Source organism: Oculatella sp. LEGE 06141, assembly GCF_015207605.1.
GTDB lineage: Bacteria > Cyanobacteriota > Cyanobacteriia > Elainellales > Elainellaceae > Oculatella.
Window position 1 is genome coordinate 1 of sequence record NZ_JADEWO010000008.1, and the last position, 57,671, is coordinate 57,671.

Consider the following 57,671-nt stretch of genomic DNA (forward strand, 5'->3'; position numbering starts at 1 on the left):
TGTATCAAAAAGGTCGAAAAGTTGCTGAAGGTTTCAAAGCCAATATGAAGATTGTCTTCGACGAGCTTCTACCGCAATGGAATTACACAGCCAAACCAGAATTACAGGTTATTTAATTCACGATCCTAAGTGCCTGTTCCAAAACTGAAGATCGTTGATTTTCCGGCAATTGGGGAGCGATCGCTGCTAATGCTCTAGCACGGCCACTCGTAAACTGGATGGATAAAGCAGTATCAAGTGCCTGTTCCAAAACTGAAGATCGTTGATTTTCCGGCAATTGGGGAGCGATCGCTGCTAATGCTCTAGCACGTTCCTCCTCATCCTGAATAGATAAAGCAGTACTAAGCGCTTTTTCCAGTAGCTTAGGATGTGATTCCGGTAGTTTGGTAGCAACTGCCACTAAAGCTCTAGTGAGATAATGCTCATTTTCAATAAACTGGGTAGCTGTTAGTGCATGTTCTAGTAGTATCGGCTCAGTTGGCGGCAAATGAGATGCGATTGCTACCAATGCATAAGAACGGTCCCCCCCATCCTGAATGGAAGCGGTAGCTTCGAGAGCCTTGGACAAAACTTTTACAGGCGGTGGGGATAATTGAGAGGCTAACTCAACCAGTGCAATAACTTGTTCGGAAGCGTTAGCAATACGGTCAATCTCAACTAACCGCTCTGCTACTAACGAATCATTTGAGCTTTTCAAAACCGAATTGGGGCCCATATCGGGTTTCCTTTATGAGGATAGGTAAAAGTTTAGAGCCAAAAATAGTAATTACAGAACTTAGCTATGAGCTAGTTTATACTCGTTGATCCCTAAGATTTTCAGTAGTGATATCCTAACTGATGGGGATTGCTACCTACCAAAGCACTTCCAACAGACTTTTTCAAAATCATCTTTGCAAACTGTCACTTCAACGCTTGAAAAGTTGATCAGCGGTACGTCTGACAAGTTTATTAGCTCCACTACATCAACTCGACATTCATCAGCTCCATTAGACCTACTTGCTCCATTAGGACTACTTAAGGAGTATGTTCTGTAAAGAAAAGGTCAATATGTAGTAATTTTTCGGAGGGCTAGGGAACATTGAGTAAAAGTTGAATATTATCTAGTGTCTCTATTCCCCCCTAGCCATGTACAGATTTTTGTCTGGTCTGTTGTTTGGGTCTATACGTGTGTGGCTGCAAGCTACAGTTTCTGGTAGCCCAAGGGAGCCGTAGGTTAAACAGCATCTTTCACTCTTCGTGTTTAAGAAGCCCTAGAGGTAGAAAGTATCTCTAGGGCTTAGTTCGTAGGGGGCGATCGCTCACCAAAGCCCATCATCTCCCGTGTTAAGAATGTTAAAAGACAAGCTTCCAGGACATATCACCTGAGTTACTGCTATGACTCTACCGACCTTGTTTGAACTCTGCTATCCCCGTCCTGATGTGAAGGATGGGCGAATATCCGAATCGGATTTTGCGGCAGATTTGGCTCAAGTATTGCGGGGAGAGGCTCCGGCAGAATATCTCGACCCGGTAAAGTTTTTTGCTAACACTCATCCAACCCGTGGACTCCGGGAGTTGTTGCAGAATGTCTGCTTGAGATTGCAGGGCAGTAGCGATCAGGTCGCTTCGATTTTCCGTCTAGATACGAACTATGGAGGCGGTAAGACCCATTCCCTTATTGCGCTAACCCATGTGGCGAAGGGAATTCAGGGGGTCTCTAATGTCGAAGAATTTCTGGATGCGGCGCTTGTACCTGCTGGTTCTGTACGAGTCGCGGCTTTTGACGGGGAGAATGCTGACCCTGTGGTGGGGCGATCGCTCGGAGACGGAATCCGGGCGAAGACTCCTTGGGGAGAGTTAGCCTATGGGTTGGCTGGCAAGGATGGATATGAACTGATCCGGACCAGTGACGAGCAAGGGATCGCACCAGGTGCGGAGACGATTCGGGAGCTATTTGGGAATGAGCCAACACTGATTTTGTTGGATGAGTTGTCGGTTTATCTGCGGAAGCTGAAGGCGAAGGAGCGGGAACGGGCTGGAGGGCAGTTGACAGCGTTGCTGACAGCACTGTTTAAGGCGGTGGAGTCATCCCCTAGGGCGGCGCTGGTATTTACCCTGGCAATCGGGAAGAGTGGGTTAGCGACGGATGCCTATAGTGATGAGAACCAGTTCATTGCGGCGCGGATGGATGAGCTAATGAGCGTTTCGGCTCGGAAGGCAACGTTGCTTGATCCAACGGAGGAGGATGAGACGGTTAAGGTTTTGCGCCGTCGGCTTTTTGGCTTTATCGACGACCAACGGGCAGAGGAGGTGATTCAGGACTATCAGCGGTTGTGGGAGCGCCATCGAGAGGCGATTGGTCCCACCTCGGCAGCAGATATGCGCCTGGAAGCGTTTCGTAATGGGTTCCCGCTCCATCCAGAGTTGATTGAAACCCTGCGGGATAAAACTTCTACCCTAAGCAATTTCCAACGAGTGAGAGGGCTGCTGAGGCTTCTGGCTCGGACGGTGGCGCAGCTCTGGCAGGAGCAACCTAAAGATACCTATGCAATTCATCTGCATCACCTGGATCCGGGCAATGAGGTGATTCGGCGTGAGATTGTGACCAAGCTGGGGTTGCAACAGTATCTTCCGGCGATTCGGGCGGATGTGGCTGGTGTGGCAGGGGATCAGCCTTCGTTAACGCAGGAGTTAGATTTGGCCCATTATCGCGGGCTACCTCCCTATGCAGCATATGTAGCTCGGATTATCCTGTTCCACTCCCTGGCTTTTAATGATGCACTAAAGGGGCTGACGGCGGAGCAGTTGCGCTATTCCCTACTGGCTCCGGGATTAGATTTGAGCTTTGCCAATGATGCTGTTCGCCAATTTGTCCAGAATTCGGCTTATCTAGACGATCGCCCTGGTGTTCCGCTGCGGTTTATGACAGAAGCGAACCTGACGCAGTTGATCCGTCGCTACATGACGATGGTTGACCCAGGGGAAGTACGTACCCAGTTGAACGATCGCATCCGCCAGATTTTCAAAGGCACGGTGCTTCAATCTGTTGCGTTTCCGGGTGGCTCCTACGATGTTCCTGACGATACGGGGGAAGGCAAACCTTACCTGGTGATTTTGGGCTATGAGGCGGAGTCGGTAAATGCCTCACAGCTTCGGGTGCCGCCTCTGGTGGAGCGTTTGTACAAAGAGAAGGGAAGCAGTGGCGACCTGAGGATTAACCGGAACAATCTGGTGTTCTTGTGCGTGGACGCGGAGCGCAAGGAGGAAATGCGCCAGAAGATGATCCGCCGACTGGCGTTGCGGGATCTGCGTCGTCCTGAGGTGCAGGCGCAACTGGCGGAGCATCAGCAGTTGAAGCTGGCGGAGGAGGAGAAAACGTCTGAGACGGCAGTGGCGATTAGCATTCAGCAAGCCTATCGCCATGTGTTCTACCCATCCAAGAATAAGCTGGAAGGATCGGATGTGGAGTTGAGCCATGCCAGCATAGACACTCCTAGTTCTTCGGAATCACCAGGTCTGGGGCAAAAGTCGATTGTTCGGCAACTTCGGGAGGCAGATCGAAAGCTACGATTGCCTGAAGACCAACCGGATTCGCCCTCCTATATTCGCGATCGCACTCCCCTACGGCGAGGGCAAATCAGTACTGCCAGTTTACGGTTGGAATTTTACCGTGACCCTGGCTTGCCGATGTTGGTGGGCGATGATGTGTTTATCAAGGGCATTAAGCAGGGCATTGTGGCTGGGGATTTTGTTTACCGCAGTGGAGATTTGCTGTGGGGTAAGGGTGATCCTGAGGCCAGCATCAAGATTGATGAGAATTCCTACATCTACACGGTTGGGTACGCCCGCGAGCATGAGATCTGGCCGCCTCGGGTAGAGCCAACTCCTACTCCATCGGGTTCTAGTTCATCAACGTCTTCCCCAACGGCTCAAACTCCCACCGGAAGCTATAGCACTTCGGGAACGACAAGCGGGGCTGTGGCTCCCCCAAGCACTGATTTCCCCTCAGGCGGCAGTACGTTGCCACCCAAGACCTTTGTGGCGGAGGGTCCACTGCGGGAAGCGTTGGGTTCAATTTGGGAGCAGGCCCGTGCCTCTACGTTTAAGGCGATCGCCTCTCTGGAAATTCAAATCTTTGATGCCAGTGATGCCTTTATGCTGTTGGGGCTGATTCGAGCGATCCAGAAGGCTGTGGTGCAGGTTAATTTGGCAGGTGCCTATGAGACAACTAGTGGAAGTACCTTGAACTTTGAGTTTGAGGGGCAGGTGGATGATGCGTTGCCTGTGAAAGATTTTCTGTCGGCGCAGATTCGGGCGGCAACAGAAAAGACGATGGATGCGACCTATACGGTTAATTTTTCGGAAGGACTTGACGTAAGGGGGGATGAACCTGAGAAGCTGTCGGAGCGGTTAAGCCGTTTAGGGGCTGGGGCCGCTCATATTACAGCCAAAGCTCAAGGAGCAGATTGACGTGCATGCACAGGCGATCGCAGCAACATCCAATAATCATCACAGTGGTCACCCTCGCTATGAGTTGCGGGCAGAGAGCCTTGGTTCTAGCAATTTGCAGTTAGAGGTTTGGCAATTGCCTTCTATGGCAACGCCGCAGATTGTACAGCCAGTGCGGGTGGCGGGTTTGAAGGGGCGAAATTTGGCGCTGATTGAGAATCGGATTTTGCGTCGTTTAGCGAAGGCGGATGTGTCGATGGGGGGGCTGAAGCCGGGAAAGCCGAAAACCTATGCCCTAGACGAGGAGGTGGCTCTGGTTTTCGGGCTGATTTTTCGGGTGCTAGCTCCTATGCGTAGTCGAGATAATATGCTGGCCTGCATTGAGGGAATTGAGGCGATGAGCCGAGAGGAGGCAGCCTATTGGTTGGGGATGGCGATGCATCGGAAGAATCCCCGCCGTGTGCTGATGTCTTTAAGAATTTTGTTGACAGATCCGCATAGGTAGAAGGAATTATGACGAAGCGCCTGATTGAAGAATGGTTGCCGATCGCGGAGTTGAGTGAGGAGAGTATACGAGAACGCCGTTCTATGACGGCTTTGCCTCCAATCTACTATCTCCATGTTTGGTGGGCGCGGCGACCATTAGTGGCTTCACGGGCAGCGGTTTTAGCGTCTTTGTTGCCTGCGGATTGCGATCGCAAACAGTTCATGCACGTTCTGGGGATTCATGGCGATCCAGTAGCAACCAAACGTAGACTAGATCTAGCCAAAAAAACAGGCGAAAACTTAGGCTTAAATCCCTATGGGTATGATCGTGCTTTTAAGTACAGTCCTACTGAACACGATCGAAACTGGATAAGCGAAGAGTTGCAAAAACTGGGTTTGGAAACTCCTAGAGTTCTAGATCCAACAGCAGGTGGCGGAAGTATTCCTTTAGAAACCAATCGATTAGGATTTTCGACTTTAGCTAATGATTTAAATCCAGTAGCGGTATTGGTTCAAAAGGCAACTTACGAATGGCCTGCTCAATATGGGAAAGCAATATTAGATGAATTCAACCGCATCAGCAAACGATTTCTTGAGTTAGCTGAACCAAAGTTTCGGCAAATGGGAATTTATCCAGAGGAGCCTAAAGGTGTACAAATTTTAGGCTACCTCTGGGCCAGAACGATTCGGTGTCCTTATTGTGAGGGGCTGATTCCGCTTTCACCTAACTGGAAACTCGCTCCCGATGGAACCGGGGTGCGCCTTCTCTCACAGTTGGGGGTTGGTGTGGGCGACTCCAGCCGAGTTTGTCAGTTTGAAATTGTTCACTCTGAAAATGCGCAATCTTCTGGCACCGTGAAGGGAGGCGATGCCACTTGCCCCTATCCCGATTGCCAACGAGTCATTGAAGGAGAGGAAGTCAAGCGCCAAGCTCAGGCGGGTGAAATGGGAGAGCAACTGTTCTGTGTGGTCTTTAAAAAACGCATCGTCACCTATACCAAAACGGGCAAAACCCGCGAAAAATGGGAGCGAGGCTACCGCGCCCCTCGACCGGAGGAGGATGTTAATGACCTGATTCAGCAAACATTAGCCGAAAAATCACCTGAATGGGACGCTATGGGTTTGATACCTACAGAGGCTATAGATAGCCTATCTAATTACGATCGTGGCCATCGCTTATACGGAATATATAACTGGAAAGATTTCTTTTCGCCGCGTCAGTTGATTAGCCATATTTTAAGTATTGAAGTATTTCATGAAATACTTGCAGAAGAGAATCCAAACGTTATAGAAAATCCATCAGCCCGAAAAGCTGCTCTAGTTTATATAAGTTTTGCACTAGACAAACTTCGTGACTATAACTCACGTGCTACAAGATGGCATGGCGGACGAGAAGTCATGGTTAATACATTCGATAAACACAATTTTGAGTTCAAGTGGTCTTACGCAGAAATGGCTCCTCTCATAGTTGGCCTTGGTTACGACTGGGTATTTGAGCAAATTTCAAAGTGTATAGAGGAATTAATAGAACTTACTTTGCCTAAAGCCTCAAACGACCATAGTGGCTTACCCTTGTTCCAAGAACAATCACTGCACAGTCCCATAGCTTCACAAGCTATCACCATCACTTGTCAATCAGGCGATACCCTACACCATCTGGATGATGCCAGCATTGATGCCGTCGTTCTAGACCCACCTTACTACGACAACGTCATGTATGCAGAATTATCAGATTTCTTCTATGTTTGGCTCAAGCGCACGGCTGGGTATCTCTATCCTGAACTATTTACGCGACAACTTACTGATAAAGATAATGAGGCAGTAGCTAATCCAGCTAAGTACAAAGGTCAGAAGAAAGCAAGGGAACTAGCAGGACAAGACTATCAAGAACGTATGGCAGCTATCTTTACAGAATGCCGTCGTGTGCTGAAACCTGATGGCATCATGACTTTGATGTTTACACACAAAGCGTCTGGAGCTTGGGATGCATTAACCACGGGTTTAATTGAAGCAGGGTTTGTCATTACTGCCAGTTGGCCGATTAATACCGAGGCAGAAGGTTCATTACACATTAAAGATAAGTCCGCAGCCAACAGCACCATCTTTCTGGTATGTCGTCCTCGCACTAAAACCCCTGATGATGAGGTGCAGTATTGGGAAGATTTAGAGCCATTATTGGCAAAAGAAGTTCGTAAACGTATTGCTGAATTCCAAACCGCAGGGATTCGCGGCGTAGACCTGTATCTTTCCTGCTTTGGCCCTGCATTAGAAGTCTTCTCTCGCCATTGGCCTGTTAAACGAGGACAGCCCCGCATTGAGGTGACTTCTGGTAAAACAAAACGAAGTAAAGTCGTCTCTGCGGCAGTTGATCCCTACAGCGTCACCCCAGAAGATGCCCTGGAAGCTGCTCGACGTGAGGTGAAACGCTGGAAACTAGAGCAACTAACCAATGCTCAACGCATCCATGAGCTTGACCCCCTCACCGAATGGTTCGTATTAGCCTGGGATGCCTTCAAAGCACCGCAGTTCCCCTACGATGAGGCATTGCGACTGGCGCGAGTCGTTGGGCTAGACATCGATCGCGAAATCATCAAAGTCCTGGCTGAAAAGAAAAGCAGCGACGTTATTCTGTGGGATAGCTCCATCCGTGCCGCCAAAGGCACCCTCGGACCCACTGATGGTAGCCGCAGTTTCATTGATGCCATTCACCACGCCGCTCATCTGGGTCGCACCCGCAGTCTCGACACCGCCCGCGAACTCCTCGACACCACTAAACTCAGCCAGGAACCCCGCTTCCTCGCCGCCCTGGAAGCCGTTCTAGAGGTGCTGCCTCCCTCCAAGGCCTACACAGGCTTCGACCCCTCCAAATCCATCATCCCCTCCGCCAGCGACTTTGAAGCCCTAGAAAACCTCCGTCGCCTCGCCTTCACCGAGCAAATTGATGAACCAGAGCAATTACGGTTGTGGGTAGAAGGGGTAGCATGAGCAAGCTCAGCGATTATACCTGGAAGTTCAAATACAGCCCCGACGAGGGGAACACCATCCTCAACGAGTTCTACATTCCAGCACTTCAGCGTGCTAAACGATATTGGCGCACTACCGGATACTTCAGTGCATCGGCTCTATCCCTTGCCATGCGCGGGATCGAAGGCTTAGTTCGCAATCAAGGCACGATGCGGCTCATTGTCGGCTGTACGCTTGAACCGCCCGAAATTGATGCTATTCAACGAGGTGAAGAGCTCAAAGCGCGAGTACAGCAAAATCTTGCCAATGTCCCCTTAGAACCTGCCGACGAACCCGCACGGCAAGCTCTAGAACTGCTGGCTTGGTTAATCCAACACGGCATCTTGGAAGTCAAAGTTGCTGTGCCCTGCGATGTCCAAAAAAAGCCGATTCCTAACCCTGCCATCTTCCATGAAAAAGCCGGAATTATTGAAGATGAAGACGGCAATCGCATTGCATTCAATGGCAGCATCAACGAAACCGTCAATGGATGGTTACGGAACTGGGATAGCTTCCACGTTTTCACAAGCTGGATCACTCCCCAACACGTCGATGCCGAAGAAGATAGCTTCGTGCGATTGTGGAGTGGGCGATCCCCCCACGCCCTCGTCATGGATGTCCCCGATGCCCTCAGACAACGCCTCCTCTCCTACCTTCCTGAAAACGGCAGCCTCCCTATCCGTTTAGCTGGATCTGAAGAACTACCCCCAGCCGAAGAACCACCTCCGCCAGAACGCGAGCCAGAGCTTGATCCACGGGCGATGGTCTGGAGCTACATCACCAAAGCACCTCAACTCACCCCTTCAGGAGAACGGATCGGAGAAGCCACCAGTGCCGTCACCCCCTGGCCCCACCAGATCCGCGCCTTCAAACGTATGTGGAACCGTTGGCCTCCCAAACTTCTCATTGCAGACGAAGTGGGGCTGGGCAAAACCATTCAAGCAGGCTTGCTTCTGCGCCAAGCATGGCTCAGTGGTCGCGCCAAACGCATCCTCGTCATGGCTCCAGCCGCTGTCCTCAAACAGTGGCAAGTCGAACTTCGAGAAAAATTCAACCTCAACTGGCCCATCTACGACGGCAAAGCTCTAAGCTGGTATCCCTCCCCCGGTTTTCAAGAAGACACCCTAAAACCCGTTAGTCGCACCAATTGGCACAAAGAACCCTGTGTCCTGGTGTCCAGCCACCTCATGCGCCGTCAGGAACGCGCCCAAGAACTGTTAGTTGATGCGGAACCCTGGGATTTAGTGATTTTGGACGAAGCCCACCACGCTCGTCGTAGCGGAGGGATTCAGACCGGAGTAGTGCGCGATCGCTACAATCGCCTGCTCACACTCATGCAACGCCTCAAAGACCGCACCCAGGGTTTAGTCCTCCTCACCGCTACCCCCATGCAAGTCGATCCCATCGAAGTATGGGACTTACTCAAACTATTTGGCCTCCCCTCCGAATGGGCAGCCCAGGACTTCCTCAAATTCTTTGACTTGGTTGCTAAACCTGCCCCCAGCCATGAAGAAATGGCTTACATGGCGCGTCTCTTCCGAGCGATCGAGCGCGAGTTTGGCTCCGTCACAGAAACATTTGCCAAACAATTTACCCCCAACCACAGCAGCATCAAAGCTAAGAAAATCTTAAAAGCTCTCCGCTCCGAAGCCACCATTCCCCTCCGCCAACTAGAAGCCTCTGAGCGAGAAGCCGCCATCAAACTCATGAAGGCGCATACCCCCATTCAAACCCTTATCTCCCGCCACACCCGCGAACTCCTCCGCAAATATTACGAAGCAGGCAAGATTTCTACCCCCATCGCTAGAAGGGATGTCCAAGATGTCTTTATCGACCTTTCCCCAGCCGAGCGATCGGTCTACGATGCCGTGGAAGAATACATTTCCACGACCTACAACAATGCCGCAGCGGGCGATCGCAACGCCGTAGGGTTTGTCATGACCATCTATCGACGACGACTAGCCAGCAGCTTCTTCTCCTTGTCCCGTACCCTCCAGGATCGCCTCATCCGCCTCAAAGACCGAAATCAACCCACCCTTCCTCCTCCAGACATCCTCACCGAAGACCTCCCCGATGAAGCCTCAGGCGACGAAATCCTTGACCAGGACGAAGCCGCCGAACTCGAACGCAAAGCCCTCAACCTGGAAGAATCCGCCGATTTGCGAGACTTACTGGATGCCGTCCTGACCCTTCCCGTAGATACCAAAGCCCAAGGGCTGAAAGACCTCCTGTGGAAGCTCAAAAAAGACGGCTATCGCCAGGTCATCATCTTCACCCAATTCACCGACACGATGGATTTTCTCCGCGACCAACTGGTCAAAGACGGTCTATCCGTAATGTGCTTCTCCGGCAGAGGTGGCGAAATCCAAACAAAAGACGGAGACTGGCGCACCATCAGCCGAGAACAAACCAAACAACGTTTCCGCAAAGGCGAAGCCGAAATCATGCTCTGCACGGATGCAGCAGCCGAAGGTCTCAACTTCCAATTCTGCGGTGCGCTCATCAACTACGATATGCCCTGGAATCCCATGCGGGTAGAACAACGCATTGGACGTATCGATCGCTTAGGCCAGGTCTATCCCAAAATCTGCATCTACAACCTGCACTACAGCAATACTGTGGAGGCGGATGTGTATATTGCATTGCGCCATCGCATAAAACTCTTTCAAAACATCGTCGGTCGTCTCCAGCCCATCCTTGCAAAACTTCCCAGTTCTATCTCCAGCCTTGTGTTCAGTCGAGGGCAGGATAGGGAGCGCGATCGCCAAAACCTGCTAAGCCAAATCGAAGAAGAAGCCAGCCAACCCCAGGACGGCTTCGACATCAACATCCTCGCAGTACAAGACCTGGAAGATTTAACCTCAACTCCCCCGGCCTACGACCTATCCGATCTAAGAGTTATCCTAGAACGCCCTAATCTACTACCCGCAGGCATCCAAAGCAAGCAAACTGGCACCAAAGACTTTGCCTACCTCCAACCCGGCATGAACCAACCCATCCGCGTCACCACAGACCCGGACTTCTACGACGAACATTCAGATAGTGTCGAGTTATGGTCTCCTGGAAATCCATTATTTCCTCAGGAAAAACTTTCTACTGAATTTGATGTAGACGCTGAAATGTTCAAGTTCATTCTGCAAAAAGAAAGAGATTCTTGAAAGCAAATTCCTTGCTTAGGGATTTACCGCTTTGACAGAATGTGGGAAGTCTTCCGTTGGCAAAAAACCTAGTGAACAGTCTGGTTGCTCACACCATCCTAGCTCGCAGTCATACTCACTGTCATAGATAACTATACTAGTTTCATCCGTTAACCATTCTTTGCATAGTTGAATAACGTTTTGCTGCATATTCCCTAGGAGACTTTTGTTACTGCATCTTCCCCAGACAATCCATGCATATACGTCTGGAGAAACTAAAAGCTCCTGAAGCTCAGGTTTGGACTGCAAGTCAGCTTCAAGATCAGCTTTTATATCTTTGCTGATGCAGCTATACACTACTCCCTGCCAATCTAAAGCAAAAACGGCATAAGCCCCTTGGCAGCTAGGTATTCTTTCTCGACAACGTAGGGGAACAGTTTGAAGATGAGCAGAAATTTCCACTGAATATCTTCCTTCAGCGTAGCTATCTAGCTCATTACCTACTTCATCTGGCTTCAGTTCTCCAGCCTCAGCATGAGGAATATCCCTAATTTCTCCTCGGGCAATGCCTTCCACCACCTCCGACCTGGAAACGCCATACTGCCTAGCTAAGTTATCCAACTGCTGTATAGCTGTAGGAGTAAGCGTCATATTGACTTGCCTCTTCACCTCATTACGTAAAACAGGTTCTCCCCTTTCACGCTTCTTGCCTTTTGTCACGATTCTATGACATTCCTGTGTTAACTACTATGGATATATTCTAAATGCCTTTGGGTTATGGGGATAGAGGCCTCTGATTAGGAAGAGCCTTCCATTTCGCATATGGTAACTAATCAACTTCTCTAATTTGATTTAGGCATCTAGAAAAGACTAATTAAGTAGTTCATATTTATAAACTAAAAACAACAATCTGATTGTTCCATATATTGATCAGTTGGGTTCATCAGCCTATATTGCGATCAACACAGAAGAAAACCTAGAAACTTTATTCCCGAAGAGGAAGCATTCAAAACTTTGACTTCCTGCTGGTTTCCTTCTTAAGTTTGGAGAGATACTTCAATGCTTACAAAAAATGAATTAGAGAGATTGGGCGATTGCCTCGATCTCTCTACACAAGCTCGGCATGAAATTTTTCAAATCCGCACTTCTGAACCATCTCGTCGTGTAGGTGGTGGAAGTAAGAACGTTTCAGGACGTTTTCCTAGTTTGAAGATGGGAATAACAATTCAATTTGAATCACACAAAGTTGAACTTCCATGTATCTATCAACTAGAGCATGACGAAAATGTTTTTGAATTTTACGATCAACCACCGGCAATTAAACTGGATTGCTTATCCAAAGACAACCGACAATTCAGTTTCTTCTATACTCCTGATTTCTTTGTTATTGCAAAGGATGAAATCGGTTGGATTGAGTGTAAAACTGTGGAGCAATTGAAAAAACTAGAAGAAAAGAATCCAAATCGCTATTATTTAGGATCTGACAATAAGTGGCATTGTCCTCCAGCAGAAGCGTATGCAGAACGGCTTGGATTTAGCTTTCGTGTTTGGTCTGATGATGAAATTAATTGGACTTTACAACGAAATATAAGCTTTTTAGAGGATTTCTACGCCTGTTACTTAGACAATGAGGCAGCAGAATTTTTGGTCGAAAAATCAGCAGAAAACACAATTCTTTCCCTTGTATCGGCACAGCCAGGAATGAGTTTGTCTCAACTTCTTCTTCATGCTCAGGGAACTGAACCAGATGACATTTATTTCTTGATCGCTGCTGAAAAAATCTATGTTGATTTGATGGCTACTCCCCTAGTTGAGCCCGAGAGATGCTTTGTCTTTCGAGATCGTCAAACCGCTTCAGCTTATAAGGCGATGCTGTTTTCGCAGGCTAACACAGATTCAATATCTTCTCCTATTGTTGATCTTTCTCCCGGCAAATCCGTTTGTTGGGATGGAAAAGCTATGAAGATTATCTTCGTTGGTGAGACGGAGATTTTACTCCAGGGAGAAGATAATTTTCATGGACGAGTTGAATTGCCAGTTTTTGAGCAACTAGTTCAAGCAGGCAAAATTGTAGGAGTTAAGGTTCAACCTCAAGATAATCTGAGTTCTGCAGCAATGGAGTTGCTTCTCAAGGCAAGCGAGACAGACCTCAAGGAAGCTAACAGACGATATAGGTGTATTGAACCTCGCTTACGGGGAGAACCTTTTGAGAAAGGCAGTGTGCCTCAACGAACTCTTCGCTACTGGTATGCAAAATACTGCCAAGCTCAGCAGAGATACGGTTATGGGTTTGTGGGATTGTTGTCATTCGACAGTCTTAAAGGAAATAGCAATCCAAAATTGCCGAAACATCTTGCAGAACAGATAGAGAAGTTTATTGAAGAGAAATATGAAACTAATAAGCAAATGGGCAAAGTTCATGCATATGCACTTTTTGTTAATGGTTGTATTTCTGATGATATTCCTGAAGAGCAGGTTCCAAGTTATAAAACATTTGTTCGAAAAATTAAACAACACTCGGGGTATGAGCAAACACGTAAGCGTGAAGGTAGCCGTGCAGCCTACTCACAAGAACCATTTTATCTGGAGTTAAAACTAACAACACCGCGACATGGTGATCGCTCATTTGAGATTGGTCATATTGACCATACTCAACTAGATGTTGAACTTCGCTGTTCGAACACTGGAAAGAACCTTGGTAGACCTTGGGCTACTTTTCTAGTTGATGCTTACGACAGGCGAATTCTAGCCGTTTACATTACTTTCGATGCTCCGTCTTACCGCTCGTGCATGATGGTTTTAAGAATTTGTGTCAAGCGGTTCGGACGATTACCCAAAATAATCGTCACAGACAATGGCTCAGAATTTCACAGTGTTTATTTCGAGACATTACTAGCTTTGTTTGGATGCATTCATAAATATCGTCCTCCTGCTAAAGCTCGTTTTAATGCAGTAGGTGAACGATTGTTTGGAACCTCTGCCACGCAGCTAATTCATAATCTCGCTGGCAACACTCAAATAACTAAGAAGGTTCGATTGGTGACAAACTCTGTAAACCCTAAGAATCTTGCACTCTGGACTCTGGGTTTGCTGTATACCTACCTGTGTGAATGGGCGTATGAGATTTATGAAACGACGGAACATCCTACTATTGGATACTCACCAAGAGAGGCATTCTTTTCCAGTCTGGCTCAACATGGTAGCAGGAGCCACCGCCTAATTCCCTACGATGAGCATTTCCGAAAGCTTACATTGCCAACAACCTCTCAAGGAAAAGCGAAGGTTCAACCTAACTACGGAGTTAAAATCAACCGTTTCTATTATTGGTCTAACGCTTTCCGTGATCCGGAACTTGAAAAAACCTGGGTAGATGTACGCTATGACCCGTTTGATGCTGGAATTGCATACGCATATGTAAAAGGGCAATGGATTGAATGTCACAGCGAGCATTACTCGATTTTAAAGGGTCGTTCAGAGAAAGAAATTCAATTAGCAAGTGCTGAATTGCGTGAACGGTATCGGAATCATGATAGAGATTTCAAGCTGCGAGCCAAAAATCTAGGCGCTTTTCTAGCTAGCGTTGAAGCTGAAGAAGTTTTGTTAATACAGCGTCTGCGAGATGCTCAATTAAAAGATGTTTTTGAGGTTATAGAGGGAGGACGCATTAATCGAGATCCTTATATTCACACTAAACATGAAGAGAATTCTTGTGATAGCGGAAATTGTTCCGCTGAAATGAATTCAAAGCTCAATTTAGCTGAAATTGAAAATCAAGAAGAGCTAGGTTTCTACGAGGAGTATTAATTATGCAAACTAGTTCCGGATTTCCTCGTGAGCTTCTTGATCAGTCAAAGGAGCAACGACTTTTCTATTTTGAAAGCTTCACAATAGCACATCCTAAGCTTCGTGAAACAACTGCGAGAGCAGTGCAATTCATCGGCAATCAGCAGGCAAAGGCATCTTGTATAACAATTGTTGGACCTACAGGAGTTGGTAAAACTACTCTTCTACAAAAAGTTGAGCAAGTTCTAATTGAACAAGCTCTTCCTAACCTCAAGAAAACGCCAGGTCGTATTCCGGTTATTAGGGTTGAGGCGATCGCACCGGAATCTGGAAGTTTTAATTGGAAAGACTATTTTCTTCGATGTCTTCTTGCTTTGGAGGAACCACTGATTGATTATAAAATTGACTATAAGACGCGAGGTGTTCGTCGTGACTCAAGTGGAGAGTTAATCATCGAACCCAAAACATCATCACCTATAGTGCGTCAAGCTCTTGAAAATGCCTTGATTTATCGTCAACCTATTGCTGTCTTAATTGACGAAGCGCAACACATGCAGAAGATGGCAAGTGGACGACGCCTTCAAGACAACATGGATTGTATTAAGTCTATGGCAAATCTGACTCGTGTACCGCATGTTCTGATAGGTACTTATGAACTTCTTGCATTTCATAACCTAAGTGGACAGCTTAGTAGGCGCAATCAAAGTATTCATTTTTCACGCTATCGGGCTGAATATCCTGAAGACGTAACTGCATTTAAGACTATTCTGAATACATTTCAACGCCACCTGCCGTTAAAGGAAGAACCAGACTTAGTAAGTCATTGGAAGAACTTTTATGCCCGTAGCCTGGGATGTGTGGGAATTCTTAAGGATTGGCTTACCCGCGCACTTGCTGATGCATTAGAAGACAACTCTTCAACCTTAACTCTTCAACATATAGAACAACGGGCTATGTCAATAGCCCAGTGCAACAGGATTCTACAGGAAATTGAAGAAGGGGAAAGATCGCTTCGAGAAACACAGCAGGATTATGAACAACTACTAAACTCTCTCGGATTAGGTGATAAAATACCTGCTCCTTTACCGAATCCACTACCTTCTGCAGATGCAGTAAATGCAACAACAAAATCCTCGAATAAAAGACGGAGTAGGAAACCTGGAACACCGAATCCTGTACGACGGAAAGTGAAATAGGAGGGTATTTATGGTAGACGAACTAACACTCTATGAAGGGTGGGATTTAAGTAAACCTCAGCTTATTACAAAACCCAGTCGTTTATTCTGTTTAGAACCTATAGGTATAGGAACGCCTTATATAGAAAGTATAGTTAGCTATACTTCCCGGTTGGCTATCGCTCATACGGTACAGACTGGAATGTTGGTTATGAGTGAAATTGCTCCTCTTATGAAAAAGGAGTATGCTTTTGATGGCAAACACGGTGGCTTGGACAAAATTTTTGCTAATCAAACAAGAGCACTTCATGGCACAGGGATGTGGGCTCAGAGTGTAGTACATGCCATTGAAATTTTAACGGGAAAGAGTAATCTGTCTTTTCTTACAATGTTGCCATGGGCACAAGTTTTACCTAACAAAGGCTTACTGAAAGCTTATAGAGCTTGGTGTCCCTTTTGTTTTGAAGAATGGCGCAGTAAAGAGCAGGAAGTTTATGAGCCACTTCTTTGGTCATTAAACTCCGTTACAATTTGCCCTCGGCATGACCGCCCTCTAGATTACATGTGTTCATACTGCCAACGAACTAGTCAAACACTTGCTTGGTCCTCAAGACCAGGTTACTGCCACAAATGTCATAGCTGGCTGGGCACTTCCGAAATTACCTCATGTGATATAGGGCAACTGAACAAGGAAGACCTGAACAAGGAAGACCTGTACAAGCAGCTATGGATCACGCTGAATATTGGTGAATTACTTGCGGTCAGCCCCGATTCATTTGTTCTGCCATCTGCTGAACAAATTAAGAAAAAATTATCTCGTTATGTTGAGATTGCAGCCAAAGGAAACATCGCTCTGTTTGCTAAACAGCTTGGAATGAATCGTACTCAAACTCATAGGTGGTGCACAGGTAGAACACAACCCACTATTGATATTCTTCTAAAATTTTGTGACCGTTTAGAGACATCCTTGCTGGAGCTACTAACCAGAGACTCTATTGATTATTCTTTTCCCAAGGGAATGAGTTTCAATCAAGCAGCTCAAAGAACCGATCAGAATAAAAAATCCTCGTATAAGAAACAAAGTAACTCTGAGCAAATTGAGAAGATTCTTAAGAAGGTCTTAGAAGAATCTCCTCCTCCATCTCTACCGGAAGTAGCTAAACGGCTTGGATATAAAGGATCAACAGCCCTTTACTACCATGCAAAGGAACTGTGCCATGCTATCTCTACAAGATATGAGGAGCACCGCAAAGCAGAAGTTTCAGATCAAGTTCAACAAATTCTTAAAGAGTTTATAGAAACCGATGATTATCCCCCTCCTTCTGCACGTGAGGTCTGTGAACGCGCTGGTATTAGCTGGGCTACTCTCATTAAGTATCCAGAGGAAAAGAAGGCAATTATTGTCAAATATCGTAGTTACTTGAAGCAATTTTCTAACCAGAGAATTCGACTCATCAACGAAGAAGTTAGAAAAATTGCTTTTGAACTACATTCAGAAGGATTAGAGCCTACAGAAAGCCGTGTTTCAATACGTATGCAAAAACCAAAAGCAATTCTTCAGAAGGCATCTATCAATGCGCTCAAAGCCGTACGTCGTGAATTAGGTTATGAAAGCTAATCTGTAAATGCTGACTTTGTAACTATGAAATCCTCTGAGAGTTTAGGAACTTATGATCTATGGAGATTCGAAGAACTACAGACTCCTGACCATAGCCGCCTCTACCATCTTCAAGCAATTGGCATCGGAACATTACTTGCAGAAAGCTTAACTAGCTATGTTGCTCGACTTGCAATAGCTCACTGTGTAGCTACAGGAATATTGATGGAAAGAGAATTTACAAAGTACATCCAAAAAACCTATGGAGGCGCAAATCTTCATACGATTTATCATGCAACAGCAGCTCTGAATGGAACAGGTTCAATGGCTACTGAGCTTGTTCAAACGCTGGAACAGTTAACTCTACGTAACGACCTCCGTTTCCTGACACTACTCTCTTGGTCTGAACTTCTTCCCTCAAGAAACCTATTGCGCTCTAATCGGGCTTGGTGCCCAGTTTGTTATGAGCATTGGCATCATTCAAGGCAAATTCTCTACGAGCCACTTCTTTGGTCACTACAAGTCGTTCAAGTTTGTCCTCAACATAGACAACCCTTAAGGCAAGAATGTCCTCATTGCCATAAAAACAACTTTGTACTTGCTTGGCGATCCCGCCCAGGATACTGCTCAAAGTGTGAAGGATGGCTTGGTGAATCGAGTAATGATGAACCTGAAGAGAACATTGAGAGCAAAATTGATTGGCATGTTTGGACTGCTAAATCTGTAGGGCAACTAATTTCTGCATGTCCTCAACTGACATCTCCCTTGAAAGAGCGTTTAGTTAGAAATCTTCTTGCCTATTCTGATTTTCTCACTGAAGGAAATATTGCTGCATTTGCCCGGCTACTCCAAATGCCAAAAAATACTGTATGGCTTTGGTGCAAAGGTAAAAACTTTCCTTCCTTAGTAGAACTTCTTAAAGTTAGTTATCGTCTTAACACCCCAATATTTGACCTCCTAACGAGCGACGCTATAAATACAGACCTCAAAAAAACTGCTTCTTTAATGCCAGTCCAATCCACATCCTTAAAAAGGCGAAGCCCAAACTTTGATGCAAAGTCTATTAGGAAACAGGTAGAAGATTTTGTTAACAAAGATGAAGAACCACCGCCTTCTATGAGGGAGATAGCAAAGCGACTCAACCATAATGAGCGTACACTCTCTAGAAACTTTCCCGACTTGTGCCGCATCATTTCTGCTCGATATCGTAACTATCGAAAGAATAACCAAGAAGCAACAATTAAACTATCCTGCCAAGAAGTTCGTCAAATAGCCTTTGAACTCCACAAAGAGGGCCAACGGCCTACCGAAGATCGTGTTTCGGCACTAATCTCCAGACCAAGTTTTCTCCGATATCGGCAAGTTCGGAGAGCCTTGCTAGAAGCATGCCAGGAACTTGGGTTATGAGAGAGAGTTAGCAAACTATGTCAGCTACTTAACTTGCCATAACTTCGACTACCGTAAGCGCGATGCGCGTTAATCACAGTGATGTGGAGCGCAAAGCGTCCCACATCACCATTTTTGTACTTAACACGGTTTCACAACGCCATACATTGGAAGCATAACTTTGCCGAATTGAATTGGAAGCATAAGCTTGCCCCACCGGCAAAGTTATGGGTTAAGTTTCAAAAACATCCTCAAACCCTTGTGTAATTTCAATGGAGCTAAGGAGATTCGAACTCCTGACCCCCTCAATGCCATTGAGGTGCGCTACCAACTGCGCTATAGCCCCGTGATGCGTATCTCATAATGCCTTGAATTGGGTCACATCGTCAAGCAACATTTCAATCTCGGCACTTAATCCAGTTTAGCGTATGGAACCGCGCATTAACCTTGTGAGGACGACTAGGGCATGTCTAAAGGAAGCTCCGTACCAGTTCTGACCAGAAAATAGCACTTTGCAGGGGAGAGGGCAACAGCAAAGTTACTAAAGTAACTCCTTGGGGCTGAACCGAAGGGTTCAAACGTTACTTTGAACCTAACTAATGGACTGATCCTTAAGCTGAGCTGTAACCTCTTCCACCGCCCGAACCTTATGCAGTTCTGCTTGAGCCTCCCACTCATCCAAAACAATATAACGAGTAAGGCTTGCAATGCTTGAATGTTTTATTAATATTGGCAAGGGTAACACTAGCCTTGACCCAACTCCATCAAAGGAAGCCCCTACCCACCAATGTTCCACCGCACCCTATCAGCCGCTCTAGCCAGCAGCACGATTGCCTTTAGTTTAGGGGGGTGTTCTGCATCTCCAGAGGTACCCCTTGCCCAACTAAGCACTCCGCAATCCGATCGCACCCCTACTACTGTCGTCTCTACTGGGGACGGGAACACCTTTGTTGCCTGGAGGAGCCTCTATTGAGCTAAGAGTGGTCGATAGGGATAGGTATGGACTTACCGTTGCCGAGGTCTACTGTAACGGATAGTCTATCAACCTCCAGATGGTTCGGGAGGGGTGAGCAGTCGTCTACCGTCAGTACTTGAGCGGTTGCCAGAACGGGCAGGAATACCTCAATGCTGAGGCCAATGCTCGACAGCAACGCTTAGGGTTCTGGAGTCAGTCGAACCCTGGTATGACTTTGTTATGCCTTGGGACTATCCCACTCCTAGGAAACAATTTGAGTGGGGTATGTCAGGTAAAACATTAGGAGGCTGAGACTACATTTTCTATCAGGCGTTCCAACGCTTTGAAGATTAAGTCCCAAAACATGCCAACACATACAAAAGGAGCATACCGCAGCAGCGGCAACTTCGAGCGATCGAAAGATCTCCAAGGGATGCGGTCTAGCAACATTGGTACGATACAGGTGAGCGCATAAGCTGTCGCAACCGCATTGGATAGTCGAGGAGGAATATGGGCAGTCGATATGGGATTCAAATACATTCCCAACACGATAAAGACAATCATCAAAAGCTGATCGCACAAAAATAGTGACTGAGGGACTAAGGGATAGATTTCCTGGAGAAACCCTCCGTTTACCCGTCGTCTCATTCCTAAAAGCACTGCCCAGCAAACAGCACTCACGACCCCATCCCCTTTCAGGCCATAACGGCTCTGAAATACCTTGACCGCCTTCTCTGTGTCTCTACCAAAAGAGTCACTGGCATCCTTAATCGAAAATCCTTCCTCGCGCAGGATCATTTGCAATGTCTTGATTGCCGCTTTTATATCAGGAGATGCCTGCCGATTACTGTGACGAGACAGCGTTGGATAGTATAGGCAAACCCAGGTCAAGATGCCAACCACCCCATCGGCTAGCAAATTATGCTTGCGTTGAAATGCTCGAACGGCTCGATCCGTCTCTGCGTCAAATTTGCCACTCATTGTCGAGAGGTACCCTTTATCGTGCAGGTACTGTTGTAACTCGTCAAGGGATTCCTGCAGGGTTCTGGTACTGATCTCTTGATAGAGTACAGGTCGTTTGTTAATTTGCAGAAACGCATCTCGGTTAGGCAGCATTGGCTCTGGTTGCCCCCAATCGACGGGCAAGAGCTTGCGGAAGAATTTAGTCATGGCTCGTCTCCAGTTCAATCAAGAGACAATTTCCCTGTCGTCCCAAAACCTTTACCCTCTGCCCATCTACCAATGGGGTTGGTTCAGCTCCATAGAATTGGAAGTGCCAGTATGTTCCTGCAAACTTAACCATTAGAGGAGATCCTTGCTGCACATCCATTATGGCCAGGCAGGGCGTTGAAAACAGTTTGAGGGGAAGTTCTGTAAACCCATCCTCATAGGCGGCTGTTGGTTCTTGCGAGGGCTGATTCTCTGAAGAAAAAAGCAAATCTAAAAATCTCATAACATGATCCTTAAATTATCTGAAACAGCAATACAGCAAAAAACGCTGTGGTTCTCACCCCAGCGTTTGTAGTCGGTAACCAAACTCTCTTAGCTAGTGAATAATGCGATCGCTTGATTGAACTTAAGCGTGATCCGCTGTAACAACGGCTTCGTGCATGGTCGTGCTATGAATTTTCCAATAACGCTCTTCCATCACACTAGCCAGAGGAAAAACTGTACCTCTTGCCCTGCAAGGATTAAGAAGCAATAGCGCTCATTAAGTTACACCTGCTGAAACGTTGAATAACTGGAACGTTTCAATTTTTCTCTGGCGATATTGGTGGAAGAGCGATAAGTAGTTCAACAGGTTAATGGTGCCTCCCTATTGCTTTGAGTCGGTTGCTAGTCATCACGCTTGCATAACTGAGTCACCGTTGAAGAAAATTTTGGGAAGGTGCCTCCTCTCTTGCACCCGCTAAAATCTAGCTTCAGCAGACCAAATCCGACGGGTAAAATGTCCAGCAGCCCAAGTTTAAAGCGTTCTCGATACCTGGAAATTAGACTTTGCTCATTTGCTGGACACTGTTCCAAAAAGCGTTGTAGATCAGCACGCTGACAGCGAAACGATCCGCGTAGTGAAAAGACCCTTAGCTCAATCTCCTCAGACCTTCCTATTCGCCTAACGGATAGGCTTACTTCTCCGTCAATCTCCCGATCGCACACATAAATTCCTTCTTCCAAAGCCGCAAAGGCTGCTTCGGGAGAGTTTGATTTTTTTGGTGACAACATAACGCGAGTTTACTGAATAGTGGACTCGTTTCCCTTGCAACCTCACACCGACGCTTGGAACGCTTTAAAATCTTGACTTCCGAGTTTCAACCGCGTCAGTTGACAACTTGTCAATTCTAAACTCGGTCTTTCAGAGAATCTTAAAGGGCTTTGCTCAACTTGTCAACGCAATTTTGACAAGTTGTCAATTACCGTTTTGAAAACTTGTCAGCCTGAAGTATACTGAGAGAGACAGAACCCTTGGCCTGTGAACCTCTTAAGTACCCCGCTCTGTAAAGGTTAATAGTGGCTGAAATTACTGAGGATTTTTTGAGAACGATCGCGGCTCAGCACAATGTGTCTGAAGACGAGTTGCGTACTTTGCATTTGGCTCTGGTAGGCCAAACCGCTGAAAAAATCGCTGCCACTCTGGGGAACATCAAAGCATCAGCCGTGCGAAAGCGGCTGAAATCGGTTTACGAAAAGTTTGGGCTACCGCTGGAAGGCACGGCAGGAAAGCTAGAGGTTTTAAGGGGAATTCTAAAGGAGCAGTATCAGTCCGTTAGGGACGTTTCTATCCAACCGCTGCCTGATGTTGGAGAACCGTTGTCTGACTTCGGAGAGGCTCCAGACGTTTCGGTTTTCTATGGACGTGCAGAAGCGTTAAAGACCCTAGAAGCCTGGATCATTCAAGACCGGTGCCGATTAATAGCGATCTTAGGAATGGGGGGAATCGGCAAAACCACTTTATCAGTAAAATTGGCTCAGCTCATTGAAGGACAGTTTGAGTATGTCATTTGGCGATCGCTCAAAGATGCACCGCCTTTCAAACAGCTTCTGACTAGCCTGACTAAGGTTTTTTCCAAGCAGCAAGACATAGATACCGACTCATCCGAAACACCCACCGATAGCATTACCCAACTTCTGGAGTTTCTCAGAAGCCATCGCTGTCTGTTAATTCTCGATAATGTTGAGTCAATTCTTCAGGCAGGGAAGACAGGCGTCTATCGAGCAGGATATGAGGGCTACGGCGAGTTATTAAAACGAGTGGGCGAATCGTCCCATCAAAGCTGTCTGATAATCACCAGTCGCGAGAAACCGAGAACACTTGCCGCACTAGAGGGAGAAATCTTACCTGTGCGCTGCTGGCAGATGTATGGAATTGAGGCTGTTAGTGGGCGGGAGATCTTAAAAGCGAAAGGGTTACAGTTACAGACGGAAGAGCAGGGAAAGGAGTTAATTCGTCGCTGTGCGGGCAACCCATTGGCTCTAAAACTAATTGCTACAACCATTCAAGAGTTGTTTAGTGGCAATGTCGCTGAATTTCTCAAACAAGAGACGATCGCCCTTAATGAGATTCGTGTGTTGTTGGATCAGCATTTCGATCGCTTATCAAGCTTAGAGCAGTCGATTATGTACTGGCTAGCCATTAATCGAGAGCCTGTGACTGTTCAAGAGTTACTGGATGACATCATTCCACCCGTACTAAAACCCCGGTTATTGGAAGCATTGACGGGACTAATAGGGCGATCGTTAATTGAAAAAACATTGGAAAAAGCGGCGTCTAGTTTTACACAACAGCCCGTTGTGATGGAATACGCGATCGAACGACTAGTGGAACAGATTTGTGATGAGATTAGCCATCACGATTTTCATCTATTTCACAACCATGCGCTGATTAAAGCAATTGCTAAAGATTACGTGAGAGAGAGTCAAATTCGCCTGATTCTACAACCCGTTGCTGCCTATCTAACCGCTCGATTTAGCAAAGCAGAAATGGGGAATTGGGCAATTCAAGCACTCTCAAACTTGAGGCATCAATCTCTGCCTTTGCGAAATTATGCCGCTGGGAATGTGATCAATTTGCTCTGCCAATTAGGCATTGATTTAACAGGATATAATTTATCTCATCTCGTCATTCGTCAAGCTGATTTGCAAGGGATCAGGCTGCCTCATGTCGATTTTTCGTATTCTGATCTCAGCCAATCCACGTGTAGCGAACCCTTCAGTAGTGCACTTTCGCTAGCCTTTGGATGCGATGGTCAACTGCTAGCAGCCGGAGATGCTAACGGAGTCATTTGTTTATGGCAAGTATCCCAGTTTCAACAGGTTTCAGTCTGTAAAGGGCATACCAATCGAGTATGGTCGCTCGTTTTTAGTCCTGACGGTCAAATCCTAGCCAGTGGCAGCGAGGACAAGACTGTGAAAATCTGGGAGCCGACAACGGGAGAGTGTCTCACTACCCTGCAAGGACACACGAGTCGGGTGTGGTCTGTGGCTTTCAGCCCTGACGGTCAAACACTTGCGAGTGGTAGTGATGACCAAACCATCAAACTTTGGAATGTTTACACGGGTGAATGCCTTCAAACCTTTAAGGGACATCACAATTGGGTGTGTTCCGTCGCATTTAGTCCAGATGGTCAACGGCTGGCTAGCGGCAGCGAAGATCAAACGATTAAACTTTGGGATGTTCCTACGGGAGAGTGTCTCCACACCCTACAAGGTCATACAAAGCGAGTCAACTCAGTTCGCTTTAGCCCAGATGGTCAACTGCTAGCTAGCGGCAGTGAAGACCAGACGGTGAACCTCTGGAACCCTTTAACAGGCAAATGTATTAAAGCTCTGGAGGGACATCGCGATCGAGTCTGGTCTGTAGCCTTCAGTCCCAATGGTCAAACGCTCACGAGTAGTGGGGAGGACAAAACCGTTAGACTTTGGAACCTGACAACAGGAGAATGCTTCAAAATTTTGGGACATGCCAATCGAGTCTGGTCTGTGGCCTTTAGTCCGGATGGTCAACTGTTGGCTAGCAGCGGGGAAGACAAAACCGTTAAACTTTGGGATCCAAGCATTGGAGAATGTCTCAAAACCTTCAGAGGATATACCAATAAAGTTTGGTCTGTGGCCTTTAGCGCTGACGGTCAAACATTAGCCAGCGGCAGTGAAGACCAGACGGTCAAACTCTGGAATGTCGCGACAGGCGAATGTCTACGCTCCCTTGAGGGACACGCTAGTCGAATTTGGTCTGTGGTCTTCAGCCCTAGCGGTCAACTATTGGCCAGTAGCAGTGATGATCAAACGGTGAAGCTGTGGAATCTCAAGACTGGAAAATGCAAAACCTTATCTGGACACACGAACTGGGTGTTCTCTGTGGCCTTCAGCCCCAATGGTCAACTGCTAGCCAGCGGCAGTGAAGACCAGACCATCAAACTTTGGCACCCGCTCACAGGCAGATGCCTCCAAACCCTGCACGGCTATAACGGTAAAGTTTGGTCTGTAGCCTTCAGCCCAGATGGTGCAACGCTAGCGAGTGGGGGCGAAAATCAGACCATTCAACTCTGGAATCTCGCAAGCGGTGAACCGCTTGCAACCTTGGAGGGGCATACGAACCGGGTCTGGTCTGTGGCCTTTAGCCCTAATGGTCAACTGCTAGCCAGCGGCAGTGAAGACCAGACGATTAAACTCTGGAATGCAGCTACCGGGGAGTGTCTTAGAACACTGAGAGGCCATCGCGATCGGGTTTGGTCTATTGCCTTTAGTCCCGACAGTCAATTGCTGGCTAGCGGTAGTGACGATCAAACGGTGAACCTCTGGGATACTGGCAGCGGCGAGTGTTTGATTACTCTCGAAGGACATACGAATTGGGTTCGTTCTGTTGCCTTTAGCCCGGATGGCAAGATTCTGGCAAGTAGTGGTGAAGACGAAATCATTATTCTTTGGAATCTCAAAACGGGTAAGAGCTTAAAGAAACTGAGATCTGCAAAGCTCTACGAGGGAATGAACATTACTGGAGTCATTGGTTTGACAGAAGCACAGAAAGCTGCGCTGAAAGCTTTAGGAGCCACTGATGGCGAGTAACTCATTCTACTCGCTTGAGGATAGCCCCGGCCTGATTCCGAAATGCGCTATGCTTTCCAGAATCACCTCATTCCAAACTCACTACACGTTGCACTCAGGCAATCATCAATTGAATCGTTCCGATCGCAAGTATCCTTTAGTTATTTTGAGCAATCGATTACCTGGCGCTAACGATGCAGGAGGGGTCGTCAAACTATTGGCATCCATGTCCATCCCCCAAACGGTCATATGGGCTGGTCCTGGAGCAGTCGTGCCAGATGAGAAATGGTCTCCTGAATTACCACCTCAGATCCGTAGCTATCGGGATCAGTTTTTACTCGTTCAATATCCAGTGCCAGCCACTCTAAAACAAGCTCATTATTCAATCATTGCTAATGGAGTATTATGGGCAGCGTTGCATGGGTTGGAGCAACAGTTTAACGAAAACATTGAAACCCTGTTTGGTCAAACGAATCCTGAATCTCAGTTTTCAGAAGCGTTTGCTAAATATTGGCAATTTAATGAAATAGCGACGAAAGTAGTCGATCGCTGGATTGAACCGGGGGGAATTGTTTGGTGTATTGACTATCAAATGGTTGGAGTTCGCTCAACAATTGCGGGAACTCGGATCATGTACTCTAACTGCACCCCGATCCCAGAGGTTAAGCGTCTGAGCCAAATGTATGTCGGCAGCAAGACATTACTTGAATTGCCTGATTTCAAAAAATGGATAGCGCAATTGTGTCAATATCATTTGGTTGCCTTACAGCGATTTCACGATCTGGAGAACCTGCTGGCGATCGGTCTAAAGCTTGATTCAACCTTAAAAAAAATAGATTTGTCCAAAAACATTTATTATGCATTTGGCAATCGAGTCCGGCTTGTAGACATTCCGCTTGGGCAAAATGTAAAAAGCCTACGCACAGAAGCAAATGTTGCTAAAACGAAATATGATCAAGGGCGATTAAGCCAAACGGTCAAAGACTTAATCGATCGACATTTAATTCATCAAGCTTGCTCCCAAAAAAATCTAGCGCTAGTGAGCCGCAATGATTATACGAAAGGAATTCGTGAAACGATCGCAGCGGTCAATGCTTACTTTCAAATGTATTCAGGAGATGTGAAATTCCTGTTTATTTTGCAGCCTGCTCGAACCCAGGTCGTTGGATATGAGAAGTATCGTCAGATGGTCGATCGAGAGATGGAAACGTTAAGAGCGACATGGGCTGAGAAGGTTGTTTATGTGAATCAAGGAATCCCGCACGATGAATTAATGCTATTACTGCGGAACTATATTGACTTTGTTCTGATCATGGCGACTCATACTGATGGGCATAATCTAATTGCTCCTGAAATGCTAAAAGTTTCTCCCCGAAACTCGCGGAAAGGAGTAATTGCAGTAGAGGGAGCCGGGATGACGGATTATATCGGATTCGAGAATATTTTCTTATGTCAAGACCTGAGTAATGCCAACGCTACAGCAGCTGTGTTTGCCGAGGCAATCAATATGCCTGGTGAACAATTGATTGCGCGATTCAATCGAATGCAACGAAAAAGCTTAAGGATAAACGATCGAACCTACTTTAATGCTCATGTCAATGCGTTATTAGAAGGAGTGGTTTTATGAATGGATGTTGTTGGCGAATGTATTACAAGTAAGATACGCAAACACAACAGACTCTGAAATGCTTGCTATTTCATTGCTCGTAAAGCTTGTAACACGCCTGTAGGGGTAAAGGTTTTAAGCGCTGCATGGCACTTTGTTGCAGCGCTTAAAATCTTGACTGGATAAGGACTTCAGGAAAATTATAATTTAGCTGAAACTTGCCAAAGAATAACTATTTTCGGGCAAGTTTTGAAGTTGAAAAGGCTTCAAATGCTGATTCTATTGTAGATTTTCTAGGTGATCTAAGCATCATTGTCGGGCAAGTTGCTATTTTTCAAGGTTTTTTACTGAATTCCTTATTGGGGTAGTTTTACGTTGGATGCTGTTGGCGAACGTACTACAACTAGCTTAGGCTGACCCTTGAGAGTAAACCATCTCTTAATGCAGCAAAGCGAGAAACGCGAGTGTGAGCATGAGGAATTCCCATCAGCCATGACACAATGCGAGTAATATTCATCGCAACACTTATCAAAACATGTTGAAGATGCGTCTTCGCCGTCCACTTACTCTTCTTCCCTTGAGGACACGTCACTCGATGCGTTCGCCAATGAATCTTACAGCCGTTCTCAATCGAGTCAGCCACAGTCTCGCCAAGATAATTGTGGGGTGTAGGGTTTGAGGCGTGGTGAATGCAAATGAAAATGGCTGTAAACTGGCTTAAGTCGTAAGCATGACTCCACCAAACTGTGAGTCAGGGAAATACTTCCTATAGTGCTTTTTCACTACTTCCAAATCACCATCCAGACTTACGTATAGCGACATTCATTGCGATCGCCTCTTATTCGCCACTGACGCGCAACACGATTTTGCCTAGATAATGCTTGTTCATCGCCTCCTGCGCTTGCGCGGCATCTTCGAGCGGAAACCTCTGCGTGATGTGAACTTGGAACTCACCCATGCTCATCCATCGGTTGAGTCGATCGCACGACATTGGGTTGGCGAAGCCATTTACCTTCTTGAGTTCCACACCGTCGGGCGCTTTGGGTTCGGGCATCACGCCGTTCGGAAAGGTGATTATTCCCCCTGACGCACCAAACTTAGAGTGGATTGAACATCGTCACCACTCACCAGCACCAGCACAAAATCACGGGCACGTTGCACCACGTCGTCGCCACATCCGTCTACTGCTGCATCAGCGCCCAACTGCCTGGGCAACTCTACGCCATCAGTGCCCGATGCGATCGCCCATGCGGTGGTCGATGTCTGGCAACCTAACTCATTACTGGATAACTACACTCATACCCCCATCAACCATCACGATCGCACCCACCATGAAGCTCGCTTTGTCTGATGCTAGAAAGGCAACCACCTCTGCAATCTCTTCTGGCTGGGCAGCGCGCTTGATTGGAGCCACCTTGCCGTGTTCGGTGAGAAACTCGCGACCGTCCTCACGGAAAGTATTAAGCAGGTTAGTGACGACATCGCCCGCACCTACCGCATTGACACGGATGCCGTGTTCGATCGCTTCTAGCGCCAACGTGCGCGTGATCTGGGCAAGCGCCCCTTTTGCTGCGGCATAAGCCGAAATGCCTGGGAAGGTCTGGTAGCAAGCATACGAACCGATGTTGACGATCGCACCCATTTGGTTTGGAATCATCGCCTTGAGCGCTTCTCGTGAGTGCAGAAAGACACCTGTAGCAGTGATACCCATGATTGAATTCCACTCCTCAAGCGTCATATCGATCGCGTTCTTATACACAATACGAGCGGCGTTGTTCACGAGGATATCGAGCTTACCGAAGCGTTCCGTTGCAATGGCAACAACTTCCTTGGCAGCCTGCTCGGTTGCCACGTCACCTATAAACGGAATGATCCGCTCATTGTCCTTGAAAATGTCGTTTACATCGGGGTTGATGTCCTCAGCAATGACAAGTGCCCCGCGACTTTCTAGTAGTTTGGTAATTGCTAAGCCAATGCCGCTAGCTGCACCTGTGACGATCGCAACTTGTCCCTCAAGATCTCGCTGCACAGTGTTCAATTCGTTAGTTTCCATGATTGTTTTGAATTAAAAAAACATGCTACCGAGCGTAAGTCCTGACTATGCCCTAACCTGCAAAACAATTTTGCCGCGTGTGCGCCCGCTTTGGGAGAGTTGATGTGCTTTTTTGACTTCCGCGAGCGGCAAAACAGTTGAAACGTGCGCTTTCAATCTGCCTTCGTCAACCAATTTGCTGATCTCGGCTAATTGCTCCGCGTTGGGTTTGCAGTAGACCCGCGCGGCTTTGATGCCAAATTCCTGCGCTTTTTCTTCAGATGGAAACTGTACTGCTGTCACCAGAAAGCCGCCTTTTTTCAACGTTTGAAACGCTCTTTCAAACGTATCGCCGCCGACCGTATCGAAAACGACATCCACGTCTTTGACGACTTCTTCAAAGGGTTGCTTTGTGTAATCAACGAACTCGTCTGCACCTAAATCTTTGACGAACCCTTCATTGCGATCGGAAGCCATGCCGATCACGAATGCACCCTTTGCTTTAGCAAGTTGAACAGCTAGAGACCCCACTCCGCCTGACGCGGCAGTGATCAAAATTTTCTGCCTGCTACTCAAATTCGCTAAATCGAACATTGCTTGCCATGCAGTCAACGCACCGAGTGGAATCGCCGCCGCGTTCTCGAAATTGAGACGTTGGGGTTTGATCGCTATTTCCCCAATCTTGGCGATCGCGTATTCGGCGTAACCCCCAGAAGGCACGATACCGTAAACTGCATCGCCTTCCTTGAAATCTTTGACATCACTGCCAATCTTTTCGATTGTTCCGGCAATCTCGCCACCGAGAAAGATGGGAAGCTTCAGCCCTAACCTTTCGCCCATGCCATTGCGGATCTTCCAGTCAACTGGATTGACCCCGGCGACGTGAACTTTCACCAAAACTTCGTCTGCTTTCGGCACTGGACGTTCGACATCAACGTAATTGATAACGTCTTCGTTGCCGTATGTATTGATTACGATTGCTTTCACTTTTTTCTCCAGATTTCATTTCATCGGTATGACGAAACCATTTCAGCATTAATCAAAACCTGCCGCACACAGAAGCTACACACCGTAGCCCAACAGCTAATGAAACTATCGGTTTAGGGAGTGTAAGAGTGCTTCAGGATAACTGGTTCCGGCAGCAGCACCGATCGGGACAACTGCTTCAATTTGTTGCAGTTCCTTACCCGTTAATACAATGTCTACTGCACCCACATTTTCATGCAGCCGTGCTTGGCGTTTCATGCCAGGAATGGGGATGATGTCCTCGCCTTTTGCCAACAACCAGGCGAGTGCGAGTTGGGCAGGCGTACACTGCTTTTGGGTTGCGATTTGCTTGATTTTTTCAACCAGTTCCAGGTTGCGGTAAAAGTTCTCCCCTTGAAAGCGGGGACTGTGCCGCCGCCAATCGTCGGGTGGAACGTTATCGGGCGATTGAAAGGTTCCCGTTAAGAATCCTCGCCCCAACGGTGAGTAGGCGATTAAGCTCGTTCCTATCTCTCGGCAGACGGGCAACAGCTCGGTTTCAGGCTCTCGCGTCCATAGGCTGTATTCGGTTTGCAGCATGGCAATCGGATGCACTTGAGCCGCTCGACGCAGGGTTTTAGCACCCGCTTCTGAGAGTCCGGCATAGCGCACTTTGCCGTCTTGAATGAGGTCTGCGATCGCGCCCACTGTGTCCTCGATTGGCACATTCGGATCGACTCTGGCGGGATAGTACAGATCGATGTAATCTACCCCCAAACGCTGCAAGCTATAAGCCAGAAAGTTCTGCACCGCAACCGGACGGTTATCTTCACCGTTAAAGCCACCTTTGTGATCGCGCAGTGCTCCAAACTTCACGGCAATGAATACTTTGTCACGGGGAATTTCTTTGATGGCTTCTCGAATCAGCAATTCATTGTGTCCCACGCCGTAAAAGTCGCCCGTGTCGAGAAAGTTAATGCCAAGGTCAATTGCGGCTCGAATGGTTGCGATACTTTCAGCATCATCGCTTTGTCGATCGCCGTAGAAGTCAGACATTCCCATACAGCCCAATCCTAAGGCTGAGATTTGCACGTCTGTTGCACCAAGTTGACGATATTTCATGGTGTGATTCCTTCAATGTGATCAACGAGTGAGAAAATCTTAGTGCCGGTGATTCAGTTCATTGATTCAGTTCATGATTCATTGCACGATTCTTCTGATTCAAATGTCTAAGTTTTGGAATTGCCATAAACATGAGCGCGACAGCAATCAGAATTTGAGTTGATCCTGTCCAATAGGGAGCAGATGGACTCACGGCCTGGTATAACCAACCTGCCCCAAATGGACCCAGCACTTGCGCGAACGCCATGACCGCAGCAATACTCCCTTGAACTCGTCCTTGGATGTCGGCGCTCGTACTTTCCGACATTGCTCCAATGAGGCAGGTTTGTACGAAGGGCTGTCCCAGTCCAAAAAACACTATTCCACCGTAAACCAGTGGCAAAGCACCTGTAATCGGAAATAAAGCAAACAGAAAGAAGGCGAATGCTGCGGTGAATCCGCCCAGGATGGCAAGACGGATCTCCTGAAACCGTCGCAATAGCAGCGGTAATATGACAAGCTGAACTAAGACAACAAGGACACCGTAGATGACCAATACAGGAGAGATTTGTTCTGGAGTCCAATTGAAGCGATCGGATAGCAAACTGGGTAGATTAGCCGAAAGCAAAATTACACTGGGCCAGAACAAAAAATAACTCAGCAATAGCAACTGCATCTGCGGGAATTGCAAAACGTCGCTTAATTGAGTCAATGGGTTCAGATGACTGAACTGGAGCGATGGGGAGCGTTGCGATCGGGGCAAACTTTCCGGCATCGAGAAATACCCCCAGATGACTGCCAAAACCAGCAGCCCGATCAAAACATAGAGCGGTGTAGCAGGACTACTTCCTGAGAAAAACCCGCTGGTCGCTGGACCAATAATAAACCCTGAACCAATGGCAGCCGTGAGAAACGCAAAGTAGCGAGTGCGATCGCTTGATTGAGTTGTATCTGCCACATAGGAATATGCAGTGGCAATCCAACAGTCACACACACCGACGATCATCCAGCCAACGAACAACACCCACAATGCTCCACCAATGGTAAACATCGCAAAACCGAGGATTGCACCGCACAGACTCACGAGCATCACTACTCGTCGCCCATAGCGATCGCCAATCGCCCCCAAGGCTGGTGCACTGAGGAACTGTGCAAAAGAATAGCCAGAAAACAGTAGCCCAACGGTGAATGCATTTCCACCATACGGCTCGACTAAAGCAGGCAGAATCGGACCTATTACTCCGATATAAAACGTACTCAGGAATGCAGCCAGGAGAATAAATGGATGCAAACGACGTGGTCGCTGAGGCGATCGCATAACGTTCATTTTTACTTCTCTCTTTATTTCTTGAACTACGTTCGTTGCAGTAATCTAACGATTCTGCTAGAGCTTATTGAGCATGAGAGGCGTGTCACTACAACTCCTGGAACCTGTTGCAGCATGAAAAGTTATACTTTCTTACCTGTTCAATGTTTGTTGACGTTCGCGATCGAATCGGTCATTTAACTCTTTTCACTGCCAATAAAAAACTTATTTTTGGCAGTTTCCCTTGAGATGCATTCATCTTACAAATTCGATCAGGCTTTTCAAATGCCTAAGTCTATTCGATGATTGCCTGATTCTCCAAAATTACTTTTGATAACGTTCTATAATTGCTAAGAGTAAGGCTTTCCATGAGTCGAATCTTCACCATGACAGTCGAAGTCTCTCATCCTGACATCATTGCTGCTCACTGCCAAGACCTTGCGACATTGCTCATGCGACATACCGCAGCAAGTGGCAACACTATCTATCCGACTGCGATCGAGCCATTGAGCTTTACGCGGTCTGATGCAGTGTATACCACATTTCGCGAGGTTTATGAGCCACTCCTCGCCATCGTTGTCCAGGGGCAAAAAGAAGTATTCCTAAGCGAGGAAACATATCGCTATAGCACAGGGCAATATCTTGTTGTTTCAGTTGATCTACCGCTGAATAGATGTGTTATTGATGCAACCCCGGACAAGCCGTATTTAGGGCTGAAGTTAAACCTAGACTTGATGCAATTGTGCGATCTAGTTGCCCAAATTACTTCCAGTTCAGGGAAGAAAGAGAACTCGCTTCGAGGTATATCGATCGGCAACGCCGATATTGGACTGCTCGAATCTGTCCTGCGCCTGGTCAAGCTCCTGGATACGCCGCAACATATCCCGATACTGGCACCGATAATGCTTCGTGAACTCTACTATCATCTACTCATCGGCGAACAGGGTGAAGTCGTGCGCCAAATTGCCACATCTGGTAGCAGCATGCAGCGCATTGCATCAGCGATTCAACTGATTAAGGCTGAGTTTACCCGATCGATGCGAATCGAGGATTTAGCAGCTCAGGTCGGGATGTCTACTTCATCATTTCACCAGCATTTTAAGCAAGTGACTTCAATGAGTCCGTTGCAATATCAAAAGCAGCTCAGACTGTTAGAAGCCCGTCGCCTGATGCTAAGCGAAGAGTTTGATGCAATCTCTGCTGCTTATCAAGTGGGATATGAAAGCCCCTCGCAGTTCAGCCGCGAATATTCCCGTATGTTCGGTGCCCCACCGATGAGAGATATTGAACGTATACGCACAGCCTGAACAGGCAGTTCAATTATTCGATTGTTCTTGGTGCATAGCACTCTAGTTGGGCAATACCAGCACCTCGTGGATTGCTGTTGCTGCATTTCCACCTGTTTGGGTTCCACCACCAAGCACAAAGATTCGGTTGCCAATCGCCGATGCTCCCAATCCATGTCGTGGAGTTGGCAAGGGCGGCAATGCCTCCCAAACGTCGGTTTCCGGGTCGTATACCCAACTTTCGGCGAAAACTTTTTGCTCTGGAACCCACTGTTCGCCGCCAAACACGTAAAGCTTGCCGTTGAGTGCGGTTGCAGCCAGACCTCCTTGGGCTTGAGGCATCGGCGATCGCGTTTCCCAACGATCGAGTTCTGGATCGTAGACCTCAAGATTTGGCACATTCACCTGCTGCGTCGTGCCATCAGCATTCCTGACAAAATTGCGACCGCCCACCACATAGATCTTGCGATCAATGACAGCCGCCGCTGCGCTGTTTCGTGCTGTGGGCGCATTGGCACGGGTTGACCAACGCCTAGTTGTGGGATCAAATACTTCGTTTCGCACACTATCAATGTGGTCATTGAACAGCCGAGCATCCTCAGTAGCTCGAACGCGCCCACCAATCAGGTATATCTTGTCATCGACCACTGCGGATACGCCCTCGGCACGAGCCGCTGGCAGGTCAATCCCTCCAGTCCAAGTATTAGAGACAGGATTATAGATGAACATGGTCGGCTGCGCCCGCCAGTCTGGAAACCCACCTGTGAAACCGCCCACACCATAGAGCAAGCCATTGACAGCCGACAGCGTAATGTGATGGCGGGCTTCAGGTATCGGTCTCAAGGCTGTCCATGCATCTTGGCTCGGATCGTAAGACTCGAAATGCGCTGAGAATCCGGTGTTGGGACTGAGTAATCCGCCGACCACGTAAATTTTTCCGTTCAAAACTTCCGGATAGAGTTCTTGCCGAGCGACGGTTGGCGGTGCAGCTTCAGTCCAATAGGGTAACTGGCTTTGTGCTTGACTGAGCACGGGCGAACCTAGCGCGATGAGCAAAAAAGCCAACAGCGACAGGCAAATCAAAGACCTAAATCTAAATCTACGCAACATAATACAGACTCCATCTCAACCGCTCGGACGTGGATTTGGCAGGCGAACCAACCCGCTAAAATTCTTGCCAGAATACCAGGGCATGTTGGCTAAGACGGCTGTTCCTCGATGCCTATATGATGATTTTTTGCCCGTGTCTCGGCTCAATCCTAATAGGTAGATCCGAACTTAACCACTCTGTCCGATCGGTCGAACAATGATTTCGTTGACATCCACATCATCTGGCTGCTCAATGGCAAAGGCAATGGCACGGGCGATCGCCTCTGCTGGGAGGATCGTCTCGCGGAATCCCTCAACCCACTGTGCTGCTTCGGCATCGGTGATCGTGCTAGCGAGTTCAGACTGAGTTGCCCCAGGCGAAATGTTTGTGACCCGGATATCGGACGATTCCTGCCGCAATCCCTCAGAGAGTGCTCGAACCGCAAACTTGGTCGCGCAATACACGGCTGCCGCCGGGTACACAACATGTCCGGCAGTTGAGGATAGATTCACAAACTGTCCTGATTGTTGCTGCTTGAAAATAGGCAGGGCAGCAGCAATGCCATGCAGGACACCGCGAATGTTTACATCAATCATCCGGTTCCACTCGTCAATCTTGAACGCTTCTAGCTTCGAGAGCGGCATCAAGCCTGCATTGTTGACTACTACATCAAGGCGACCAAACTTATCCTGAGCAAACTTGACAGAGGCTTGCATATCTTCAAGATTGGTTACGTCCAGGGCACAATATTCTGCCACGCCGCCTTTGTCGCGAATGTCAGAGGCGATCGCTGCAAGACGATCGGTGCGCCGTGCTCCCAACACCACTCGTAACCCCTTTTGAGCCAGTAATCTGGCTGTGGCTTCACCAATGCCGCTACTTGCACCCGTGATTAGTACGACTTTCTGAGTGTTTTCCTGAGTCATCATGAGTATTCCTATTTATCTCGCGTCACAGGTTGATCGTAGGCTGGGTCAACTATTGTCGAAATACACAAACCTTGCAGATGATTGCCTGATCCTCTCAAACAAGGGTTGTATTCTAGATAGGTGGGTCGTTCACCGTTGAAATATGACTCCAGCAAGATGTGCGTCAGAGAACAACCTCCCTATTGTGAAATGTGGCATCCATCAGAAACTCGCATGACAGCCAAGACACTCGATCACAGAACCACAACCAGCATTTCTTCTGATGAAGAGATTTTGTCAGCGCAGCAGTCTGTGGCGATCGCCAAATGTGCAGAGTTAGCGGCATTAGTTGGTCAGCATACGGATGGTGGGGGAGAAGGTTATCATCCAACCGCGATCGATCCCTTAGTCTTCGTGCGACAGAGCGATCCCTGTATCATCGTTCAGGAAGTCAGTGAACCTCTGTTCGCCATTGTGGTGCAGGGGCAAAAAAAAGTATCACTGAATGAGGAAACCTTTCAATATGGTGTTGCTCAGTATTTAGTTCTTTCGGTGGATATGCCGCTGAGTGCCTGTATGGTATAAGCGACCCCTGAGCAACCCTATCTTGGCTTGAAGCTGAATCTAGACCCAATTCAACTCTGTGAGATTATTGCTCAAACGGATTTGAGTCTCACTCAAAAAGAAAACCCAGTTAGAGGCTGGTGTGTCAGCGATGCTGCTCCGCCCTTGATCGATTGCGTCATCCGGTTAACAAAGCTGTTAGATACACCACAAGATATTCCCTTTCTGGCACCGTTGATCATTCGTGAAATCTATTACCGTTTGCTCACAGACCAACAAGGTGAAGCGATTCGTCAGATTGCGATCGCTGGCAGTAATATGCAGCGCATTGCTGAAGTAATCCAACAGATAAAAGTTGATTTTACAAAGCCGCTGCGGATTGAGGAATTGGCTGAACAGGCGAATATGTCGGCTGCATCATTCCATCGTCACTTCAAAGCTGTCACCTCAATGAGTCCACTGCAATATCAGAAGCAATTGAGACTGTTAACCGCCCGACAGATGATGTTAGCTGAGGCGATCGATGCCACGCAAGCAGCCTATCGGGTTGGGTATGAGAGTACGTCGCAATTCAGCCGCGAATATTCGCGCATGTTTGGTGCACCACCCATTCGAGATATGGAACGGCTACGGGTATCCTGAATGCCGTGCATCTTTTAAGAGGATCAGGCAACGATCTGCAAAGTTTGTGTATTCAAACTCCTGATTCTTACTTATAGGATGAAACTATTCGAGTGCAACAGTCTCTAACTGCGGTTCGGCGATCAGCTCTTGCCTCTGCAATTAGATGTTACCGATTCCGCAGGCTTCGCAGCCCTCAAGGCTGCACATGATCATTTTGGACATATCAAGGGCGCTATGAAATAACAGGAAATCGCATTAATTACTGGGACGATACTGGATTTACCACCGATGGCGAGTTTCGTGACGACGTACTTTATCACGGCGGCTATATTTTTACCGAGAAAGATGAGCTCAGAGTTACTTGATCAAGTCATCAACCCAACCAGCGCTCGTCTGTCTAGCCCAATCGTGCCAACCGTGCGCGGCATTTGGGCAGATGGCGATATGGTCATTGTTCTATGGAATGGCGAGGCGATCGCCACAGATGGATAACCTTACCGGAACACCTACACCTGGTATTTCCGGATGCAGGACGGCAAAGCAGTCGAAGCGATCGCCTTTCTGGATATGCAAACGTTCACCGACCTGTGGACGAGGATTCCTATTTAATTGACTATCTAGTCACTCATTGTTATGCTGTGAGCATGGCTAGACCCAAAAGCGAAGATAAGCGGAATGCGATTATGGAGGCAGCAACACGCGTGATTGCTTCACAGGGGTTAAGTGCGTCAACCGCGTTAATCGCTAAAGAGGCGGGTATTGCAAATGGCTCACTGTTCACTTATTTCGAGACCAAGGCTGATTTGTTCAACCAACTTTATCTCGAACTAAAAACCGAAATGACCGCAGCCGCTATGAAAGACCTTCCGAAGAGTGGCGATCTCCGCAAACAGGTTTTTCACGCCTGGTCGAACTGGATCGATTGGGCTGTGTCCAATCCCCACAAGCGCTACGCCTTGAGACAACTGAATGTTTCAGATGGCATTACGCCTGCGACGCGCAACGCAGCGGACAAGGTTGCTGTTGACTTCAACGATTTAATCAAACGCATCCGTGCCCATGGCTCTTTGCAAACCGCGCCAATAAGCTTTGTTGGTGCGCTTCTAAACGGGTTGGCTGAAGCGACAATCGTCACGATGATCAATGACCCTGACAATGCTAAAAAGCATTGCAAAACTGGCTTCGAGACATTCTGGCGTGCGATCGGCTAATTTTTTTGGCTTATAATGATTGACTAGGCAGTCATTTATCAATAGCAAGATAACGACCACACGATTGAGTGCCAAATTCAATTCTTTAAAGGGCAAAACGCATGACTAACTGGACAACTGCAAATATTCCTTCTCAAAAAAGTCGGACGGCTGTTGTTACCGGCACCGGGGGGCTCGGATTCGAAAATGCGCTGGCATTAGCACGGGCTGGAGGCGATGTTATCATTGCGGGTCGTGATTCTCAAAAAGGCGCAGAGGCAGTCGCAAAAATTCGTAACGAAGTGCCATCAGCGACCGTTCGTTTTGAACAAATTGATCTCGCCAATCTTCAGTCCGTTACGGACTTTGCCAGACGACTCCGCAGCCAGCAAGACAGCCTTGATCTGCTGATTAACAATGCGGGTGTAATGACGCCTCCGAAGCGACTAGAAACCACTGATGGCTTTGAGTTGCAATTCGGTGTCAACTATCTTGGTCACTTTGCCCTTACGGCGCAACTGATGCCGTTGCTGTGCAAAGGGAAAAATGCGCGCGTTGTTACGCTATCAAGCATCGCTGCACGGAACGGCACTATCAACTTTGATGATTTGCAGGCAAAACACAGTTACAACCCGATGGCTGCATATAGCCAATCGAAGATCGCCTGTCTGATGTTTGCTTTTGAACTGCAACGGCGCAGCGAAGCTGGCCAATGGGGCATTGCCAGCTTGGCAGCACATCCCGGTATCGCGCGCACGGCTCTTCTATATAACTCGCCTGGCGGATGGAGTGCCCGCATTGTCTTGCGATCTCTCTTATGGTTCCTCTTCCAACCGGTACCGCAGGGCGCACTCCCTACGCTTTTTGCGGCGACCTCACCTGATGCAAAGGCTGGTGCTTATTACGGACCACATAAGCTGAGCGAAACGCGCGGTTTTCCGGCTTTGTCAAAGGTACCTCCGCAGGCTACAGACACCGATGTGGCAGCACGACTTTGGGAGGTATCTGAAAAGCTGATCCAAATCAACTTTTGAAAAACTGACCAAAACCAACTTTGGCTATCCAAGGGAGATAAATACTTAGCATGACAGGAAATACTGCACCATCAAATTCCCAGTTGGAAGAGATCGACATTGAATATATGCAAGGATGGCGACAAGCCGCTCTCCTTTTTGCACTTTTCCTGATCAATGCACTTGCTCAGATCGACAGAATTTTGCCGTTTATCCTGTTCGAGTCGATCAAAGCGGATCTTTCACTGACTGATACCCAAGTCAGCTTGATCATCGGGGTCCCCTTCGCAGCCTGCTTTACACTCTTCTTGTTGCCGCTTGCCCGTGCTTCGGATCGCGGATCGCCTCGTTTTATTCTCACTTCGTGTATCTTGTGTTGCAGCGTGATGACAGCGCTTGGCGGTTTGTCCGCGAGTTTGGTGTTTTTGGTTCTGACGCGGTTTGGTGTCGCGTTTGGTGTGGCTGGCTGCACTCCTTCAGGACATAAACTGATTGCGCGCAAAATCAACCCAGGACGTCGCGGTCTAGCGTTAGGCATTTTCTCCATGGGCATTCCGCTCGGCGCCATGGTCGGATTTGCGGTTGGCGGCGCGATCGGCGATACGTTAGGCTGGCGTGTCGCCCTATTTGGTGCCGGAGCCATGGGAGGGTTGCTCACCCTGTTAGCTACGTTCGTTGTAGAACCGACCCCGCCGCTTAAGCCAATGGCAGGCAATGTCGAACCATTTTTGCAATCGAGCCTGAAGTTGCTTTCGTCTCCGACATTCCGTTGGCTATTCATCACTGCCACTGCCATCGGTTTTGCCACAGTCCCTTTCTACATCTTTTGCGCGCCTTTCCTTATTCGTACCCATGGCTTCACCGCCACCGAAGCCGGACTGGTGATTGGTTCTTTGCAGGGACTGATGGGAATCGTCGGATCGCTCTTGGGCGGACGCGGATTAGACCGCGCGGTTCGCTCCGGGACAAAGAGATTGCTTCTGCCTCCTGCCGTTCTCTTCCTGATTACCACTGTGACGACAACGGCGGCGTTGTTCGTGCCGACCGGATGGATGTCCGTTCTCTTGTTGGTACCAGGCATGCTTTCCTTCGCATTTATCTTGCCATGGGTTTTTGGTACTGCACACCTTGTGGCAGGTAAGGGTAAGGAGGCGATGGCATCCAGTCTTGGCCTGATAGGTTCCTCTCTTCTGGGTCCAGCCCTCGGGCCTCTGTTTGTTGGCATGATTAGCGATGCAGCTACAGCGGCACAGATGCCAAATGGGCTTAGATTTGGGCTGCTGATTGTTCCGATCGCATGTTCCCTGTCTGGTATCACATGTCTGATTGCAAACCAGCGCATCGCTGCATTGCTTAAACCTGTCCGAAATATAAGGTAGAAAAAGAGGTCGTGTTGCAAAAATAGTAAGGTGAAGAAGCTCAATTTTCTCTAGCTTTGCTCTAAATGACTGCGAATTCTCTATTCAAATGGCACCACTTTCTTCCTGACATCATCTTGTTGAACGTGCGCTGGTACTGCCGCTGTGCCTTGAGCTAACCGGGCTCTCGAAGAAAGGAGACATTATTTTAAGTGTGGGCAGTCAACATACCTTGAGAGCTTGGATTGAGTATGGGTTTAAGCAAGTAAAGAATGAATTGGGATGGCATGATTATCGCTTAAGTGCTTACAAGAGTATTGAGCGGTGGTGGGAATAATTTTTAGTGCCTATGTGGTGGTGAGTTTACATGCAGATGAATTTACAGCAGTTCTCAATCGAGTCAGCCACAGTCTCGCCAAGATGGGTGTGGATTGTAGGATTTGGGGTGTGGTGAATGCAAATGAAAATGGCTGTAAGCAGCACCAGCAGATTGCGGATGAGAGGGGCACACCATCCACAACGCAGTCTTTGCCGTTTAGTCAACATCGATATTGGGAGATGGGCATCACCTGGAAGAGCGCGTTGAACAATTTGCGATTACTGCTGCAACCCTATTGGTGTTGGGGATGGTAGGAAAACTGGCTACATGTATTTCCGATTGCTGAATTGAAACGAGCATTACATCCGTTGATGGACAAGATGGATACTTTTCGTATCCTTCCAATAACCCATGTTGAAGGCAGCTTGACTTCGCTTAGTGTCGCTTCCCGTAGTAACAGAAGAGGGATTAGCACTTGCGGAAAGCAAGGAAAGGGGGCGGTTTGAGTGGCAATCAACACCTTTAAAGCATCCTCTTAAATTGGTGTTATGTCCTAACTAACCCTTTAATTGCTGTAATAGCTAAAAGCTTTAGATAGACTGAAGTTCACAACCGATGAATTGTAGAAGCAGGGTTTGCTCAGTATGTACAAAAAAATGATCACCAGGAAACAGATGCATAGAGAAAGGGGCGGTTGTATGTTCGCGCCATGCTTCTAAGTTGTCTACGCTAACCTCTGGGTCGTGAAGTCCGCCTAGTGCCGTAATGGGGCACTTCAAAGAATCACTGGGAGTATAATGATATGTTTCAAGGGCTTTGAAATCAGCACGCAGAATGGGCAACAGCAACTGCATCAGTTCTTCATTGTCTAAGACGGCGGCTGGAGTGCCATTGAAGCGGCGCAACGTCTCTCGCAACTCCAGGTCTGACAATGAGTGAATTAGCGGATTAGGATCGGGGATGTGGGGAGCACGACGACCCGACACGAAAAGATGAAGCAGTTGACAGTGCGGGTCGTGACGCAGGAAGCGAGCCAATTCAAAACTGAGCAGTGCTCCCATGCTATGTCCAAAGCAAACGAACGGTTTGTCAAGATAAGGACGCAAAGATGTGGCGATCGCCCGCACTAACTCATCCAGGTGAGGAATGGCAGGCTCTCTCATGCACATCCCCCGTCCTGGTAGCTCAATCGGACAAACTTCAATATTATTGGGTAGGCTAAATGCCCATGGGCGATACGCTAGTGCGCTACCTCCAGCATAGGGAAGGCAAAACAACCGCAACTTAGCGTTGGGGTTAGGGTTTGGCACCGTCACGCAGGGGTTGGGGGTCGCGGTAGTCATTGGTCTGCTGCTAAACGAGTGGTGTCGTAATTGTAACCAAGGGATCGGAAATCTAAAACGTCGGCTGGAGTGATGACCTGATCTGTGGCGATCGCTGATAGCCAGGCCAAAAGATTGCCAGGCCCCAGATTGCCAGGTTTCGATACTCCTCCATCCCACGGAAACATAGGATCGCTGAGATTGTGACCGAATGGATTGCCCCGTACTGGGAAGAAAGTCTGCCCGGTATGTCCTTGATCTTGCCATTCTGCCCAGAGGCGATCGACATTCGCATGAAGTAACCAAAAAATCGGATCGTAGGGCGAACAGGGAATACTGTCCATTGTTCCTAGCGCACGAAGTTCTTTTGGGACTCCATTTTTAGAATGGGCGGTGTCAACCTCGGCACCTCCAATCAGCGTGTGGATATAGGCGTGAAGGCTCCAGTCTTCCACGAATCTACCCCGATCATTTAGTTTCTCTGCGCCTTCCAACAGCGCGTTGAATGCTTCATAGTGATCAATACTAAATAGTTTTTCGGTGTCGGCTTTGGGAAGCGGATATTGATTAAACGGTGGAACAGCAACAAACCGAATGAGGCGATCGCCCAATGGCTTCCCCGTATACATCTCAAAGTGAAGCGCTTCGTTGAGTGTCCAATCGGCTAATGCACCTGTCACCACTGGACCGCCTTCAAATGTACCTAAACCCGGCACTTCAATCACAACACCTTGACCATTGGAACCTAAAAAATTGTCTTGTAAAATGACATCAAGAGCTTTGGGGTCAGTCCAGTCCCAGTAGGGAACCGTTACTACGGGGTCAATGGTCTGAAGCGTTCGTTCAAACTCTCGCAAAAACTGACGATGCCACGGAAGGAAAGCGGCTCGTCCGTGGGCTGGATTCACCTTCTGAGGACCGCTTGTTTCCAAGCCATGACCAAACCCCATCGTGAGTACATGCTGCAAAACAAATTGTTCATAAATACTGAGATTGCTTCCTTCCGGAATCGTCTTGTGCAGTGTGTTAACGGCATTCACAAATGCGGCTTTTTCCGATGCCGTCAGGTCTACGACACGTTTGCGAACCAATTCTGGTACCGTTGATTGAACGTGTGGATAAACCGGAGTAGGCTCAGGCTGCTGTAGCAAAGAAGGACTGAGGTATTGACCTGCGACAGGAACTACCTTGATGATGACGGCGATCGCCACTGCCAATAGCACAAATGACGTTCGCGGGAATTTCTTAAAGGTGGATTTACAGCAGTTCTTAATCGAGTAAGCCACAGTCTCGCCAAGATGGGTGTGGGGTGTAGGGTTTAAGGCGTGGTGAATGCAAATGAAAATGGCTGTAAGGCGATTAACGATGCCGTTCATCAATGAGAATGGTGAAAAGGACAACTCTTTTGTTTGGGTGCAATGAGTGTTTGGCGCTGTTGGCTGAACTTGTCGAGAACTTGTACGGCAGTTTCGTTTCCACAGCGCAAACTACCCACGTCATCACCACCAAACTTCTGGCAAACTGCCCTATGGGACGATGCCAGTTGAGAATAAGCGTCGATAAACCGCTTATGTTGTGGATCGAGTGCCGCCGGTAATGTTGTAAAGATGGGCTGAAGTCGTTTCCAAAGCTGAATCAGGGATGCGTGTTCCCAAGACATGAGGCCACTAAAACTATCTGACCTCACGTAGGGAGGCATCATAGATGGGCGTACTTGCTGTTCATAGGCTTGTTTACTAAAACTACCCGCTAATTCCATTGCAGATCCCGATGCCAACATCAGGTCTGCGGCTGTTTCTAGCTCAAGCTTGGCATTGGATATACTGCCTGCAAGTATGCTTTCTTCAAAGCGACGCAGGCAAATCATTAAGCCCTGAATGTCGATAAAGAAAGACCAGTGAAAGCCTTTCCAAATTTGATAGGAGTCCAGATTTGCCATTACGCTTTCTCCAAATGGATGTCAAATACTCTTGCTAACAGACGAGCATAGCTGGCAAAGCCGCGCCTTTGATAGTTCACTTGAGTCTGGTCAAAGTCCCCTTGTTGAACTAGAGCGAGGAATGTGCGGCAGGTCAGCAACAGGCTCATGACCAGACACAGGAGCGGTTCTTGCGCGTGGATATGTGTGACACCGAAGTACTGGTCAAAGTCCTCTATTTCCCAGGGTTTAAGGGGTGTTTTGGTTGATGTACCCTCGACGGATGTGACTTCGCCAATATCCAGTGCTGATACGGCTTGGTCGAGGGTGGCAATCGCCTCATCGGTTGGTTGTTCGAGCGATCGCAGTAATTGACTGAGTGCTTGACTAAGTTGAACCTGGTGTTCATCACTCAGCGACACCTGGGTGGGTAGCTCCCAGGGAGCCAGCAGATAGAGATGATGGGGAAGAGGGGACATGTTTTGAGTCCATCTGTTGGCGTAGGCTAAGGGGGCGCATATCTGTCCAAACGGATTTGATGTAGTCTAAACAGTCCTGTTTCGATCCGCTTTTTCCGGCATCTCGCCATCCGAGGGGATTGTCGCGATGGGCGAGCCAAATTGAATATTGTTCTTCGTGATTAACCACGACTTTGTACAGGGTGGTATCGTCCGAATCATGAGTCATGACTATTCTCCAGATATCATTAATTGAGTTGAGATCAAGAAGCCGCCGTTGCCTGAGCTACTTCCGCAATTGGTTCCAGGTGTCCAGTACCCGCTAACGTTTCCAGATCAATATCCGCTATGCATCGAACTCGTACGTAATTGAGGGTGAGTTCTCCGACAAGATGAACAGAGCCAACTGGGCGATCGCCATTGATTTGACTCCAATCACAGGCATGATGATCCAGCCGCACGCCGAGTTCTGTGCCGCCTTGCGTTTGGGTAAAGCGAACATGGACATTTCCCCGTTCAAGACAGGCTTTGAAGGCTGAGACTGTTTTTTGGGGACGTAATTCCACTTCGACCGGATGATTTCCTTGAGATAACCGTTGCACCAGTTCATTCATGATAAGGTTTCCGTCACTAATAGTGAATGATCAAACGTATGTTATGAGTTGGGTGTAGCCGCTTCATACACCGGAACTTCAAAGCCTAGAAGGGTGTGGCAAAAAGCTTTCCACTCTGGTGTGATCTGATCAAAAATGATGTTTTCGTCTTTGAAAATACCATCAGTCACGACGTAGTTTTCCTGAAGGTAGAGAAAGTCTTCGTCGGTGAGCGATCGCTTCACGTCCACCCGATTTCCATCTACGTCTTGCTGCTCAAGACGGGCATTTTCGGTTTTTTCATGCCACTGGCTAAACTCACGAAACTGCTTAACCGAATAAGCTTTGCAGTATTTCCCCATTTCTGCCATTACATTCCTCCTTAACTGTTTTCTGAGGCTTATTTTTTAGCAGGTAAAAAGCCACCGTACCGTAGTTCTCGAATACTGTCTTTGACGGCTTCGAGAATTGTAGAAAGGTCTTCATCAGTGTGAGCCGTTGATAGAAAACCACCATTGCCCCGCAGTAAAATACCGCGATCGCGCAAGTGATACGAGAGCAAACTCATGCCAATGGCGGCAGCATTGGCAGTGGGAGCAGGGCGATCGCCTACTGTTACACCGCCTCCCGGTGTTCCAAACATGGAGCCGCTACTGACCATCTGAATGGGCACTCCTTCTGTAGCCAGTTCAGTATTTAACTGATCAACAAAGTGAGCCATGCGCTGATTGAGCCGTTCCTGGAGTTCTGGTCCTTGCTGCTTGAGATGCTCCAGCATGGCCTTAGCGGCTGCCATAGCCAGAGGATGTTTACAGTGAGTTCCCGCAAAGAAAGTGGTTTCAACGTGGGGAGCTGAAGCATCACCATATTGCCACATCCCACCATCTAATTTATCCAGGTACGCCGCTTTGCCCGCAATAATGCCAATTGGAAGCCCACCTCCGACAATCTTGCCATAGGTTGCCAAATCGGCTTCCACGCCAAACCATGCCTGAGCGCCTCCCTGGTGAATCCGGAAGCCTGTCACCATTTCATCAAAGATCAGCGCAATGTTGGCAGTAGCCGTTAATTGTCTGAGCTGATGCAAGAACTGACGTGGCTGCAACTCAAGACGACTGCTTTGAATGGGTTCTACTAAAACAGCCGCCAGTTCATGTGCATGGTCATTGATGATATCTAAAGCGTGTGGACTGCCATACTCTAGCACCAGCACATCTTCAATGAACTTCGGCAAAATACCGGGGGCGATCGCCGCTGCAAAGGGATAGCCTTTTGCACTTTCTACGTTTACTAACGTACCATCAAAGTGACCATGATAAGAACCTGCAAACACAGCAATTTTAGGACGTTCTGTCACGGCTCGAGCAACACGAATGGCGGTCATTACCGCTTCCGTACCCGTATTGCTAATGGCGACTCGCTCCATGCCTGTGAGTTCATGAATTAACGCGGCTACTTCCCCCGCTAATTCTGCCTGGGGACCAAGTTGAATCCCCTTTTCCAGTTGTTCTTGTAATGCTGCTCGAATACAGGGAGGATTGTGCCCTAATAAGTTCACTCCAAATCCCATCATCACATCAATGTACTCATTCCCATCCACATCCCAGATTCGGGAACCCGACGACCGTTCTCCGACAATGGGATAGCATAGTTCCTTCAGTGGCGGAAAGAAACCTAACGTATTGCGGGGGTCGGCAAGGACTGAACGATACGTTTGGGCAATTTGTTTTGATGTTTTAGTTCGAGTGGTATATCGCTCAACGAAGGCAGCTAGATGTTGTTGCTGGGTAACAGGGGCAGATTGGGTCATGGGTTGTTTTATGTCTGTAATACAGCGAATTCCATTTGTGGAAGGGGGGCGGGGGGTATCCACCGATACGGGACACCGCTCCATGCACCCCTACCTTATTTGAGTGAGAAATGCTACTAAGATTTGTGCAATAAATGCCGCTACTTGCGGCTCAAGAAGTAGACCATTTGGTGATTATCGGGAGTCATTAAATGACCCCTTTGGTCATACACCTGAACGTCTCGAAATCCTGTTGCTTCTAAAGCCGCCTGAACATCAGTCCAGGCGTAGTCCTTGGCATAGTAGGTTAAATCTGACCGCTGCCAGGACTGATCAACTTGATAAAAGATGGTGATTTTAAAAGAACCAATTCCATTGATTGAATCGTAACTTTCGCCCACTGCCCAGGCGTACTCATCCTGGACTTCACCGCCGGTTAAAGGATGATTGCGATAATCTCCCTGGAGGCGCAAATCAAATAGAAAGATGCCATCTTGATGCAGGGTCGCATATACATTTTTGAAAACTTGTTTGAGTTCAGCCAGACTCAGAATGTGATTGAGTGAAGCACTCACGGAAAAAGCGGCATCAACCGGAGTGAGTCGTTGGAAATGCCGTGCATCCGCCAGAATAAATTGCGCATTGGGAGCATTGTGCCGTGCGTAGTGCAACATCTCTTCAGAGCCATCTAACCCCGTCATTCCATAGCCTTTGCCGCTCAACTGTTGTGTGATTTGCCCAGTGCCGCAACAAAGGTCTAGAATCTGTGCTCCTGCCTTTAACTGGGGGAGAAGTAACTGCTCCAGGATGGGAAGTTTATCGTGACAGTACCGGGGGCCAAGCGACTGATTGTACAGCCATGCCCACGGATCGTAGGCAGTAAATCGCTGTTCAGATTGGGTGGGCGTATCTATGGACATGATTACTTCTCCTTGCGGCTAAACGAAATGGACAGATGCAGAGTACTGTTAGGCGTAGCTGTAGAACACCGTTCACAGAGGTTTTGCTGCGTTATGCGATCGCTAACACACCCTACAAACATCAAGGGAAGCGCCTGTTAAGTAGCCCTTGTGAGTCAGGTATGAGAGATAGGTTGCAAATAACGCGGCATCAATTGGCGGACAGGGAATAGACTCTTTTGCTAATGCATTCCAGGTGATTTGGCAACTAATGGATAGGCTGGAGGACGCAGAGGATTCAGCAGTTCTTGCAGGAAACAACGGAATGAGGGGATAAAGTGGATGATCGGGCGATCGCTCAGCAATCTGTAATAGGTGCGATCGCCACTGCTCATACGGCAGTTGTTCAATTAAAAATCCAACGGAACGAATTTGATCAAGGAGTAGTTGAGAGGATACGGGATTTAGATGAATCAAATGAAAAGCGTTGTTGCATGACTCAGGTTGTCGAGACAGGTGAATGATGGCCTTGCTGACGTAATCGACAGGTAAGATATCCAATCTCATGTCACCGACTGGCGCACTACCAAGCTGAATGCAGCCCATGATCAGTTTGTACAAGAAGTCATTGGGGTTAAACACTCCCGTTTGGCTATGTCCTGAGATACGTCCTGGACGATAAATAGAGACAGGTAAACCGCGATCGCGCGCAATGGCAACCAGCTTTTCGGCAACCCATTTACTTTGGGTATAGCCATCGGCAGGGGGGCGATCGCCCAAGTCACTCCACTCGTCAATTAAGGTTGAGCCGTTTGTATCCGACCCGATATCCGCTGATGAAAAGACGCTAATGGTTGAAATGAAGTGAACGGGCTTCACGCGAGACTGACAGGCTAACCGCAGTACTTCTTGAGTGCCGAATACGTTCGCCGCTTTGAGTGACGCATAAGGAGCCGTATGATTAACGGTTGCGCCGTTGTGATAGATGACGTCGATCTGATCGGCTAAAGCGTTGAACTGCGCCGTCGAGAGTCCTAAACGTGGCTGAGACAAATCGCCAATGATAGGAATAATTCTGGATGAATGGCGATCGCCCTCTAACCCATAGGCATTCAAGGCTTTGTCCAGTTTCTGCTGACCCGATTCAACGTTCGTTGCTCGGACTAGACAGTAAATAATTGCTGATGATTGTTGCAGCAACTCATGCAGCAAAAACACGCCCAAAAATCCTGTTGCTCCAGTGAGTAAAACATGCCTGGGTTCCGACTGAGACAAACGCATGGCATGGGCTGGACTAATGCTGGCATCGAGAACAATGTCGGCATTGAGATCAAGGGTGAGAGGTGACGGTTGCAACAGTGGGTTGCCTTGACGTGCCTGTTCAATTTGTTCCGCCAGACCAGCGATCGTGGGTTCAGCAAACAACACTTGCAACGGCAGATCCACCTGGAATGTTTCTCGAATGCGCGTTAAAAGCTGCACGATCAGCAAGGAGTGCCCGCCCAATTCAAAGAAGTTATCGTTAGTTCCGACTTGCTCCACCTTGAGAATATGGCTCCACAGATCAGCTAGCCGAGCTTCGACAGCCGTGCGCGGTGCCACCCATTGAGTGTCGAGATCGGGACGGGCTGTGTCTGGACTGGGCAACGCCTTACGATCGACCTTGCCATTGGGAGATAGCGGTAATGTTTCCAGTGGCACAAAAGCGGCAGGTACCATGTAATCCGGTAACTGCGTTCTCAAAAACCGTCGCAGTTCACTGGTGGTGAAATTCACGTTGGAGTCAGGCACCACATAGGCCACCAACCGTTTGGCTCCGGGATTGTCTTCCCGTGCCATCACCACACTGGTCACAATGCTGGGATGCTGATTCAGCACAGCTTCGATTTCTCCCGGTTCAATGCGAAATCCGCGAATTTTGACCTGATGATCAACCCGACCGAGAAATTCGATACTGCCATTGGGAAGAGTACGCACCAAATCTCCCGTCCTGTAGAGCCGACTGCTGGGAATGTCGCTAAATGGATTGGGAATAAACGATTCAGCGGTTTTGATGGGATGGTTGAGATAGCCACGGGCTAACCCCATGCCGCCAATGTACAGTTCACCTGGAACACCCACAGGAACGAGTTGCAGGTGTTGATCTAACACATAGAGTTGCTTGTTGGCACTGGGACGAACGGTTGGCAATAGGGAATGACCGTTGCCACAGGGCTGCATACTGGCATTGACTGTAACTTCCGTGGGGCCATAGGCGTTAATAAAGAGTCTGCCCTTCGACCATTGTGTAATCAGTTCCGGGGCACAGGCTTCGCCACCCACCAGAATCATTTGCAGTGCGGGTAGTGCTTCAAACGGCAATGCGGCCAGGGCCGATGGCGTTAGCGTCATGTGGGTAATAGACTGCTCCCGCAGCAGGTTAACCAGTGCCGCTCCGGGCTGCAACGACGCTGATGTGCCTAAGCAGAGGGTGGCTCCCGCTCCCAATGCCATGACAATTTCGGGAATGGAGGCATCGAAACTCAACGAAAAGAATTGCAGGACACGACTGGTGGCCTCCACGTTGCAGGTGCGAATTTTGTCCGTGGTTAAGTTACCGAGTCCGGCATGGGGAACGAGTACTCCCTTGGGTGTTCCCGTCGAGCCAGAGGTGTAAATGAGATAGGCTAAGTTTTCTGTGCTAACACCACTCGTCGGATTGTAATCAGGGGCTTGAGCAATGGTAGACCAATCCCGATCCAGACACACGATCGCTGCTTGCACCGGGAGCCATTCTGTTAATAGGGACTCTTGCGTTAGTAATACGGACACATGGGCATCTGAGAGCATGAACGCCAGCCGATCTTGAGGATAGGTTGGATCGAGGGGAACATACGCCCCACCCGCCTTTAAAACACCTAACAAAGCAATGATTTGAGCAGGCGATCGCTCCACGCAAATACCGACGCGAACGTCTGGTTTCACGCCCAACTGAACCAAATAGTGCGCTAGCTGGTTACTGCGGCGATTCAGTTCTGCATAGGTCAGGTGTTCATCTTGCCAAACCACGGCAACGGCATTGGGCGATCGCTCTACCTGGGCTTCTACTAACTCATGCCAGCAGTGCCCCACAGGATAGTTGGCGGCACTCAGGTTCCATTCCACTAAGCGTTGACGCTGTTCCTGGGCACTTAAAAGTGGCAGATCCGAAAGGGGTTGATCTGGATGCTGAACAATGCCTGCCAGCAGGAGTTGAAAGTGATGGATGAGGCGGACAATCGTATCGGCATTAAATAAATCCGTACTGTATTCCACGTTGCCCTTCAGCCCCATCTCCGTTTCGGTGAGCGATAGAGTCAGGTCAAACTTGGTGGTGTGGGTTTTGTAAGGAATCGGACTGAGCGTGAGTTCCTGAAGCGTAAACGGTTGTGCGGGAGCTTGCAGCACAAACATTACCTGAAACAAAGGATGGTAGCTGAGACTGCGCTCAGAGGTCAGCATCTCTACGACCTGTTCAAATGGCAGATCTTGATGGGCATAAGCGCCCAGCGTTACATCCCGCACCCGTTGTAAAAGACTCCGAAACCTGGGATTACCGGAGAGATCCGTACGCAGCACCAGCGTATTGACAAAGAAGCCAATTAAATTCTCCAGTTCCGAGCGGGGACGATTGACAATGGGGGAACCGACTAAAACATCGTCCTGTCCGGTGTACCGCCAGAGTAAGGTTTTGAAGGCGGCCAGTAATAGCATAAAGAGAGTAGCGTTTTCCTGCTGGCTCAGGTGTTTTAGTGAGTTCGTCAGCTCTTGTGACACCGCAAACGACTGCGTTGCCCCGCGAAAAGTTTGCACCGCAGGACGGGGGCGATCGCTCGGTAGTTGCAGGGCTGGAAGTGACCCGGCCAATTGTTGTTGCCAATAAGCCCGCTGCTGTTCTAACCCATTACCCTGAAGCCGTTGCCGCTGCCAGATGGCAAAGTCGGCATATTGAATCGGAAGAGGAGGAAGTGGGGACGGACTGCCCGTTAAAAAAGCCTCATATAGCGTGGCAAACTCCCGCATTAATACGTCGGTAGACCAGCCATCCGCGATGCTGTGATGCAGGGTTAACGCCACCACATGATGGGTGTCATTGAGACGCAGGAGCAGAACTCGAAACAGTGGCCCTGTTGCCAGGTGAAACGGCTGTTCTGCCAGGTTGGCAACTAGTCGGGAAACCTCCTGATTTTGTTGGCTGGAAGGCAGTCCCTGGATATCCACGAGGGGCACTGAAACCGCAGACGGATTGGCAATCACCTGGGCAGGTTCCCCCTGAACCGTGGCAAAGGTTGTCCGTAGCGTTTCGTGACGGCACACAATTTCTGTCAATGCCTGGGACAGAATAGGCACCTGAAGCAATCCCGTTAGGCGCACAGCAAAGGCAATGGTGTAAGCGGCACTGCCCGGTTGAAGCTGGTCAAAAAACCAGAGTCGCTGTTGGGCAAAGGATAGTGGAATGGGTTGCGATCGCGCCACAGGTTGAATCGAGTCCGGCATGGGCGACCTTGCATAGGATTGTTGCAACAGAGCCAGAATGTCCGCTTTGTGGGTTTGCAACCGGGACTGGAGTTCAGGCGTTAGCGTACCTGTGGGCGCACTGCAACGGAGGCGATCGCCCTCTGCCCAAATCTGAATCTTGAGCGTGACTAAATCAGTCAATAGTTGATCCAGTGATGTCATAGTTCAATCTCCTCACGTTGATACAGCCCCTCTCCAGACGAATAGCTTTCTGCCACGAAAGCAGGTATGTGCAGTTTTTGGATTTGGTGCAGCCGCTCAATTTGCTCTGCCAGTGTGGTCAGGGTGGGATAGTCAAATACAATCCGGAGCGGCAGTTCCAGCCTGAAGATATCTCGCACCCGCGAAACCAGCCGCAACGCCAGCAGCGAATGCCCGCCCAATTCAAAAAAGTTGTGATCGACGCTAAGACTTTCCACCTCTAATAGGTCTTGCCAGATAGCGGCGAGTTGATTTTCAGTGACGGTTTGCGGAGGGATAACGTGAGTTGTACGGGATGGCAATCGCTCCGGAATCGGTAATGCCTTGCGATCGATTTTGCCATTCGGTGTTAACGGCAGTGCCTCTAGCCAGAGGAATACTGGTGGAACCATGTAGGCAGGCAGCGTTTGACTCAGGAATGCTCGCAAATCTTGATCCGTTGGTTTCGGATGTTGATTGTTTATCAGGTAGGCAACCAGGCGATCGCCCTGGGATGTACTTTGCAGGGTGACAACTGCTTGCCGAATACCCGGATACTGCTCCAGAACGGCTTCCACCTCTCCCAGTTCAATCCGGAAGCCGCGTAGCTTCACTTGATGATCCATGCGTCCTAAAAATTCAATCGTGCCATCCGGGAGATAGCGAGCAAGATCGCCGGTTTTGTAAAGTCTCGAAGATTGAACGTCTGAATGACTATCTGTTGTCCAAAACGGATTAGGAACGAACTTCTCTGCCGTCAAACCTGGTCGCTGCCAATACCCTCGCGCCAGTCCAACACCGCCAATGTGAAGTTCACCAGGAACGCCTATGGGAACTGGATTACCCGTTTTATCCAGTAAATAAATTTGCGTATTGGCAATGGGGTGTCCCATTGGTACGGTGGTCAAATCGCTCTGCGGATCACACTGCCATGCCGTGACATCAATAGCGGCTTCAGTGGGGCCGTAGAGGTTGTGCAGCTCTGCCGACAGTCGAGCAAAGAAGCGCTCTTGCAGTGCCACAGGTAAGGCTTCGCCGCTACAAATGACGCGACGCAGAGACGGGCAGCGATCCAGGTCAGGTTCCTCTAGAAATGCCTGTAACATGGATGGCACAAAGTGAAGGGTAGTGATTTGTTCCTGGTTAATTAGCCTGACCAGATACGCACTGTCTTGATGCCCACCGGGTTGAGCCACAACTAATCGTGCGCCTGTCATCAACGGCCAGAAAAATTCCCACACCGAGACATCAAAACTGAAGGGTGTTTTTTGCAGCACGCGATCGCCCTCATCCAACCCATACGCTTGCTGCATCCACTGGAGACGATTACTCAGCCCCCGGTGGGTATTCATGGCACCCTTGGGCTGCCCGGTGGAGCCAGAGGTGTAAATGACGTAGGCCAAATGGTCTGGGGCAACAGCGCTGACGGGATTGGTGGCGGGAGAGGAGGCGATCGCCCACCCGTCGCGATCGAGACAAAGGATTGTGGCGGTGCTATCGGGTAGGGTTTCGATGAGGTGAGACTGGGTGAGGAGAATGGGAACCTGGGTATCCCGCAGCATAAAAGCGAGACGCTCGGACGGATAGCTGGGATCGAAAGGCACATAGGCAGCGCCCGCTTTCAGAACGGCCAGTAATCCGACGACCATTTCCAGAGAACGCTCTAAGCAAAGCCCCACACAGTCGTCTGGTGTGATACCCAGCGTTTGCAAGTAGTGGGCTAATTGATTGGCACGGGCGTTGAGTTCCCGATAGGTGAGGTGTTGGTCATTGAAGGTGAGGGCGATCGCCTCTGGTGTCTTCTCAACCTGGGCTTCAATCCGTTGGTGGATACCGTGATATTGAAAGTCCACCTGGGTTTGATTCCACTCCAGCAGTAAGGTTTGTCGTTCTGTTGCCGTTAAACACGATAGTTCTGATAAACGCTGCTGGGGGTTTGCAGCAATGGTTTCCAGGAGGGTTTGGAGATGGGTAAGTAGACGGGCGATCGCTGCTGCTTCAAACCGTTGTTCCTCGTAAACAATCCGCAACCACAGGTCTGGGTCTACGCCCGCCATGACCGTGAGGGGATAGTTTGTTGTTTCAATAGAATCTACTTTACGAATATTCAAATCCCTAGAATCTTGGGATTGTGACGCGTTCATAGGATAGTTTTCAAACACTAACAACGTGTCAAAGAGGGGGACTCCCCGCTTTGCGTTACTCCAACGTTGAATATCCATGAGTGGCGTATAGTCGTACTGCCGCGCTTCAACCTGTTGATGCTGAAGCTGTTGAAGCCAGGATAGTAAATCGCTATCTGGCGCAACCTGAACACGAACAGGCAGGGTATTAATAAACAGACCAACCATTGCATCCGCATGGGGTAGTGTTGGGGGTCGCCCGGAAACCGTTGCGCCAAAGACCACATCTGTTTCACCACTGTAGTAGCTCAATAACCAGGCCCAAACTCCTTGTATGAGTGTATTGAGCGTTAATCGATGTTGGTGTGCCAGAGATTTCAGCGCTACTGTGATAGCACTTGATACGTGAATTTGCTGCTGGGCATAGGTTTGAGTTGGTTGCTGTAACGCCTGAGGCTTGCGATCGATGCCGAGAGAAATTGAGGCCGTCAATCCTTTTAGCGTTCTTTGCCAGAAGGCTTTTGCCTGAGAGAGATCTTGCTGTTGTAACCAGGCAATATAGTTGCGATAGGGAGAGTTGCGGTAGGGGGGGCGATCGCGCTCCAGTGGTGTGCCCCGACAAACCGATGCATAGGCCGTTAGCAAATCTTGAAACACCAGTTGAACAGACCACCCATCCAGTAACAGATGGTGATGGCTCCAAATCAATTGATAAGCAGACTCAGCCTTATGGATGAGCGTTAACCGCATTAACGGTGCTTGAGTGAGATCAAACCCTTGCTGAGCATCAGTTTGGAGAAGTTGCTCTAGCTTTTCCTGTTGCTCCATTGGCGAGAACCCTGTCCAGTTAAGTTCTTGCCAGGGAAGTTCTACCTGTCGTCCTACAATCTGAATTGGGTGTTCTAGCTTTTCCCAGACAAACGCTGTTCGCAAAACCGTATGCCACACCATGAGCTGTTTCCATGCGGCCACCAATGCGTCTCGATTGAGCGACCCCTGCAAATCAAAGCTAGTTTGTTCAACATACACTCCAGACTCTGGCGCGTAGAGGCTGTGAAACAGCATCCCCTGCTGCATCGGAGAGAGAGGGTAAATGTCTTCAACATTGTTCAAAATACTGTCTAAGCTCATGAGGTCGCTCTCCCGTAAAACGTCACCTGACCCAGAGCTTGAGTGAGATCCGTTTGGCTCAGTTGGGTTAATGGAAAATCCGATGGGGTCAATCCTCTATCTCTTGATCGCTGGCAGTGAATAATGAGTGTCCGTAGAGAATCCAGGCAGTTTTGCGCCAGAGTTTCGATGGTTTGGCGGTGATACATCGCTTCACTGTAAGTCCAACTCAGGCGTAGCTGTCCATGCACGATCGCCCCATTGATTTCCAACAAGTGACTTCGCCGCCTTTGCGGACTTTGCATCAGCCCAATCGACTCTTGTGAGGGTTTGAACAATGATGACTCTGCAAAGGTTTGATCAAACTGTCCCAAATAGTTAAATATCACCTCAGGTTGGGGGAGCGATCGCAACTGCTCCTTTACCGTCTCGTCATCCCGGAGATATCGCAATAGACCATAACCAATGCCGCGATTGGGAATCTGACGTAACTGCTCTTTAATAGATTGAAGTACTTCCTCTGGATCGGCTGTGTCTTTGATGCCCAGGCCAACTGGAAAGACTGTGGTAAACCAGCCAACTGTACGAGATACATTAACGCTGTCAAACAGGTCTTCGCGTCCGTGTCCCTCTAAGTCAATCCAGAGCGATCGCGCGTTACTCCAGGCGGTCAGGGTTTGAACGACACCTGTCAGTAAAACATCATTGATTTGCGTGTGATAGGTTTTCGGAATGTCCTGAAGCAGTGCTTTGGTGTCGGATTCGCTCAATTTCACGGTTACGGTTTGGGCTGACGCTACCGTGTTCATTCCATCGGGATAATCTACAGGCAACGGCATTCCCTGCTGGTACGCTGATAACCAATAGTCCGACTCTTGCTGCACAGTGTTGGACTGAGCGTAAATCTGAAGGTGTTCTGACCATCGCTTAAAGGACGTAGTCTTAGCCGGAAGTTGTACCGTTGCTCCCCGGCTGATCTGGTCATAGATCGTTTGCAAGTCCTCTAGGAGAATTCGCCAGGATACCCCATCCACTGCCAGATGATGGATGACAACCAGGAGGCGATCGCACGCCCCACCCTGAAACAGAGCAACCCGCAGGAGTGGGCCAGCCATTAGATCTAAACTTGCCTGCAATTGAGCAACCTGTGCTTCAATGATGGCTGGCTGGCTGGCGATCGCTACATTAGCAAGGTCAATTTGAATAAGCGGTACAACAGTATCCGGTGGGGCAATAGTCTGGTGCCATTCTTGCGAAGTTACCCTAAACCGCAAGCGCAGCGCATCGTGATAGTACAGAAGATGCTGAATAGACTGCTCCAGCCAAGCAGGATTGAGCTGCATCTGAGCCTCTAGCATGACCGCTTGATTGAAGTGATGGATATCAGGCTC

Annotated in this window: 41 protein-coding genes, 1 tRNA gene and 2 pseudogenes (1 of these 44 running past the window's edge); 19 read left to right on the plus strand and 25 right to left on the minus strand. The window is 48.5% G+C overall.

Annotation, left to right across the window (positions count from 1 at the left end; all coding sequences use genetic code 11):
- Positions 1 to 112 precede the first annotated feature (112 nt).
- On the minus strand, positions 113 to 715 hold the full coding sequence (locus IQ268_RS07950) for a hypothetical protein (protein ID WP_193877250.1): 603 nt from the start codon (positions 713 to 715) through the stop codon (positions 113 to 115).
- Between the two features lie 659 nt (positions 716 to 1,374).
- Between IQ268_RS07950 and IQ268_RS07955 the strand changes: the two genes are divergently transcribed.
- From IQ268_RS07955 to IQ268_RS07970, 4 genes are read left to right on the plus strand one after another with little or no spacing between them, the layout of a single operon-like run.
- A complete protein-coding gene (locus IQ268_RS07955; RefSeq protein ID WP_193877251.1) occupies positions 1,375 to 4,449 on the plus strand; it encodes an ATP-binding protein in 3,075 nt (1,024 codons plus the stop codon).
- A 1-nt stretch (position 4,450) separates the two neighbouring features.
- Positions 4,451 to 4,933: a hypothetical protein gene (locus IQ268_RS07960; protein ID WP_228035188.1), complete on the plus strand. Its 483-nt coding sequence runs from the start codon at positions 4,451 to 4,453 to the stop codon at positions 4,931 to 4,933.
- Positions 4,934 to 4,941: 8 nt separating this feature from the next.
- Positions 4,942 to 7,899: a DUF1156 domain-containing protein gene (locus IQ268_RS07965; RefSeq protein WP_193877252.1), complete on the plus strand. Its 2,958-nt coding sequence runs from the start codon at positions 4,942 to 4,944 to the stop codon at positions 7,897 to 7,899.
- Positions 7,896 to 11,075, plus strand: a complete 3,180-nt coding sequence (locus tag IQ268_RS07970; protein WP_193877253.1) for a DEAD/DEAH box helicase — start codon at positions 7,896 to 7,898, stop codon at positions 11,073 to 11,075. The genes IQ268_RS07965 and IQ268_RS07970 overlap by 4 nt, the downstream gene beginning before the upstream one ends.
- A gap of 15 nt (positions 11,076 to 11,090) precedes the next feature.
- Here the strand turns inward: IQ268_RS07970 and IQ268_RS07975 are convergent, their stop codons facing one another.
- Positions 11,091 to 11,774 (minus strand): hypothetical protein, encoded by a 684-nt coding sequence (locus tag IQ268_RS07975; RefSeq protein ID WP_193877254.1) that lies wholly within the window; start codon positions 11,772 to 11,774, stop codon positions 11,091 to 11,093.
- A 339-nt stretch (positions 11,775 to 12,113) separates the two neighbouring features.
- Between IQ268_RS07975 and IQ268_RS07980 the strand changes: the two genes are divergently transcribed.
- From IQ268_RS07980 to IQ268_RS07995, 4 genes are read left to right on the plus strand one after another with little or no spacing between them, the layout of a single operon-like run.
- Entirely contained in the window at positions 12,114 to 14,858 is a 2,745-nt protein-coding gene (locus tag IQ268_RS07980; protein ID WP_193877255.1) for a DDE-type integrase/transposase/recombinase, read from the plus strand.
- 2 nt (positions 14,859 to 14,860) lie between these two features.
- Positions 14,861 to 16,033, plus strand: a complete 1,173-nt coding sequence (locus IQ268_RS07985; RefSeq protein ID WP_193877257.1) for an ATP-binding protein — start codon at positions 14,861 to 14,863, stop codon at positions 16,031 to 16,033.
- A gap of 10 nt (positions 16,034 to 16,043) precedes the next feature.
- Entirely contained in the window at positions 16,044 to 17,630 is a 1,587-nt protein-coding gene (locus tag IQ268_RS07990) for a TniQ family protein (RefSeq protein WP_193877258.1), read from the plus strand.
- 24 nt (positions 17,631 to 17,654) lie between these two features.
- Entirely contained in the window at positions 17,655 to 19,016 is a 1,362-nt protein-coding gene (locus tag IQ268_RS07995; protein WP_193877260.1) for a TniQ family protein, read from the plus strand.
- A gap of 252 nt (positions 19,017 to 19,268) precedes the next feature.
- Here IQ268_RS07995 and IQ268_RS08000 read toward each other — a convergent pair.
- A tRNA-Ala gene (locus IQ268_RS08000) sits at positions 19,269 to 19,341 on the minus strand.
- Between the two features lie 441 nt (positions 19,342 to 19,782).
- Here IQ268_RS08000 and IQ268_RS08005 point away from each other — a divergent pair.
- Positions 19,783 to 19,968, plus strand: a complete 186-nt coding sequence (locus tag IQ268_RS08005; RefSeq protein WP_193877262.1) for a hypothetical protein — start codon at positions 19,783 to 19,785, stop codon at positions 19,966 to 19,968.
- Positions 19,969 to 20,250: 282 nt separating this feature from the next.
- Here the strand turns inward: IQ268_RS08005 and IQ268_RS08010 are convergent, their stop codons facing one another.
- Entirely contained in the window at positions 20,251 to 21,120 is an 870-nt protein-coding gene (locus tag IQ268_RS08010; protein WP_193877264.1) for a peptidoglycan-binding protein, read from the minus strand.
- The gene (locus tag IQ268_RS08015) at positions 21,113 to 21,403 is read right to left on the minus strand and encodes an NfeD family protein (protein WP_193877266.1); all 291 of its coding nucleotides are present in this window, start codon (positions 21,401 to 21,403) and stop codon (positions 21,113 to 21,115) included. The genes IQ268_RS08010 and IQ268_RS08015 overlap by 8 nt, the downstream gene beginning before the upstream one ends.
- A 1,055-nt stretch (positions 21,404 to 22,458) precedes the next feature.
- On the opposite strand from IQ268_RS08015, the gene IQ268_RS08020 reads away from it, so the two are divergent.
- Together IQ268_RS08020 and IQ268_RS08025 are read left to right on the plus strand one after the other, a co-directional pair.
- Entirely contained in the window at positions 22,459 to 26,010 is a 3,552-nt protein-coding gene (locus IQ268_RS08020; protein ID WP_193877268.1) for an NB-ARC domain-containing protein, read from the plus strand.
- A gap of 49 nt (positions 26,011 to 26,059) precedes the next feature.
- Positions 26,060 to 27,616 carry a trehalose-6-phosphate synthase gene (locus tag IQ268_RS08025; protein WP_228035203.1) on the plus strand — a complete coding sequence of 519 codons (1,557 nt, stop codon included), beginning with the start codon at positions 26,060 to 26,062 and terminating at the stop codon, positions 27,614 to 27,616.
- 817 nt (positions 27,617 to 28,433) lie between these two features.
- Here the strand turns inward: IQ268_RS08025 and IQ268_RS08030 are convergent.
- The 6 genes from IQ268_RS08030 to IQ268_RS08055 form a co-directional block, all read right to left on the minus strand.
- Entirely contained in the window at positions 28,434 to 28,649 is a 216-nt protein-coding gene (locus IQ268_RS08030) for a zinc-binding dehydrogenase (RefSeq protein ID WP_193877272.1), read from the minus strand.
- 20 nt (positions 28,650 to 28,669) lie between these two features.
- A complete protein-coding gene (locus IQ268_RS08035; protein ID WP_193877274.1) occupies positions 28,670 to 28,810 on the minus strand; it encodes a hypothetical protein in 141 nt (46 codons plus the stop codon).
- A 64-nt stretch (positions 28,811 to 28,874) separates the two neighbouring features.
- Positions 28,875 to 29,648 carry an SDR family NAD(P)-dependent oxidoreductase gene (locus tag IQ268_RS08040; RefSeq protein ID WP_193877276.1) on the minus strand — a complete coding sequence of 258 codons (774 nt, stop codon included), beginning with the start codon at positions 29,646 to 29,648 and terminating at the stop codon, positions 28,875 to 28,877.
- A gap of 45 nt (positions 29,649 to 29,693) precedes the next feature.
- Entirely contained in the window at positions 29,694 to 30,614 is a 921-nt protein-coding gene (locus IQ268_RS08045; RefSeq protein WP_193877278.1) for an NADP-dependent oxidoreductase, read from the minus strand.
- 105 nt (positions 30,615 to 30,719) lie between these two features.
- Entirely contained in the window at positions 30,720 to 31,715 is a 996-nt protein-coding gene (locus IQ268_RS08050; RefSeq protein ID WP_193877280.1) for an aldo/keto reductase, read from the minus strand.
- A 58-nt stretch (positions 31,716 to 31,773) separates the two neighbouring features.
- On the minus strand, positions 31,774 to 33,021 hold the full coding sequence (locus IQ268_RS08055; protein WP_193877282.1) for an MFS transporter: 1,248 nt from the start codon (positions 33,019 to 33,021) through the stop codon (positions 31,774 to 31,776).
- A 365-nt stretch (positions 33,022 to 33,386) separates the two neighbouring features.
- On the opposite strand from IQ268_RS08055, the gene IQ268_RS08060 reads away from it, so the two are divergent.
- Positions 33,387 to 34,307 (plus strand): AraC family transcriptional regulator, encoded by a 921-nt coding sequence (locus IQ268_RS08060; protein WP_193877419.1) that lies wholly within the window; start codon positions 33,387 to 33,389, stop codon positions 34,305 to 34,307.
- Between the two features lie 42 nt (positions 34,308 to 34,349).
- Here IQ268_RS08060 and IQ268_RS08065 read toward each other — a convergent pair whose 3' ends face one another.
- Together IQ268_RS08065 and IQ268_RS08070 are read right to left on the minus strand one after the other, a co-directional pair.
- Positions 34,350 to 35,396 carry a kelch repeat-containing protein gene (locus IQ268_RS08065; RefSeq protein WP_193877284.1) on the minus strand — a complete coding sequence of 349 codons (1,047 nt, stop codon included), beginning with the start codon at positions 35,394 to 35,396 and terminating at the stop codon, positions 34,350 to 34,352.
- Positions 35,397 to 35,564: 168 nt separating this feature from the next.
- Positions 35,565 to 36,305, minus strand: a complete 741-nt coding sequence (locus tag IQ268_RS08070; protein ID WP_193877286.1) for an SDR family oxidoreductase — start codon at positions 36,303 to 36,305, stop codon at positions 35,565 to 35,567.
- 213 nt (positions 36,306 to 36,518) lie between these two features.
- Here IQ268_RS08070 and IQ268_RS33330 point away from each other — a divergent pair.
- The 7 genes and pseudogenes from IQ268_RS33330 (at position 36,519) to IQ268_RS08105 (ending at position 41,666) form a co-directional block, all read left to right on the plus strand.
- Positions 36,519 to 37,490 (plus strand): annotated as a pseudogene (locus tag IQ268_RS33330) (AraC family transcriptional regulator).
- Positions 37,491 to 37,693: 203 nt separating this feature from the next.
- A pseudogene (locus IQ268_RS33335) lies at positions 37,694 to 37,837 on the plus strand (Atu4866 domain-containing protein); the annotation flags it as partial.
- Entirely contained in the window at positions 37,818 to 37,964 is a 147-nt protein-coding gene (locus IQ268_RS32160; protein ID WP_228035190.1) for a hypothetical protein, read from the plus strand. The pseudogene IQ268_RS33335 and the gene IQ268_RS32160, both read left to right, overlap by 20 nt.
- A 191-nt stretch (positions 37,965 to 38,155) precedes the next feature.
- Positions 38,156 to 38,683, plus strand: coding sequence for a TetR/AcrR family transcriptional regulator (locus IQ268_RS08090; RefSeq protein WP_228035191.1), 528 nt, complete (start codon positions 38,156 to 38,158; stop codon positions 38,681 to 38,683).
- A 101-nt stretch (positions 38,684 to 38,784) separates the two neighbouring features.
- Positions 38,785 to 39,696 carry an SDR family oxidoreductase gene (locus IQ268_RS08095; protein WP_193877290.1) on the plus strand — a complete coding sequence of 304 codons (912 nt, stop codon included), beginning with the start codon at positions 38,785 to 38,787 and terminating at the stop codon, positions 39,694 to 39,696.
- Between the two features lie 50 nt (positions 39,697 to 39,746).
- Entirely contained in the window at positions 39,747 to 41,054 is a 1,308-nt protein-coding gene (locus IQ268_RS08100) for an MFS transporter (protein WP_193877292.1), read from the plus strand.
- 303 nt (positions 41,055 to 41,357) lie between these two features.
- Positions 41,358 to 41,666: a hypothetical protein gene (locus tag IQ268_RS08105; protein WP_193877294.1), complete on the plus strand. Its 309-nt coding sequence runs from the start codon at positions 41,358 to 41,360 to the stop codon at positions 41,664 to 41,666.
- A 276-nt stretch (positions 41,667 to 41,942) separates the two neighbouring features.
- Here IQ268_RS08105 and IQ268_RS08110 read toward each other — a convergent pair whose 3' ends face one another.
- From IQ268_RS08110 to IQ268_RS08165, 12 genes are all read right to left on the minus strand, one after another.
- Positions 41,943 to 42,695 (minus strand): thioesterase II family protein, encoded by a 753-nt coding sequence (locus IQ268_RS08110; RefSeq protein WP_193877296.1) that lies wholly within the window; start codon positions 42,693 to 42,695, stop codon positions 41,943 to 41,945.
- Positions 42,692 to 44,050: a tyrosinase family protein gene (locus IQ268_RS08115; RefSeq protein WP_193877298.1), complete on the minus strand. Its 1,359-nt coding sequence runs from the start codon at positions 44,048 to 44,050 to the stop codon at positions 42,692 to 42,694. The genes IQ268_RS08110 and IQ268_RS08115 overlap by 4 nt, the downstream gene beginning before the upstream one ends.
- Positions 44,050 to 44,613 (minus strand): siderophore biosynthesis protein, encoded by a 564-nt coding sequence (locus tag IQ268_RS08120; protein ID WP_193877300.1) that lies wholly within the window; start codon positions 44,611 to 44,613, stop codon positions 44,050 to 44,052. The genes IQ268_RS08115 and IQ268_RS08120 overlap by 1 nt, the downstream gene beginning before the upstream one ends.
- Complete coding sequence (locus IQ268_RS08125) at positions 44,613 to 45,071, minus strand: hypothetical protein (protein WP_193877302.1); 459 nt, start codon at positions 45,069 to 45,071, stop codon at positions 44,613 to 44,615. The genes IQ268_RS08120 and IQ268_RS08125 overlap by 1 nt, the downstream gene beginning before the upstream one ends.
- Positions 45,001 to 45,279 carry an MbtH family protein gene (locus IQ268_RS08130; protein WP_193877304.1) on the minus strand — a complete coding sequence of 93 codons (279 nt, stop codon included), beginning with the start codon at positions 45,277 to 45,279 and terminating at the stop codon, positions 45,001 to 45,003. Before IQ268_RS08130 ends, IQ268_RS08125 begins: the two co-directional genes overlap by 71 nt.
- 34 nt (positions 45,280 to 45,313) lie before the next feature.
- Positions 45,314 to 45,664 (minus strand): MbtH domain protein, encoded by a 351-nt coding sequence (locus IQ268_RS08135; RefSeq protein ID WP_193877306.1) that lies wholly within the window; start codon positions 45,662 to 45,664, stop codon positions 45,314 to 45,316.
- A gap of 41 nt (positions 45,665 to 45,705) precedes the next feature.
- Positions 45,706 to 46,014 (minus strand): hypothetical protein, encoded by a 309-nt coding sequence (locus IQ268_RS08140; RefSeq protein WP_193877308.1) that lies wholly within the window; start codon positions 46,012 to 46,014, stop codon positions 45,706 to 45,708.
- Positions 46,015 to 46,043: 29 nt separating this feature from the next.
- Positions 46,044 to 47,453 (minus strand): aspartate aminotransferase family protein, encoded by a 1,410-nt coding sequence (locus IQ268_RS08145; RefSeq protein ID WP_193877310.1) that lies wholly within the window; start codon positions 47,451 to 47,453, stop codon positions 46,044 to 46,046.
- Positions 47,454 to 47,593: 140 nt separating this feature from the next.
- Positions 47,594 to 48,352 carry a trans-aconitate 2-methyltransferase gene (locus IQ268_RS08150; protein ID WP_193877312.1) on the minus strand — a complete coding sequence of 253 codons (759 nt, stop codon included), beginning with the start codon at positions 48,350 to 48,352 and terminating at the stop codon, positions 47,594 to 47,596.
- 102 nt (positions 48,353 to 48,454) lie between these two features.
- On the minus strand, positions 48,455 to 53,029 hold the full coding sequence (locus IQ268_RS08155; protein WP_193877314.1) for a non-ribosomal peptide synthetase: 4,575 nt from the start codon (positions 53,027 to 53,029) through the stop codon (positions 48,455 to 48,457).
- Positions 53,026 to 56,301, minus strand: coding sequence for a non-ribosomal peptide synthetase (locus tag IQ268_RS08160; protein WP_193877316.1), 3,276 nt, complete (start codon positions 56,299 to 56,301; stop codon positions 53,026 to 53,028). Before IQ268_RS08160 ends, IQ268_RS08155 begins: the two co-directional genes overlap by 4 nt.
- Positions 56,298 to 57,671 carry the 3' end of a non-ribosomal peptide synthetase gene (locus IQ268_RS08165; protein WP_193877318.1) on the minus strand. 3,393 nt of this gene lie beyond the right edge of the window, so only the last 1,374 of its 4,767 coding nucleotides appear in the window; its start codon lies off the right edge, out of view — the gene reads right to left on this strand; it ends in the stop codon at positions 56,298 to 56,300. The genes IQ268_RS08160 and IQ268_RS08165 overlap by 4 nt, the downstream gene beginning before the upstream one ends.

What these genes read in the sequence shown, in the direction of transcription:
- IQ268_RS08065 (WP_193877284.1), bottom strand. Translation starts at nt 35,396, where the DNA reads ATGTTGCGTAGATTTAGATTTAGGTCTTTGATTTGCCTGTCGCTGTTG.
- IQ268_RS08130 (WP_193877304.1), bottom strand. Translation starts at nt 45,279, where the DNA reads ATGACTCATGATTCGGACGATACCACCCTGTACAAAGTCGTGGTTAAT.
- IQ268_RS07965 (WP_193877252.1), top strand. Translation starts at nt 4,942, where the DNA reads ATGACGAAGCGCCTGATTGAAGAATGGTTGCCGATCGCGGAGTTGAGT.
- IQ268_RS07980 (WP_193877255.1), top strand. Translation starts at nt 12,114, where the DNA reads ATGCTTACAAAAAATGAATTAGAGAGATTGGGCGATTGCCTCGATCTC.
- IQ268_RS08015 (WP_193877266.1), bottom strand. Translation starts at nt 21,403, where the DNA reads ATGAGATTTTTAGATTTGCTTTTTTCTTCAGAGAATCAGCCCTCGCAA.
- IQ268_RS08145 (WP_193877310.1), bottom strand. Translation starts at nt 47,453, where the DNA reads ATGACCCAATCTGCCCCTGTTACCCAGCAACAACATCTAGCTGCCTTC.
- IQ268_RS07955 (WP_193877251.1), top strand. Translation starts at nt 1,375, where the DNA reads ATGACTCTACCGACCTTGTTTGAACTCTGCTATCCCCGTCCTGATGTG.
- IQ268_RS07990 (WP_193877258.1), top strand. Translation starts at nt 16,044, where the DNA reads ATGGTAGACGAACTAACACTCTATGAAGGGTGGGATTTAAGTAAACCT.
- IQ268_RS32160 (WP_228035190.1), top strand. Translation starts at nt 37,818, where the DNA reads ATGAGCTCAGAGTTACTTGATCAAGTCATCAACCCAACCAGCGCTCGT.
- IQ268_RS08005 (WP_193877262.1), top strand. Translation starts at nt 19,783, where the DNA reads ATGTTCCACCGCACCCTATCAGCCGCTCTAGCCAGCAGCACGATTGCC.
- IQ268_RS08010 (WP_193877264.1), bottom strand. Translation starts at nt 21,120, where the DNA reads ATGACTAAATTCTTCCGCAAGCTCTTGCCCGTCGATTGGGGGCAACCA.
- IQ268_RS08070 (WP_193877286.1), bottom strand. Translation starts at nt 36,305, where the DNA reads ATGATGACTCAGGAAAACACTCAGAAAGTCGTACTAATCACGGGTGCA.
- IQ268_RS08160 (WP_193877316.1), bottom strand. Translation starts at nt 56,301, where the DNA reads ATGAGCTTAGACAGTATTTTGAACAATGTTGAAGACATTTACCCTCTC.
- IQ268_RS08090 (WP_228035191.1), top strand. Translation starts at nt 38,156, where the DNA reads ATGGAGGCAGCAACACGCGTGATTGCTTCACAGGGGTTAAGTGCGTCA.
- IQ268_RS08095 (WP_193877290.1), top strand. Translation starts at nt 38,785, where the DNA reads ATGACTAACTGGACAACTGCAAATATTCCTTCTCAAAAAAGTCGGACG.
- IQ268_RS07995 (WP_193877260.1), top strand. Translation starts at nt 17,655, where the DNA reads ATGAAATCCTCTGAGAGTTTAGGAACTTATGATCTATGGAGATTCGAA.
- IQ268_RS07970 (WP_193877253.1), top strand. Translation starts at nt 7,896, where the DNA reads ATGAGCAAGCTCAGCGATTATACCTGGAAGTTCAAATACAGCCCCGAC.
- IQ268_RS08155 (WP_193877314.1), bottom strand. Translation starts at nt 53,029, where the DNA reads ATGACATCACTGGATCAACTATTGACTGATTTAGTCACGCTCAAGATT.
- IQ268_RS08025 (WP_228035203.1), top strand. Translation starts at nt 26,060, where the DNA reads ATGCTTTCCAGAATCACCTCATTCCAAACTCACTACACGTTGCACTCA.
- IQ268_RS08120 (WP_193877300.1), bottom strand. Translation starts at nt 44,613, where the DNA reads ATGGCAAATCTGGACTCCTATCAAATTTGGAAAGGCTTTCACTGGTCT.
- IQ268_RS08115 (WP_193877298.1), bottom strand. Translation starts at nt 44,050, where the DNA reads ATGAACGGCATCGTTAATCGCCTTACAGCCATTTTCATTTGCATTCAC.
- IQ268_RS08050 (WP_193877280.1), bottom strand. Translation starts at nt 31,715, where the DNA reads ATGAAATATCGTCAACTTGGTGCAACAGACGTGCAAATCTCAGCCTTA.
- IQ268_RS08135 (WP_193877306.1), bottom strand. Translation starts at nt 45,664, where the DNA reads ATGAATGAACTGGTGCAACGGTTATCTCAAGGAAATCATCCGGTCGAA.
- IQ268_RS08030 (WP_193877272.1), bottom strand. Translation starts at nt 28,649, where the DNA reads ATGCCCGAACCCAAAGCGCCCGACGGTGTGGAACTCAAGAAGGTAAAT.
- IQ268_RS07985 (WP_193877257.1), top strand. Translation starts at nt 14,861, where the DNA reads ATGCAAACTAGTTCCGGATTTCCTCGTGAGCTTCTTGATCAGTCAAAG.
- IQ268_RS08110 (WP_193877296.1), bottom strand. Translation starts at nt 42,695, where the DNA reads ATGACTACCGCGACCCCCAACCCCTGCGTGACGGTGCCAAACCCTAAC.
- IQ268_RS08125 (WP_193877302.1), bottom strand. Translation starts at nt 45,071, where the DNA reads ATGTCCCCTCTTCCCCATCATCTCTATCTGCTGGCTCCCTGGGAGCTA.
- IQ268_RS08060 (WP_193877419.1), top strand. Translation starts at nt 33,387, where the DNA reads ATGACAGTCGAAGTCTCTCATCCTGACATCATTGCTGCTCACTGCCAA.
- IQ268_RS08055 (WP_193877282.1), bottom strand. Translation starts at nt 33,021, where the DNA reads ATGAACGTTATGCGATCGCCTCAGCGACCACGTCGTTTGCATCCATTT.
- IQ268_RS08040 (WP_193877276.1), bottom strand. Translation starts at nt 29,648, where the DNA reads ATGGAAACTAACGAATTGAACACTGTGCAGCGAGATCTTGAGGGACAA.
- IQ268_RS08150 (WP_193877312.1), bottom strand. Translation starts at nt 48,352, where the DNA reads ATGTCCATAGATACGCCCACCCAATCTGAACAGCGATTTACTGCCTAC.
- IQ268_RS07950 (WP_193877250.1), bottom strand. Translation starts at nt 715, where the DNA reads ATGGGCCCCAATTCGGTTTTGAAAAGCTCAAATGATTCGTTAGTAGCA.
- IQ268_RS08140 (WP_193877308.1), bottom strand. Translation starts at nt 46,014, where the DNA reads ATGGCAGAAATGGGGAAATACTGCAAAGCTTATTCGGTTAAGCAGTTT.
- IQ268_RS08100 (WP_193877292.1), top strand. Translation starts at nt 39,747, where the DNA reads ATGACAGGAAATACTGCACCATCAAATTCCCAGTTGGAAGAGATCGAC.